The 55,395-nt window shown below is 68.4% G+C and carries 57 protein-coding genes (2 of these 57 cut by a window edge); 18 read left to right on the top strand and 39 right to left on the bottom strand.

Going from position 1 to position 55,395, the window contains the following annotated elements:
- Together AB0L57_RS02345 and AB0L57_RS02340 are read left to right on the top strand one after the other, a co-directional pair.
- A protein-coding gene (locus AB0L57_RS02345) for a TetR/AcrR family transcriptional regulator (RefSeq protein WP_364955777.1) crosses the window boundary here: on the top strand, window positions 1-265 show its final stretch. It extends 347 nt beyond the left edge of the window; only the last 265 of its 612 coding nucleotides appear in the window; its start codon lies beyond the left edge, outside the window; the stop codon is at window positions 263-265.
- The gene (locus tag AB0L57_RS02340) at window positions 262-1,161 is read left to right on the top strand and encodes a LysR family transcriptional regulator (RefSeq protein ID WP_364955774.1); all 900 of its coding nucleotides are present in this window, start codon (window positions 262-264) and stop codon (window positions 1,159-1,161) included. The genes AB0L57_RS02345 and AB0L57_RS02340 overlap by 4 nt, the downstream gene beginning before the upstream one ends.
- A gap of 60 nt (window positions 1,162-1,221) precedes the next feature.
- On the opposite strand, the gene AB0L57_RS02335 is transcribed toward AB0L57_RS02340, so the two are convergent.
- Complete coding sequence (locus AB0L57_RS02335; RefSeq protein WP_364955771.1) at window positions 1,222-1,992, bottom strand: oxidoreductase; 771 nt, start codon at window positions 1,990-1,992, stop codon at window positions 1,222-1,224.
- Between the two features lie 169 nt (window positions 1,993-2,161).
- Entirely contained in the window at window positions 2,162-2,788 is a 627-nt protein-coding gene (locus tag AB0L57_RS02330) for a helix-turn-helix domain-containing protein (RefSeq protein ID WP_364955767.1), read from the bottom strand.
- 83 nt (window positions 2,789-2,871) lie between these two features.
- On the opposite strand from AB0L57_RS02330, the gene AB0L57_RS02325 reads away from it, so the two are divergent.
- Window positions 2,872-3,837: a zinc-binding dehydrogenase gene (locus tag AB0L57_RS02325; protein ID WP_364955764.1), complete on the top strand. Its 966-nt coding sequence runs from the start codon at window positions 2,872-2,874 to the stop codon at window positions 3,835-3,837.
- Window positions 3,838-3,854: 17 nt separating this feature from the next.
- On the opposite strand, the gene AB0L57_RS02320 is transcribed toward AB0L57_RS02325, so the two are convergent.
- The 5 genes from AB0L57_RS02320 to mftR form a co-directional block, all read right to left on the bottom strand.
- Entirely contained in the window at window positions 3,855-5,108 is a 1,254-nt protein-coding gene (locus AB0L57_RS02320) for an acyl-CoA dehydrogenase family protein (RefSeq protein WP_364955761.1), read from the bottom strand.
- Window positions 5,105-6,232 (bottom strand): acyl-CoA dehydrogenase family protein, encoded by a 1,128-nt coding sequence (locus tag AB0L57_RS02315; protein WP_364955758.1) that lies wholly within the window; start codon window positions 6,230-6,232, stop codon window positions 5,105-5,107. Before AB0L57_RS02315 ends, AB0L57_RS02320 begins: the two co-directional genes overlap by 4 nt.
- A gap of 111 nt (window positions 6,233-6,343) precedes the next feature.
- Window positions 6,344-6,640, bottom strand: a complete 297-nt coding sequence (locus AB0L57_RS02310; protein ID WP_364955755.1) for a hypothetical protein — start codon at window positions 6,638-6,640, stop codon at window positions 6,344-6,346.
- Window positions 6,641-6,706: 66 nt separating this feature from the next.
- Window positions 6,707-7,957 (bottom strand): amidohydrolase family protein, encoded by a 1,251-nt coding sequence (locus tag AB0L57_RS02305; RefSeq protein ID WP_364955752.1) that lies wholly within the window; start codon window positions 7,955-7,957, stop codon window positions 6,707-6,709.
- Window positions 7,958-8,048: 91 nt separating this feature from the next.
- Complete coding sequence (gene mftR, locus AB0L57_RS02300) at window positions 8,049-8,690, bottom strand: mycofactocin system transcriptional regulator (protein ID WP_364955749.1); 642 nt, start codon at window positions 8,688-8,690, stop codon at window positions 8,049-8,051.
- A 62-nt stretch (window positions 8,691-8,752) separates the two neighbouring features.
- Between mftR and AB0L57_RS02295 the strand changes: the two genes are divergently transcribed.
- Window positions 8,753-9,580: a mycofactocin-coupled SDR family oxidoreductase gene (locus tag AB0L57_RS02295; RefSeq protein ID WP_364955746.1), complete on the top strand. Its 828-nt coding sequence runs from the start codon at window positions 8,753-8,755 to the stop codon at window positions 9,578-9,580.
- A 27-nt stretch (window positions 9,581-9,607) separates the two neighbouring features.
- Here AB0L57_RS02295 and AB0L57_RS02290 read toward each other — a convergent pair whose 3' ends face one another.
- The 5 genes from AB0L57_RS02290 to AB0L57_RS02270 all read right to left on the bottom strand — a co-directional run bounded on the left by AB0L57_RS02290 (window position 9,608) and on the right by AB0L57_RS02270 (window position 15,859).
- Window positions 9,608-10,993, bottom strand: coding sequence for an amidohydrolase family protein (locus AB0L57_RS02290; RefSeq protein WP_364955743.1), 1,386 nt, complete (start codon window positions 10,991-10,993; stop codon window positions 9,608-9,610).
- Window positions 10,994-11,199: 206 nt separating this feature from the next.
- The gene (locus tag AB0L57_RS02285) at window positions 11,200-11,337 is read right to left on the bottom strand and encodes a hypothetical protein (RefSeq protein ID WP_364955740.1); all 138 of its coding nucleotides are present in this window, start codon (window positions 11,335-11,337) and stop codon (window positions 11,200-11,202) included.
- A gap of 164 nt (window positions 11,338-11,501) precedes the next feature.
- Window positions 11,502-12,929, bottom strand: a complete 1,428-nt coding sequence (locus AB0L57_RS02280; protein ID WP_364955737.1) for a FadD3 family acyl-CoA ligase — start codon at window positions 12,927-12,929, stop codon at window positions 11,502-11,504.
- Window positions 12,930-13,074: 145 nt separating this feature from the next.
- The gene (locus AB0L57_RS02275; RefSeq protein ID WP_364955734.1) at window positions 13,075-14,256 is read right to left on the bottom strand and encodes an amidohydrolase family protein; all 1,182 of its coding nucleotides are present in this window, start codon (window positions 14,254-14,256) and stop codon (window positions 13,075-13,077) included.
- A 73-nt stretch (window positions 14,257-14,329) separates the two neighbouring features.
- The gene (locus tag AB0L57_RS02270) at window positions 14,330-15,859 is read right to left on the bottom strand and encodes an AMP-binding protein (protein WP_364955731.1); all 1,530 of its coding nucleotides are present in this window, start codon (window positions 15,857-15,859) and stop codon (window positions 14,330-14,332) included.
- Window positions 15,860-16,008: 149 nt separating this feature from the next.
- On the opposite strand from AB0L57_RS02270, the gene AB0L57_RS02265 reads away from it, so the two are divergent.
- Window positions 16,009-16,755, top strand: coding sequence for an enoyl-CoA hydratase/isomerase family protein (locus AB0L57_RS02265; RefSeq protein WP_364955728.1), 747 nt, complete (start codon window positions 16,009-16,011; stop codon window positions 16,753-16,755).
- Between the two features lie 126 nt (window positions 16,756-16,881).
- Here AB0L57_RS02265 and AB0L57_RS02260 read toward each other — a convergent pair whose 3' ends face one another.
- On the bottom strand, window positions 16,882-17,124 hold the full coding sequence (locus tag AB0L57_RS02260; protein ID WP_364955725.1) for a ferredoxin: 243 nt from the start codon (window positions 17,122-17,124) through the stop codon (window positions 16,882-16,884).
- Window positions 17,124-18,401 (bottom strand): NADH-ubiquinone oxidoreductase-F iron-sulfur binding region domain-containing protein, encoded by a 1,278-nt coding sequence (locus tag AB0L57_RS02255; RefSeq protein WP_364955722.1) that lies wholly within the window; start codon window positions 18,399-18,401, stop codon window positions 17,124-17,126. Before AB0L57_RS02255 ends, AB0L57_RS02260 begins: the two co-directional genes overlap by 1 nt.
- Before the next feature lie 75 nt (window positions 18,402-18,476).
- Here AB0L57_RS02255 and AB0L57_RS02250 point away from each other — a divergent pair, with 75 nt between their 5' ends.
- Complete coding sequence (locus AB0L57_RS02250) at window positions 18,477-18,950, top strand: hypothetical protein (protein ID WP_364955719.1); 474 nt, start codon at window positions 18,477-18,479, stop codon at window positions 18,948-18,950.
- 62 nt (window positions 18,951-19,012) lie between these two features.
- Here AB0L57_RS02250 and AB0L57_RS02245 read toward each other — a convergent pair whose 3' ends face one another.
- The 8 genes from AB0L57_RS02245 to AB0L57_RS02210 form a co-directional block, all read right to left on the bottom strand.
- The gene (locus AB0L57_RS02245) at window positions 19,013-19,870 is read right to left on the bottom strand and encodes an alpha/beta hydrolase (RefSeq protein ID WP_364955716.1); all 858 of its coding nucleotides are present in this window, start codon (window positions 19,868-19,870) and stop codon (window positions 19,013-19,015) included.
- A 61-nt stretch (window positions 19,871-19,931) separates the two neighbouring features.
- Entirely contained in the window at window positions 19,932-20,327 is a 396-nt protein-coding gene (locus tag AB0L57_RS02240) for a Rieske (2Fe-2S) protein (protein WP_364955713.1), read from the bottom strand.
- Window positions 20,327-21,481, bottom strand: coding sequence for an amidohydrolase family protein (locus tag AB0L57_RS02235; RefSeq protein ID WP_364955710.1), 1,155 nt, complete (start codon window positions 21,479-21,481; stop codon window positions 20,327-20,329). Before AB0L57_RS02235 ends, AB0L57_RS02240 begins: the two co-directional genes overlap by 1 nt.
- Before the next feature lie 28 nt (window positions 21,482-21,509).
- Window positions 21,510-22,601, bottom strand: a complete 1,092-nt coding sequence (locus AB0L57_RS02230) for an amidohydrolase family protein (RefSeq protein WP_364955707.1) — start codon at window positions 22,599-22,601, stop codon at window positions 21,510-21,512.
- 296 nt (window positions 22,602-22,897) lie between these two features.
- Window positions 22,898-24,190: a helix-turn-helix domain-containing protein gene (locus AB0L57_RS02225; RefSeq protein WP_364955704.1), complete on the bottom strand. Its 1,293-nt coding sequence runs from the start codon at window positions 24,188-24,190 to the stop codon at window positions 22,898-22,900.
- Between the two features lie 149 nt (window positions 24,191-24,339).
- Window positions 24,340-25,845, bottom strand: coding sequence for a CoA-acylating methylmalonate-semialdehyde dehydrogenase (locus tag AB0L57_RS02220; protein WP_364957245.1), 1,506 nt, complete (start codon window positions 25,843-25,845; stop codon window positions 24,340-24,342).
- 29 nt (window positions 25,846-25,874) lie between these two features.
- Entirely contained in the window at window positions 25,875-26,093 is a 219-nt protein-coding gene (locus tag AB0L57_RS02215; RefSeq protein WP_364955700.1) for a hypothetical protein, read from the bottom strand.
- Between the two features lie 59 nt (window positions 26,094-26,152).
- Window positions 26,153-26,977: an NAD(P)-dependent oxidoreductase gene (locus AB0L57_RS02210; protein WP_364955697.1), complete on the bottom strand. Its 825-nt coding sequence runs from the start codon at window positions 26,975-26,977 to the stop codon at window positions 26,153-26,155.
- A gap of 74 nt (window positions 26,978-27,051) precedes the next feature.
- Here AB0L57_RS02210 and AB0L57_RS02205 point away from each other — a divergent pair, with 74 nt between their 5' ends.
- From AB0L57_RS02205 to AB0L57_RS02195, 3 genes are all read left to right on the top strand, one after another.
- The gene (locus tag AB0L57_RS02205) at window positions 27,052-28,629 is read left to right on the top strand and encodes a methylmalonyl-CoA mutase family protein (protein WP_364955694.1); all 1,578 of its coding nucleotides are present in this window, start codon (window positions 27,052-27,054) and stop codon (window positions 28,627-28,629) included.
- Entirely contained in the window at window positions 28,629-29,042 is a 414-nt protein-coding gene (locus tag AB0L57_RS02200; protein ID WP_364955691.1) for a cobalamin B12-binding domain-containing protein, read from the top strand. Before AB0L57_RS02205 ends, AB0L57_RS02200 begins: the two co-directional genes overlap by 1 nt.
- A gap of 226 nt (window positions 29,043-29,268) precedes the next feature.
- Window positions 29,269-30,009, top strand: a complete 741-nt coding sequence (locus AB0L57_RS02195; protein WP_364955688.1) for a serine/threonine protein phosphatase — start codon at window positions 29,269-29,271, stop codon at window positions 30,007-30,009.
- On the opposite strand, the gene AB0L57_RS02190 is transcribed toward AB0L57_RS02195, so the two are convergent.
- Complete coding sequence (locus tag AB0L57_RS02190) at window positions 30,000-31,073, bottom strand: lycopene cyclase family protein (protein ID WP_364955685.1); 1,074 nt, start codon at window positions 31,071-31,073, stop codon at window positions 30,000-30,002. The genes AB0L57_RS02195 and AB0L57_RS02190 overlap by 10 nt on opposite strands.
- A 131-nt stretch (window positions 31,074-31,204) precedes the next feature.
- On the opposite strand from AB0L57_RS02190, the gene AB0L57_RS02185 reads away from it, so the two are divergent.
- Window positions 31,205-32,077 carry a hypothetical protein gene (locus AB0L57_RS02185; RefSeq protein ID WP_364955682.1) on the top strand — a complete coding sequence of 291 codons (873 nt, stop codon included), beginning with the start codon at window positions 31,205-31,207 and terminating at the stop codon, window positions 32,075-32,077.
- Window positions 32,078-32,079: 2 nt separating this feature from the next.
- On the opposite strand, the gene AB0L57_RS02180 is transcribed toward AB0L57_RS02185, so the two are convergent.
- Both AB0L57_RS02180 and AB0L57_RS02175 read right to left on the bottom strand, forming a co-directional pair.
- On the bottom strand, window positions 32,080-32,844 hold the full coding sequence (locus AB0L57_RS02180) for an SDR family oxidoreductase (protein WP_364955679.1): 765 nt from the start codon (window positions 32,842-32,844) through the stop codon (window positions 32,080-32,082).
- Window positions 32,845-32,894: 50 nt separating this feature from the next.
- On the bottom strand, window positions 32,895-34,229 hold the full coding sequence (locus AB0L57_RS02175) for a DUF1003 domain-containing protein (protein ID WP_364955676.1): 1,335 nt from the start codon (window positions 34,227-34,229) through the stop codon (window positions 32,895-32,897).
- 167 nt (window positions 34,230-34,396) lie between these two features.
- Between AB0L57_RS02175 and AB0L57_RS02170 the strand changes: the two genes are divergently transcribed.
- Both AB0L57_RS02170 and AB0L57_RS02165 read left to right on the top strand, forming a co-directional pair.
- A complete protein-coding gene (locus AB0L57_RS02170) occupies window positions 34,397-34,777 on the top strand; it encodes a hypothetical protein (protein ID WP_364955674.1) in 381 nt (126 codons plus the stop codon).
- An 87-nt stretch (window positions 34,778-34,864) separates the two neighbouring features.
- A complete protein-coding gene (locus AB0L57_RS02165) occupies window positions 34,865-35,689 on the top strand; it encodes an SDR family oxidoreductase (RefSeq protein WP_364955671.1) in 825 nt (274 codons plus the stop codon).
- Here the strand turns inward: AB0L57_RS02165 and AB0L57_RS02160 are convergent.
- Both AB0L57_RS02160 and AB0L57_RS02155 read right to left on the bottom strand, forming a co-directional pair.
- Window positions 35,671-36,366 (bottom strand): TetR/AcrR family transcriptional regulator C-terminal domain-containing protein, encoded by a 696-nt coding sequence (locus tag AB0L57_RS02160; RefSeq protein WP_364955668.1) that lies wholly within the window; start codon window positions 36,364-36,366, stop codon window positions 35,671-35,673. The two genes, AB0L57_RS02165 and AB0L57_RS02160, sit on opposite strands and share 19 nt — an antisense overlap.
- Window positions 36,367-36,370: 4 nt before the next feature.
- Window positions 36,371-36,892, bottom strand: coding sequence for a nuclear transport factor 2 family protein (locus AB0L57_RS02155; protein ID WP_364955665.1), 522 nt, complete (start codon window positions 36,890-36,892; stop codon window positions 36,371-36,373).
- A gap of 230 nt (window positions 36,893-37,122) precedes the next feature.
- Between AB0L57_RS02155 and AB0L57_RS02150 the strand changes: the two genes are divergently transcribed.
- A complete protein-coding gene (locus AB0L57_RS02150; RefSeq protein WP_364955661.1) occupies window positions 37,123-37,773 on the top strand; it encodes a helix-turn-helix domain-containing protein in 651 nt (216 codons plus the stop codon).
- Window positions 37,774-37,779: 6 nt separating this feature from the next.
- Here the strand turns inward: AB0L57_RS02150 and AB0L57_RS02145 are convergent, their stop codons facing one another.
- Complete coding sequence (locus AB0L57_RS02145; protein WP_364955658.1) at window positions 37,780-39,375, bottom strand: GMC oxidoreductase; 1,596 nt, start codon at window positions 39,373-39,375, stop codon at window positions 37,780-37,782.
- A 301-nt stretch (window positions 39,376-39,676) separates the two neighbouring features.
- Between AB0L57_RS02145 and AB0L57_RS02140 the strand changes: the two genes are divergently transcribed.
- A complete protein-coding gene (locus AB0L57_RS02140; RefSeq protein ID WP_364955655.1) occupies window positions 39,677-40,249 on the top strand; it encodes a helix-turn-helix domain-containing protein in 573 nt (190 codons plus the stop codon).
- 23 nt (window positions 40,250-40,272) lie between these two features.
- Here the strand turns inward: AB0L57_RS02140 and AB0L57_RS02135 are convergent, their stop codons facing one another.
- From AB0L57_RS02135 to AB0L57_RS02120, 4 genes are all read right to left on the bottom strand, one after another.
- A complete protein-coding gene (locus AB0L57_RS02135) occupies window positions 40,273-40,707 on the bottom strand; it encodes a hypothetical protein (RefSeq protein WP_364955652.1) in 435 nt (144 codons plus the stop codon).
- Between the two features lie 79 nt (window positions 40,708-40,786).
- Window positions 40,787-42,436 carry an MFS transporter gene (locus AB0L57_RS02130; RefSeq protein ID WP_364955650.1) on the bottom strand — a complete coding sequence of 550 codons (1,650 nt, stop codon included), beginning with the start codon at window positions 42,434-42,436 and terminating at the stop codon, window positions 40,787-40,789.
- Between the two features lie 119 nt (window positions 42,437-42,555).
- Window positions 42,556-43,569 (bottom strand): TIGR03617 family F420-dependent LLM class oxidoreductase, encoded by a 1,014-nt coding sequence (locus AB0L57_RS02125; RefSeq protein ID WP_364955647.1) that lies wholly within the window; start codon window positions 43,567-43,569, stop codon window positions 42,556-42,558.
- Window positions 43,570-43,618: 49 nt separating this feature from the next.
- Window positions 43,619-44,539: an SDR family NAD(P)-dependent oxidoreductase gene (locus AB0L57_RS02120; RefSeq protein WP_364955645.1), complete on the bottom strand. Its 921-nt coding sequence runs from the start codon at window positions 44,537-44,539 to the stop codon at window positions 43,619-43,621.
- Window positions 44,540-44,763: 224 nt separating this feature from the next.
- Between AB0L57_RS02120 and AB0L57_RS02115 the strand changes: the two genes are divergently transcribed.
- The 3 genes from AB0L57_RS02115 to AB0L57_RS02105 all read left to right on the top strand — a co-directional run bounded on the left by AB0L57_RS02115 (window position 44,764) and on the right by AB0L57_RS02105 (window position 47,113).
- Window positions 44,764-44,934, top strand: a complete 171-nt coding sequence (locus AB0L57_RS02115; RefSeq protein ID WP_364955642.1) for a hypothetical protein — start codon at window positions 44,764-44,766, stop codon at window positions 44,932-44,934.
- Between the two features lie 164 nt (window positions 44,935-45,098).
- Window positions 45,099-46,730 carry an ABC-F family ATP-binding cassette domain-containing protein gene (locus tag AB0L57_RS02110; protein WP_364955639.1) on the top strand — a complete coding sequence of 544 codons (1,632 nt, stop codon included), beginning with the start codon at window positions 45,099-45,101 and terminating at the stop codon, window positions 46,728-46,730.
- A 140-nt stretch (window positions 46,731-46,870) separates the two neighbouring features.
- On the top strand, window positions 46,871-47,113 hold the full coding sequence (locus tag AB0L57_RS02105) for a helix-turn-helix domain-containing protein (protein WP_364955636.1): 243 nt from the start codon (window positions 46,871-46,873) through the stop codon (window positions 47,111-47,113).
- Window positions 47,114-47,242: 129 nt separating this feature from the next.
- Here the strand turns inward: AB0L57_RS02105 and AB0L57_RS02100 are convergent, their stop codons facing one another.
- Entirely contained in the window at window positions 47,243-47,743 is a 501-nt protein-coding gene (locus tag AB0L57_RS02100; protein ID WP_364955632.1) for a cupin domain-containing protein, read from the bottom strand.
- Window positions 47,744-47,814: 71 nt separating this feature from the next.
- On the opposite strand from AB0L57_RS02100, the gene AB0L57_RS02095 reads away from it, so the two are divergent.
- On the top strand, window positions 47,815-48,330 hold the full coding sequence (locus AB0L57_RS02095) for a MarR family transcriptional regulator (RefSeq protein WP_364955629.1): 516 nt from the start codon (window positions 47,815-47,817) through the stop codon (window positions 48,328-48,330).
- Window positions 48,331-48,346: 16 nt separating this feature from the next.
- On the opposite strand, the gene AB0L57_RS02090 is transcribed toward AB0L57_RS02095, so the two are convergent.
- The 6 genes from AB0L57_RS02090 to acnA form a co-directional block, all read right to left on the bottom strand.
- The gene (locus AB0L57_RS02090) at window positions 48,347-49,306 is read right to left on the bottom strand and encodes a hypothetical protein (RefSeq protein WP_364955626.1); all 960 of its coding nucleotides are present in this window, start codon (window positions 49,304-49,306) and stop codon (window positions 48,347-48,349) included.
- Between the two features lie 8 nt (window positions 49,307-49,314).
- Window positions 49,315-49,788 carry a hypothetical protein gene (locus AB0L57_RS02085; RefSeq protein ID WP_364955623.1) on the bottom strand — a complete coding sequence of 158 codons (474 nt, stop codon included), beginning with the start codon at window positions 49,786-49,788 and terminating at the stop codon, window positions 49,315-49,317.
- A gap of 136 nt (window positions 49,789-49,924) precedes the next feature.
- Complete coding sequence (locus AB0L57_RS02080; protein WP_364955618.1) at window positions 49,925-50,341, bottom strand: acyl-CoA thioesterase; 417 nt, start codon at window positions 50,339-50,341, stop codon at window positions 49,925-49,927.
- Window positions 50,342-50,396: 55 nt separating this feature from the next.
- Window positions 50,397-52,556: a prolyl oligopeptidase family serine peptidase gene (locus tag AB0L57_RS02075; RefSeq protein ID WP_364955616.1), complete on the bottom strand. Its 2,160-nt coding sequence runs from the start codon at window positions 52,554-52,556 to the stop codon at window positions 50,397-50,399.
- A 45-nt stretch (window positions 52,557-52,601) separates the two neighbouring features.
- Window positions 52,602-53,168 carry a helix-turn-helix domain-containing protein gene (locus AB0L57_RS02070; RefSeq protein WP_364955613.1) on the bottom strand — a complete coding sequence of 189 codons (567 nt, stop codon included), beginning with the start codon at window positions 53,166-53,168 and terminating at the stop codon, window positions 52,602-52,604.
- Window positions 53,169-53,393: 225 nt separating this feature from the next.
- Window positions 53,394-55,395, bottom strand: the 3' portion of a protein-coding gene (gene acnA, locus AB0L57_RS02065) for an aconitate hydratase AcnA (protein ID WP_364955610.1). It continues 797 nt past the right edge of the window; only the last 2,002 of its 2,799 coding nucleotides appear in the window; its start codon lies off the right edge, out of view; it ends in the stop codon at window positions 53,394-53,396.

Below are 55,395 nucleotides of genomic sequence, written 5' to 3'. Positions count from 1 at the left end.
GGTGCACGACAACACCTGCGGAGCCGCACTCGAGGAGGCCGGAGAGCCGTTGCTGCGCCGGGCCGCGCGCGACGGCACGATCGCACCGGGGGTCAGCGTTTCGGACCTGATCACGCTGATCGTGGGTATCGCCCTGGCGACCGAACACTGTGCCGATCCCGCCGCGCACGCCGATCGCCTGTTCCGATTGGCCGTCGCGGGAGTGAGTCCGCGGTGCGCACCCGATCCGATATCGGCCGTACCGGCCGAGGACGGGAACCGATGAGCCTTCGCCAGTTCGAGTACGCCCTCGCCGTGGCCGAGGAAGGTTCGGTGACGGCGGCCGCGGAGCGACTACATGTCGCGCAGCCGTCGATGTCCCAGCAGATCCGCAGCCTGGAGCGCGAACTCGGTGTGACGCTGTTCGCCCGCACGCCGACGGGACTGGTGCCCACGGTGCTCGGCCGGGCGTTCCTGCGGGACGCGGAGGTCGCGGTGAGCGCGGCCCGGAGGGCGCGGGCGACGGCGCGCGCCGGTGCCGATGAGCTGGTGGGTGAGCTGATGGTCGCGGTGCAGATGGGTCTGGGCACCCGGCAGCTGCCACGCGCACTGGGTGCGTTGCGCAGTCGATTCCCCCGGCTCGAGATCACGGTGTTCGAGGAACCGAACCCTGCCGAGCTCGAGCGGCTGGCCCGCCGGGGAGTGCTCGATCTCGCCCTGATGGCCGGGCCGTGCGGGGAAGGTCTGTACGACGGCCACCACCTCGGCGACGAGGGATTCGTCGCGGTCCTCGGCGAAGGGCACCCGCTGCTCGCCGCGGATCGGATCGAGCTGAACGACCTGGCCGGCGAGCCGTGGGTGCGGTTCGACCACGACAGCGCGCTCGACGAGGTGGTGGGCGGCGTGCTGACCGGCAACGGCCTGGCCCCGACCACGGTCGCGCGGGTCTCCCAGACGGCCACCGCGGTGCGCTGGGCCGCCCACGGACTGGGGGTGACGCTCGTTCCGGCTTCTGCGGTGCCGCACGATCAGTGTCACCTCGTGCGGCCGGTGTCGCCGTTCGTATCCCAGCCCGTGGTCGCCGCCGTCCGGCCCGGGGCGGGCCCGGCCGAGACCGCCCTGCTCGACCTCCTGCGCCGGGAGAACTGGTGCCGCAATGCTCCGGCCTCACCGGTGTCGTGAGGGCTGCGGTCGTCTCGCAGTGGCGGGACGGGTGGCAGTCGCTCCCGGCCGGGCCGCCGGTCATCGCTTGGGGAATTCACCGCCGTCGACGATCAGACCGCTTCCGGTCAGCCAGTCGGCCCGGTCGGATACGAGGAACAGCACCGCATGGGCGATGTCGTCGGGCCGGCCCTCGCGCCCCAGCGGAGGGGAGGCGGTCGCCCCACCGCCGGTCGTATCCATCTGCGCCCACTGCTCCCGCGTCGCTTCGCCGCCGGGCGTGGCGGTTCGGCCCGGAGACACCGTATTGACCCGGATTCCGGCCGGGGCGAGCTCCGTGGCCAGTCCCCGGCTGTAGTTCTCGAGCGCCGCCTTGGCTGCCGTGTAGTGCAGGAATGGGCCCACCGCGGCGGGCACGGCGGCCGAGGAGATATGCACGATCGACCCCGATCCCCGTGTGCGCATACTCGGGGTCAGCAGGGCGTCGAGCCGCACCGCCGCCAGCAGATTCAGATCCAGCGCGGCCTGCCACGCGTCGTCGGGGATGGCGGCGCTGCCCGCGAACGGCTGTGCCCCGCCCGCATTGTGAACCAGGATGTCCACCCCGCCCAGCGTCTCGTGCGCGGCCTCGGCCAATGCCTGCGCTCCGGCTCGGGTCCGCACGTCGGCCGCGACGAAACCTGCGCCGTCGGGCACCGTGCTCCCGGCCGACCGGGCCGTGGTGAGCACGTCCGCGCCGGCCGCGAGGAGACCGCGGACGATGCCCGCGCCGATTCCGCGGGAACCACCCGTCACCAGGGCTCGTTTTCCCGCGAGTTCGCGCGTGCGGGATCCGTTGTCGACAGTGGTCATGCCACCGGTCCTTTCGGTTACTTTTCGTGTCCACTCGACAAAGGAAATAGAGTGCGCTGCAACAGGTCTCGGAGATCGGTGCAGTGCGCAACGGGTCGAGTCATCTCACCGTAAGCCGGGGAAACCGCACGGGCAAAGACCGAATTGCAGCAGGCGGCATAGGGATTTCCTATGCGGGCGCTCCGGGCATCAGCCGGGGCACCGGCGGGAGCGGCGAGAGCTCCGGCGAGGTGGCGAACGCGTCGATCATCAGTGCCGCGAAACGACGGGAGGCCGCGATCCGGGCCCGCGGGCCGGCCGCGTGAATTCCGTTGTTGGCCATGATCATCAGAATGATGTCGTCGAGGACGATATCGGGACGTGCGCGGCCGGTGGCCTTGGCGCGGCGGAGCAGTTCGGCCGCGCCCTTCAGCGCCGCGGTACGCAGCGCCGCGAAGTCCATCGCGTGCGGAAAGGTGGACATGAAGGCCGCGGTGAAGCCGCGATCGCGGGCATACACCTCGCAGAGTTCCTCGATCGCGCGGCAGAAACCGTGCCAGGGATCCGGGTCGGCCAGCCCCGCGTCCACGATGGACCGGCACGCCAGCATCTGGTCGGTGAACGCCTCCGCGACCAGGACCTCCTTGGTCGGGAAATGTCGATAGAGAGTGGCGGGGCCGACCTCGGCCCGGCGGGCGATCTCCCGGATCGGTGCGTCGAGTCCCTCGGCGACGAAGACCTCGCGGGCGGCCTCGAGAATGCGGTCGCGGTTGTCGCGGGCGTCCGAGCGCCGGATATGAGTCGAACGCGTGGTCACCACTCTCACTTTAGCTAAACGGACGGGGGCGTCCGTTACGGTCCGCTGATCGGTCCTGATCGAACAGAACACGGAGACGAGCAATGCGAGCAGTGATGATCGAGTCGTTCGGTGGTCCCGAGGGGCTCACGGTGACAGTGGTCCCCGATCCGGTGCCGGCCGCGGGGGAGGTGGTGATCGCCACCGAGGCGATCGGTGTCGGCGGGCTGGACGCCCTGATCCGCGGCGGCGAGCTGGCCGGATATGGGTTCGCGCCCGGTCACATTCCCGGGAGCGAGGTCGCCGGCACCGTGGTGGCCGCGGGTGCCGGTGTGGATACCGGATGGGTCGGCCGGCGGGTATGGGCGTTCACGGGGGAGGGCGGTGGTTATGTCGAATACGCTGTAGTCCAAGCGAATACGCTGATTCCGCTCGCGGCGGAGCTGTCGGGCGCCGATGCCGTGACACTCGGCACCTCCGGTATGGTCGCCCATTTCGCGCTGCGGCACGCTCATTTCGCACCCGGTGAGTCGGTACTGGTGCGTGGTGCCGCCGGTGGTATCGGAGTGATGGCGGTCCAGCTCGCGGTCCGAGCCGGCGCCGCTGCGGTGGCGGTCACCACCTCCTCGGCGGCACGCGGTGACCACCTGCGCGAACTCGGTGCGACGCACGTCCTGGACCGCGCGGGCGCGGGCGCCTCGGATGCCCCCGCGGGCTACGACGTCATCGTCGATATCGTGGCCGGTCCGGACGTGCCGTCGTTCTTCGACAGGCTCGAACCGAACGGCCGGATGGTGGTTGTCGGCGCGATGGGCGGCCTGCCCCCGGCGGACTTCGGCGCGCGGATGCTGGCCACCTTCAAGAAGTCACTGTCGTTCGCCACGTTCAGCGCCGACACCACAGCGCCGTCGCAGCGGCGCGCCGCGACCATCGAACTGTTCGGCGCGGCCGCGCGCGGTGAGCTGAAATCGGTTGTGCACGAGCGACTGTCCCTGGATCACGCGGTGCTCGCCCACCGGAAGATGGCCGCCGGTGAGGTGTTCGGCCGGATCGTGCTCACCCCGTCGTGACATCCGCCGCACTGCGGCTAACGCCCGTGTTCGACATCTTTGAACGGCACATCCCGGTCGGCGGCGTATTCCCGCGGCATGCCGAGTACGCGTTCGCTGATGATGTTGCGCGCCATCTCGGTGCTGCCGCCGGCCAGGCTCCAGGCCTGGCGGTACAGGTACTCCTGTCCGGCCTGGCCGAGACCGGGTCCACCGATCTCGTCGCCGGTGGCCGCGGTGGCGCCGGCGATGCGCACGGCGGCGTCGGCCTGGTGCCAGGCATTGCGGGCGCTGAACAATCGCGCGATGGATCCGCCGGCCGGTGCCAGATCTCCGGCGGCGATCCGGGCGCCGATATGGGCGATGAGCTGGTTCTGCACCAGATTCATGGCATGCGCCTCGCCGATGTCCTCTCGGACCCGCACATCGTCGAGTTGTCCGGTGCGCCGGGCGGATTCGATCAATGCGCCGACATCGCGGCCCGCATGCTGCAGGGCCCCGCTGGCATAGGGTGATCCACCGCCGACAGCATTGCGTTCGTGCAGCAGCAGTCGGCTCGCCACCGTCCAGCCGTCGTTGACTTCCCCGACGATCGCGTCGGCCGGGACGAAGACATCATCGAAGAATTCCTGGCAGAACTCGGTGGAGCCGTCGACCTGGGTGATGCGCTGGATGGTCAGGCCGGGGGAGTTCACCGGCACCAGGAACATGGTCAGCCCGGCGTGTTTGGGAACCGTCGGGTCGGTGCGGGCCAGGCACAGCCCGTAGTCGGCGGCGTAGGCGCCCGAGCTCCAGATCTTCGAGCCGTTGATCACCCAGCCGTCGTCGCGACGATCGGCGCGGGTGGTGAGTCCGGCCAGATCCGATCCGCCGCGCGGTTCGGACAGGAACTGCACCAGCAGTTCCTCGCCACGCAGGGCGGCCGCGATGTGGACGCGCTTCTGCTCCTCGTTGCCCATATCGAGAAGTGTTGCGGCACATATGGTCAGGGTCGGAATATTGAGCGCGAGCGGCATCTCGTAGGGCCGCGACTCCTCGGTGAAGGCATGCTGGTGCGCCGGCGTCAGCCCGAGCCCGCCGTATTCGGCCGGGAAGCAGATTCCCGCGAATCCGGCGTCGTGAAGGATGCGCTGCAACTCGCGGGAGCGCGCCCAGACCTCGGGTGATTTCTGCTCGCCGGAATGGATGGGCGGTGCGGGTGGCAGGGTGTCCTTCAGCCAGCGGCGAGCGCGGTCACGGAAGCTGTCCACCGATTCCATTGCGGTGGTACCGGTTTCGGAAGTAGTGCTCATGCGGCGGACTCCAGCAGGTCGGTGAGGCGGCGGCGATGTTCGGCCGGGGTGCCGTAGAGAGCGCGGCCGAGGGTCACCCGCCGCAGATACAGGTGCAGATCGTGTTCCCAGGTGACACCGAGGCCGCCGTGGATCTGGATGCATTCCTGCACGATGTCGCCGGCGACCGCGCCGACGTAGGACTTCGCGACGCTCGCGGCCGCGGCGGAGGCGGCCGGATCCTCGCCGAAACTGTTCGCCGCCGCCCACGAGGTGGCGTGGCAGGCCTCCAGCGTGGTGGCGATATCGGCGGCACGGTGTTTGAGCGCCTGATAGGAGGCGAGCGGTCGGCCGAAGGTGTAGCGGTCGAACATCCACCGCACGGTGATGTCGAAGGCTCGTCGCGCGGCCCCGGTCATCTCCGCCGCGGACAACGCGGCCGCGACGAGCAATTGTGCCTGCACCGCCGCCGCCGCCGCGGCCGGGTCGCGGTGGACCACCGCCTGGGGCGCCACGGTGACGTCGTCGAAAACCACTCGCGCCGAACGCCGCACCACATCGAGCGTCCACGACGGTGTGACGGTCACCCCGGGGGCGTCGGTCGCGATCAGCAGCTGCACCGGCCCGTCCGGGCCCCGCGCGTCGACCAGCAGCAGGTCCGCCCGTCCTCCGAATTCCACGCGATCCTTGACTCCGGAGAGTGTGAAGCCCGCACCGTCCGGCGTCGCGGCGGTCTCGAAATCGGGACACAGGCCCCCGCCGGGCTCGTAATGCGCCCACACCGCGATCTGCTCGCCCGCGACGATCTCACCGATGGTTGCCGCGAGATCGGTTGTGCTGCACAACAATCCGGTGAGCACGGCGTTCACGGTGATCAGGGGTCCGGGTGCGCAGGCATGGCCGAACTCCTCGGCGATCAGCGCGAGATCGGTCATCGGGATATCGGAGACGGCGCCGCCACCGAGATCGGGCGGTACGAGGGGTGCGGTCCAGCCCAGCTGCGCACCGCGGCGCCACCAGTCCCGATCGAAACCGTGTTCGGAGTCGGCGAGTTGCCGTACGGATTCGATGGGGACGGTGCCGGCCAGGAAATCACGGGTGGTGGTCCGGAACAGGCGCTGATCGGCGGACGGGTCGAGGGGCACAATGGGTCCTTCGGCACGGGCCTGCCGCGGGAATCACTGCGGGACAGGTGGTCCGGTGCGCGGCAGACGAGGTGGTGGCCGGTCGCCACCGAGGAGGTGGCGACCGGAGCTCTATTGGATCGGCTCCCAGAAGGTGACCTGGGTGGCCTTCGGATCGAGAGCGGGACTCAGGGTCGAGCGGCCCGATGTCGAGTTCTCCCGCATCTGCTTGAATACGGCCGCCGGATCACCATCGATCTCGTAGACGGCCAGATAGCGATGGGTGGCGCCTTGTCCCTCCAACTCCGCTGCCCGGTAGCGCGAACACGACTTCAGCCCGTCGATCTGGAGCAGTTCCGGAATGTGCACCTCGTTGTACCAGGTGTTGTATTCGTCATCCATGCCCTCGCGTGGGGTGGAGAAGACCATCATCTGCATGGTTGTGGTGCCTGTCTGTCGTGCCGGTGAGTCTGTCGGGTTGTGCGCCAGGTTGTCTCAGGCGCGCTGTGCGTGGAGCTGTTCCCACTCCTTGCGGGGGCGCACGGTGAGGTCGACATCGGCGGCCTGCGCGCGCAGTGCTCCGACGGTCGCCTGTTCCCGCGCGGTGTGGGTGAACGGCTCCCAGTTCAGGAATCGGCAGGCGTTGCGCCAGGTGATCTTGTCGATATCGGAATCGTCGGCACCGACCGCGTCGAGTTCGGCGAGCACGAATTCCGGAGCGTCGGGCCACAGCGAATCCGAATGCGGATAGTCACATTCCCATGCGATGTTGTCGATGCCGATGTCGTGGCGCAGCTTCAGTGAGGTCGGGTCGGTGACATAGCAGGCCATCACGTGCTCGCGGAACACATCCGAGGGCATCCGGCCGCCGAAGTCGCGCCGCAGCCACTTCTGGTTGGTGTAGTGGCGGTCGGAGCGGTCGAGGAAGTAGGGGATCCAGCCGACGCCGCCCTCGGACAGGGCGATCTTCAAGCCGGGGTAGCTGCGCAGGGCGGGACCCCACAGCAGATCCTGGATCGCGATCTGGGACACGCTGGGCGCCAGCACCATGAGGTTGTCGATCGGTGCGTCCGGAGCCATGTTCAGCGCCCGGAACCCGGGGCCGATGTGCAGGTTCATCACCAGTCCGGTATCGGCGAGTGCGGCGAAGACCGGACCCCAGAACTCGATGTCGTGATAGGACGGGTGGCCCTCGACATGCGGAATCTCCGACATGGTGACGCCGTGGAAGCCCTTGGCCGCCACGCGCTGGATCTCGGCCACCGCCAGCTGCGGATCCCACAGTGGCAGAATGGCATTCGGGATGAACCGGCCCGGATAGGCGGCACACCACTCGTCGATGTGCCAATTGTTGTAGGCCTCGATCATCGCGACGGTGATCTCGTCCTTGAACTGGCTCAGGTGCCCGGCGCTGAAGCCGGCGAAGGTGGGGAAACACATCGAGGCGAACACGCCGTTGGCGTTCATGTCGCGCACCCGGTCGTGGATGTCGTACACCCCCGGCCGCATCTCGGCGTACCGGGCGGGGTTCTTGTCCCACTCCTCCTTGGGCCAGCCGACCACCGCGTTGAGTCCGGTGACGCCGACCGGTTTGCCGCGATAGGTCCACTGGTCGATGCCCTGCTCGCTGGTGAGCAACTGGGGCACGTATTCGGCGTACTTCTTCGGCGTGTGACGGTCGAACATGTCGGCCGGCTCGACCACGTGGTCGTCGATGCTGACCAGGATCATGTCGTCGATGTTCATGCGATTCCTCGGTACTGGTGCGAACGGCGGTGACCGGTCCGGGCCGGCGGCTTCATGAGATGCACAATCTCTCTGCAGGAGAATCGTACTCTCATTGCTTGCTGTGACGATACACCCGATGTGCCGGGGACAAGAGGATCTCGTCGCGAAAGCCGGATTCGAGCCCGCGCAGCGCGGTGTCGAGATAGACGGTCAGATCGTCGTCGGCGCGCTCGGTCCAGTGGTCGTAGGCCGAGCGGCAGACCGCCAGCGTGGCCCGGCCGACACCGAGTGCGTACAGCGAGTGCGCGGGCCGGCCCGTGCGGGTGGCCACGAAATCGCTGATCGCCCGCTCCCAGGCGTCGTAATGTACTGCGGCGCTGGCGATCAGGTCCGGTACCGAGGACAGCAGATGCATGCGCAGACGCAGTTCGGGTACGTCCTCGGCGCGATAGTGATTCGCGGCCAGGACCGCGTGCCGGATCGCGGCCATGATCGGTACATCGGTGGGCGCGTGTGTCAGGGTGGTCCGGATGGTCTCGACCTCGGTGTCGAATTCGTGCCACAGCACCTCCGTCTTCGAATCGAAGTAGCGGAAGAAGGTGCGCCGGCTGACCCCCGCGGCGGCCGCGATCTGCTCGACCGTGGTGTCGTGAAATCCCTGATCGCCGAACAGGAGCAGGGCGGCGACCTCGAGCGCGCGGGCGCTCGTCTCCGGTGGGCGGCCGCGACGCGACGGTCTTGTTTCTGGCACGGGATGACATTATCTTAATGCGAGAATGATATTTTCAGTTTTCGATGGGTGTGGGTGGCGGTATGGCCTGGGTGCCTGAGCGGGGATCGGAACATCGCCGGGTCGCGGTGGTGACCGGCGCGGCGCGGGGGATCGGCGCGGCGACGGTACTCGCCCTCGCCGAACGCGGCTGGTCGGTGCTGGCGGTCGACGTCGCCGCCGACGATCCGGCGCTCGACTACGCGATGGGTACTCCCGGGCAGCTGGCCACGGTGGTCGCCGAGGCGGCCGGGCGGGTCAACCGGGTCGGTGCGGTACGCGGTTTCCGCGCCGATGTCCGCGATCCCGACGCGACCGAGGCCGCGGTCGCCGAGGCCGTGGACACCTGGGGCGGGCTGGACGCGGCCGTTGCCGCCGCCGGTGTCATCGCGGGCGGGACATCGTTGTGGGAGATGCCGCGTGCGCGCCAGCAGGCGGTCATCGACATCTGCCTGGGCGGTGTGGTGAATCTGGCCCGCGCCGCCGTTCCGGCGCTGCTGGCTCGGCCGGAACCGCGCTCGGGCCGGTTCCTGGCGGTGGCCTCGGCCGCGGCCACCAAGGGACTGCCGCAGCTGGCCGCCTACTGCGCCGCGAAAGCCGGTGTGGCGGGGCTGATCCGGGCGCTGGCCGCGGAACTCGGCTCCACCGGGGTGACCGCCAACGCGGTGAGCCCAGGCTCGACCGATACCGCGCTGCTCGACGAGACCGCGCGCCTGTACGGCGCCGACGCTGCTCGGCTCGGTGCTCAGCAGCCGGTCGGGCGAGTGCTGCAACCGGCCGAAATCGCCGATGTACTGGCATTTCTCGCCGGCTGTGACAGCCGGGCCATGACCGGCGCGATCGTCCCGGTCGACGGCGGACTGGCGTTGTGAGCACACCCCGCACCGCAGAGGCAGCGGTCAACCGGCATGGTAGGCAACCTCGCCGGCGATGATCGTCGCGGCCACCGGCGTCGAATCGAGCGCAGCACCGAGGTCTCGGGGAGCAACCCGCAACAGGGTCAGGTCCGCGGCGTGACCGGTGGCGATCGTGCGGGGGATGTGCGGGCGGGCGGCGGTGCCGAAGAACAGCGACAAGGCCGTCGCCGGTGACAATGCCTCGGCGGCCGGGCGGCCGGGAGCCCGGTCGACGGCGGCCCGGATCGCCGCCCACGGGTCGGGATCGCCGAAGGGGGCATCGGTTCCGGCCGCCACTCCCACCCCGGCGGCGAGCAGCGAACCCAGCCGCCATACATCGCCGCGATCCTCGGCGGGCACCGTGCCGGTGTACCGCGGCGCCCGCTCGATCGAGGAGTGCGGCTGTGTGATCACCGGAATGTCGTTGCGCCGCAACCAGGTCAGTGCCTCGGAGGGAATCACCGCACCGTGTTCGATGCGGTCACCGGCGATGACACCGGCCAGATCGAACGCGGACATCGCGAGAATCAGCTGCACCCGGCTCATACAGTGCACCGCGGCCGCGCGGCCCGCACTGTGCAGCCGCCGCAACCGGACCACCAGATCGTCGAGCTCCGGCAGGGTGGCGTCGTCGAGCAGAATCTTGGTGGGCCCCAGGCGGAATCGCTCGACGCGTGGATCCTCGATATCGGGTTCGGCCATACAGCACACGCGCTGCACGATCCGCCCGTCGAGTACCGCCGCGGCCAGGGTGCCGACCTCGGGCCGGGTGAGATCCGGTGTGGCGTCGGTGAATCCGGTGATTCCGCGCCCGGCCGCCACCGCCGAGACCGGGGCGGGATCGGGCGCCAGGCAGCCCAGCCGGTCGCCCAGCCAGGTGTCCATCCGCCACAGCCGGCCGGTGATCCGGCCCTCGGGATCGCGCTCCACCCCCGGCAGGTGGCAGTTGTCCACGTCCAGCAGTGCGCAGGCGCTGGAATCGAGAATCCACAGTGCGCCGGAGCGATGCTGGACGTGGACCGGGCGGCCCACATCCATGCTGTCCAGCGCCCATCGGTCGATCGCACCGGCGACATCGTCGTGGTAGTCCACCGCGCGGATCCACGCGTGTCCAGGAGCCTGCCGGGCCGCCTCCTGTAACCGGGTCGCCAGCCCGCGGGTCCCGTGAATCCGCTCCGGCCCGACCGGGACCGATTCGGTACGCGCGGCCAGCGATCGCAGATGGAGATGGTGATCGTGCAGGCCCGGCACCAGCCAGCCGCCGCGGGCATCGATATCGTCCTCGCCGGAACGCGGCCGCAGCCCGGTACCGCATTCGGTGATGGTGCCGCGTTCGCAGCGGATGTCGGTGTGGTCACTGCCGAAGATCACGGCATCGCGGATCAGCATGCGACACCACCCGCGCCGGCCGGACCGGTGAAGTCCGTGGCTCCGGCGGCCGCCCGGGTACGAACATGGTGCGATGCCGAGGCCGGCCCGCCGGTCCGGAGATCGGGCGCCCGGCGCGGTCGCGGCGTCGCGGCCGAGATCGGTGCCACAGAGTCTGTGCTGTCCATTCGACTGGTCTCCTCGGCGAGGTGAGTGCTACCGGCGGCTCAGGCCGGTCCGCCGGTGGGCTCGACGCGATCCGCCGGCCCGGTCAGCGGCCGCCGCGGCCGGCCCTCGGAATCCAGGTCCAGACAGGCGAATCGGAGATCCGCGGTGTCCGCGCCGCGGGTGGTCATTGTGGTCACCGCCGTTCTGTGATGCCGCGGTACAGACCGCGGGCAACCGGTATCGCGCACGGGAACCGGAGTCGGTGGGTAGCCGCGGGCCCGGCTCCCGTGCACACCCGCTGCGGTAGCGCGACCCACGTCCCGGGGCGTCCGGTCCGGGACCCGAGTGCGGAGGACGACGATCACCGCAGCTGGTCTTTCATCACCTTTCCGGTCGCGCCCAGTGGCAGTTCGTCGAGGAACACCACCGTGCGGGGCACCTTGTATCCCGCCATGTTCTCCCGGCTCCACGCGATGAGCTCGGATTCCGACAGTGGCGCGCCGGTGACGACGAACGCCTTGCCCACCTGCCCCATCCGGTCGTCGGGCACTCCGATGACCGCGGCCTGCACGACCGCGGGGTGCTGCAGCAGATAACCCTCGATCTCGGCGGGATAGGCATTGAACCCGCCGACGATGAACATGTCCTTCTTGCGCCCGATGATCCGTAGCCGCCCGCCTTCGTCGAGACTGCCGAGATCGCCGGTGTGCAACCAGCCCTCGGCGTCGATGGCCTCGGCCGTGGCCGCGGGATCGTCGAGATAGCCCTGCATCACGGTGTAACCGCGCAGCAGCACCTCACTGTCACCGGCGATGCGCACCTGGACACCGTCACACGCGGTTCCGGCCGTGGTGGCGATCTGCTCGAAGGTGTCACCGGGTCGCGAGGCCGTCGCGGTACCGGCCTCGGTGAGGCCGTAACCGGTCATGATCGACCGGAACGGCAGTTCGGTCTTCACCCGCCGGATCAGCTCCACCGGGATGTCCGCGGCGCCGGTGACCGCCGCCCGCAGCGATGACAGGTCGTAGCGTTCCTGTGCGCCGAGCAGCGAATGATAGAGCGTGGGCGGTCCCGGCAGCATCGTGATCCGTTCGCGCGCAACGAGTTCGCACACCCGGTCCACATCGAAGACCGCCACCGGCAGGATGGTCGCGCCCCGGATGAACGAGGCCAGGATCCCGGCCTTGTACCCGAAGGTGTGGAAGAACGGGTTGACCGCGAGATAGCGGTCGCCCTCGCGCAGATCGGCGAGCTCGCACCATTCGGTGTAGAGCCGCAGATTCTGCTGGTGGTTCATCATCACGCCCTTGGGCCGGCCGGTGGTCCCGGAGGTGTAGATGATGTCGGAGATGTCGGTGCCGGCCGTCTCGCGTTCGAAAGGTGAACCGCTGGAGAGGAAATCGGAGGCCAGGTCGATCACGGGCACACCCTCGGGGCCGGTGTGCTCGCGCCCGAGGAAGCCCTGCTGCACCAGCAGGAACTTCGCACCGCTGCGGCCGACCACGTCGGCGGCCTCGGCTTCCCGGAACCGGGTGTTGACCGGAACGAGCACACCGCCCGCGGTGAGCAGTCCGAGTGCCGCGACGATCCACGGCGCGGAATTGGGTGCCCAGATCGCGACGCGGTCGCCCTTGCCGACGCCGGCTTGCGCGAAGGCGCCCGCCGCCCGCCGCACCCGGTCCACCAGTTCGGTGTAATTCAGCCGCAGATCGCCGTCGACGACCGCTTCGGCGTCGCCGAAGCGGTCGGCGCAGGACGCGACCATCTGCGGGATGGTCTCCCAAGTCATGCGGTGCCCTCCGAGGTGTGTGCGTGGCGCGGTGTGGTGACACCGCGCCGGCGCCGCTGTGTTCGGCCGCGGCCCTTCCGGTGCGCCGCGCGATCAGGCGGACTGCCTGCTCCGTGGCCGTCGCCTGTGCCGCGCACCCGACCGCTCATACCTTCAGCAGCCTCGCCAGGTTGCCGCCCATGATCTTTTCCTGGTTGGCCAGCGGCATGTCTTTGATCTCGTTGATGTAGCGAGCGGGTTCGGCCAGCCCCTCCGGATGCGGGTAGTCCGAGCCGAACAGCACGTTCTCCACGCCGATCAGGTCGGCGATCGCCTGCAGATCCTCCTCCCAGAACGGGCTGACGTGGATGCTGCGCTTGACCGCCTCGACCGGGTCCTGGAAGCCGAAGCCTTCGGGCGCCTTCTTGTAGGTGTCCTGCAGGTTCTCGAGCAGCGGTCCGAGCCAGGAGGCGCCGTTCTCGATGACGGCGACCTTCAGCTCGGGGTGCCGGAACAACGCACCGTGGCACACCCAGGACGCGACCGCGTCCTGGATCGGCCGCCATTCGGTGGTCATCCGGAAGGTGTTGGTCTTGAACGGCAGCATCTCCAGATTGCTGCCCTCCCATTCGGCGTTGAATCGCGAGTAGCCGCTGTCGGAGGAGTGCATGGTGACCAGGACGTCGTGCTCGACCACTCGCTTCCAGAACGGATCGAACTCGGGCAGGGCGAACGAACGCGGTCCTCGCAGACCCGGAACGGGTGCGGGGCGCACCAGAATCGCCTTGGCGCCGTTCTCGACGCACCAGTCCAGTTCCTCGATGGCCTTGTCCACGATCGGCAGGCTCACGACCGGCACGGTGAAGATACGGTCCTTGTAGTTGAAGCCCCACTCCTCGAGCAGCCACCGGTTGAGCGAATGCACCACGCCGTGAATGAGATCGGGGTGATGGCGCATGCGCTCCTCGATGAGGCTGGCCAGTGTCGGGAACATCAGTGTGCGGTCGAGCTGGAGTTCGTTCATCAATTCCAGGCGCGGACCCGGCTGATGGAAGGCGGGAATCGAGCGCATCGCCTTACCGAAGATCTCCCGGCGGCTCTTGCCCTCCGGATTGCCGTTCTTGAAGTACTCCTCCATCGCGCCGGGCCGGGCGACCACCTCGAAGGTGGGGTTCGGGATGTACTCGCTGATCTGCCCGAGAACCGCGATCTTGGTGCGGCCGTTGAGCTCCACGTACTGGATGGCCCCCTCGAATTCCTTCGGCAGGTACCGGGTGAGGGCCTCTTTGGTCTCGTAGAGGTGGTTGTCGGCGTCGAACAGCTGATACGGCAGCTCGAGCTTGGTCATAAGAGTCTCCTTTGTTCGTTAGGAGAATCATATTCTCCGAATTTGCGTGTTGCAATGTCGTGCGCGGCGGTTCCTATCCGGCGACGGCGGCGCGCACGCGGTACTTCTGGACCTTGCCGCTGGGGGTGCGCGGAAAGTCCTCGACGATGTGCAGCTCCTCCGGCCACTTCTGTTTGGCCAGGCCCGATGCGGCGAGATGGGCCTGAACATCGGCCAGGCTGGGTGTTTCGGCCTCGGGGCGCAGCCGCACCACCGCCGCGGCGTGTTCGATGAGCCGGGGATCGGGCGCGGCGACCACGACGGCCTCGGCGACCGCGGGCATGCGATGCAGCAGATCCTCGATCTCGACCGCGCTGATGTTCTCTCCGCCCCGGATGATCAGGTCGGTGGTGCGGTCGGTGATGGTGAGATAGCCGTCGTCGTCGAGGTGGCCGACATCGCCGGTGCGGTACCAGCCGTCGTCGTCGAAGGCCGCGGCGGTGAGTGTCTCGTCGGTGTAGCCCAGGCACAGATCCGGCCCGCGACTGAAGATCTCGCCGTCCTCGGAGAGTCGGATCTCCACACCCGGCAGCGGGCAGCCGTCGGTGTAGAGCCGCTTGTCCTGCGGATCGAAGCAGCTGGATCCGGTGATCGACGGATGTTCGGTACTGCCGTAGGCGCGGTAGGCGATGATGCCCAGATCGGTGAGCCGGGTGGTGACCGCCGGTGGCACCGAACTTCCGCCCAGCCCGGCGTATTTCATCCGACGCAGGTGCTCGTCGGTGAAGCTGGGATGGTCGAGCAGGCTGGTGAGGTAATAGGGCACCCCGCCGGCGACCGTCACGTCGAATTCGGTCATCAGGCTCAGCACCCGGCCCGGATCCCACACGTCCAGCAGATTGATCGCGGCGCCGTCGAGGACCGGAATGAGCAGGGCGTTGACCATACCGATGAAATGCCCGACCGGCGCCGCGGTGAGCTGGGCCCCCAGATCCGGCGGGAAGTGCTCACTGAGCTGGCGGGTCTCGAAGCCGAGGCTGCGGTGGCTGTGCACGACGCCCTTGGGGTCGCGGGTGGTGCCGGAGGTGAAGGCGATCAACGCGGGTGAATCCGGATCCACCGGCAGGACGCCGGACATCTCCCGCGGTGCCAGCAAGGTGTCGAAATCGCGGTCCACGACACCGACGATCGGCACGTGCTCGCACAGGTCCGGCTGGAACTGCATGGTGCCGAAGCGTTCCGCGGTGACGAACACCTTCGGGCGCACCGCGTCGAGGATGTAGCCGAGTTCCTTGCGCCCGTAGAAGTGCACGATCGGCACCATGGTCGCGCCGAGGAAGGACGCGGCCCAGAACGTCGCGGCGGCCTCCATCCAATTCGGCAGCTGGAAGGCCACCACATCGCCGGGGCCGACACCGCGCTCGCGCAGGCCGGCGGCCAGGCGGCGGGCGATGCGCTCCACCTCGCCCACCGTGCCCGACCACGGGCGCTGTCGCGAATGCACTCGGAAGCCGACGGAGGGCGCACCGGACAGGCCGCGGGCGAGGACGTCGCCCATGGTGTCGCGGGTCCAGAAGCCCTGGGCTTCGTACCGGTCGGCCAACTGCTGCGGGATCTTTCGCATGCTCGAACTCCAATGCCCTACGGGGGTGGCGGGTCGGCGGCGGGCTCGGGCAGCGCGCAGCCACCGGGAGATCGGGTGCTCCGAACCCGAATACGGAGATGATATTCTCAGATTCGGAGAAGCAACATATCCGGAATGGAGAACGTGTGATGGTCGACCTCGAGGTGGACGACGGTGTCGCGGTGCTGACCATCGATCGGCCGCAGGCGCGCAATGCCATCGCGCCGGAGACGATGGACCAGCTCGACACCGCCATCGACGCCGCCGCCGGTGCCCGGGTCCTGGTCGTGCGGGGCGCGGGGGAGCGCGCTTTCGTCTCCGGGGGAGATCTCAAGCAGCTGGCCACGATTCGCACCGAGGAGGGGGCCGCGCAGATGGCGTGGCGGATGCGTGGAATCTGTGACCGGCTGGCGTCCTTTCCCGCACCGGTGATCGCCGCACTGAACGGCCACGCGCTCGGTGGTGGCGCGGAGTTCGCCGTGGCCGCCGACATCCGCATCGCCGCCGCCGACATCACCATCGGGTTCAACCAGGTGACGCTGGCGATCATGCCGGCCTGGGGTGGCGCCGAACGGCTCGCCGCCCTGGTCGGTCGCGGCCGCGCCATGATGCTCGCGGGCTCCGGTGCGATCCTGACCGCGGCGCAGGCCGAGCGGGCCGGTCTCGTGGATCGGGTGGTGCCGCGCGACAGTTTCGAGCAGGACTGGCGCGCGCTGGCGGCCTCGATGGCGACTACGGCCTCGGTGCCGATCAAGCAGGCGGTCTCCGGTGCCACGCCGGAGCAGGCGGTGGAATCTTTTGCCCGCCTGTGGGTTTCCGACGCGCACTGGGAAGCCGCGGACCGCGTGCTGAATCGCGCCGCGCGCCGCGCGCCCGCCGGCACCGCGCAGGCGTAGCCGACACGCGATACCGGCGATGTGGCTGTTGCGGGGTTTTCGGCGCGGCGAATCGGTCAACACCGGGCAGCGGTCCGTCATCCGGGCGGACCGCAGCCATCACAGCCGAGTGGACGCCGTGCGAGGTCAGTCCTCGTCCGGCCGCATTTCGATGATCGCGTGGACGGGGCAGTCCAGCAGGGCGCGGTGCACGTGGTCGCGATCGGCGGCGGGGACCCTGCCGTCGCCCTCGAGAGAGGCGTAGCCCCAGTCGTCGAGGGGGAAGTATGTGGGGGCGCGTTCGGCGCAGAATCCGAAGCCGTCGCACAGGGTGCGGTCGAGTCGGACGCGCAGGTCCGGAGATTGGTCGGGGATCGGCTGGTCGGGCATCAGACTGTCACCGTTTCCACATCGAAGGGGCGCACTGCGGTGAAGGGGGTGTGCGTGCAGGTGGCGCAGCCACCGTCGCGATGTCGTTTCACCGCATCGGGGAATTCGTCCAGCAGGGTCCGCGCCGCATTGGTGGCGGCATCGAGGGTGGCGCAGGCGCCACGGCCACGCAGGACCGTGGACCAGCGGTCGAAGCGTTCCAGATCGTCGGATGCGGCGGTGCCGTCGCGCAGGGCCGAGGCGACCGCGCTCATGGCGGCGATTCCGTTGAAACAGGAGCCGCACTGGCCGGCATTCTCGCGGTCGAAGTATTCGAGCACCGAGGCCGTCACCGCGACCGGGCAGTCCTGTTCGGTGAGTAGTGCGACCGCACCGCAACCGAGCCCGGTACCGGCGGCGCGCAGGGTCTCGTGGTCCAGACGCAGATCCAGCACCCGCTCACCGGTGAGCCCGTTGAAATATCCGCCCAGCAGCGCACCGTGGACGAGATCGGCCGCCACGCCGTGCAGGGCGAGCAGCTCGCGGATCGAGAACCCGTGCGGCAGTTCGTAGATCGCGGCATCGCGACCGCCGCCGGTGACCGTGGCCAGGAAGGTTCCGGGGGAGTCGGCGGTGCCGGCGGCGCGGAACGCCTCGGCACCGTGGCGGTGGATCCACGCCAGATTCGCCAGCGTCTCGACATTGCTGATCAGGGTGGGCCGCTTGTCGACGCCCGCGGAGAACGGCCGCGGCGGCTTGTCCATCGGCTTGGCCGGGCCTCCATTGAGGGACCGCACCGCCGCGGTCTCCTCACCGGCGACGTAACCGGCGGTGACAGTGTGGATCTCGAACGGAACCGGCATCGGCCCGGCCTCGGCGATCGCGGCGGTGACCGAGTCGGCGGCGGCCGGATCGGACAGGTAGATCACGGCGCGATCGGCGTCGAGAATCGCTGCCGCCGAACGCAATCCGTCCAGCACCAAATGCGGGCGATGGCGTAGCAGCCAGCGATCCTTGGCCGAAGCCGGTTCGCCTTCCTCGCCGTTGGCGACCACGATCGGGCGTACCCCGGGCGTGCAGTGCCCGGCCACCGAACGCAGTTTGGTGCCCAGCGGGAATCCGGCCCCGCCGCGCCCGCGCAGCCCGGCGGCCACCACCTGCTCGAGCAGGTGTCCGGGGTCATCGAGCGGCGCGTAGCCCCCGCTCGCGCGGTAGCCCGCGACATCACCGGGCACATCGATGATCCGCGGTCCCGGCCCCGGAGGGGCGATGACCGTCGGATTCGCGATCGCATCCATCAATCCGTCCTTCGAAAACTCGTCCGCGGCCGAAAACTATCGGCCCGGGAAAATGCTGTGCCTACAATCGGCGGCATGCGTACCGCAGTGATCCGGGTCGATGTCGATCCCGCCGGGGAACTTTCCCGGGACGTTTTCGAAGCCAAGATGTCCGACCTCACGATCCGTGCGGTGAAATCGGGAATTTCGCTGCCCGCCGCAGAGATGGATTCCGTGCCGCCGCGCCGCCGCGAAATTCAATTGCTGATCGACGGGGACGACACGGAGAAGATGTCGGATACCGTGCTCGCCCTGTGCGCCGAGGTATTCGGCGCCGGAGTGCGCCCGGGACCGGTGACCTTCGTCAGCCGCGGCACCGACGCCGATGCCCACGGCGTCCTGGCCGGATTCGGAATCGCCGGCGACATCGACCGTGCCCACGACGCGGCCGGCTTCGACATCCTCACCGTCCGGCTGGCCCGCACCGATCTGGCACGCATCCCGGAGAGCCGGATCCAGACCGCGCTCGAGGCGGCGACCAATTCCGAAGTGGTCATCGTCGCGATCTGAGACCGCTGGTGGGCCGCCGGTGAGCAGCCCACCAGCACAACGGAACTCACTGTCCATCGCCGCTACTGCTCGATGAAGTCGAGGATCGCCGGAGCGGCCAGCACCCAGGTGTCGAAGATATTGCCCTCGCCGCGGGCCCGCGCCTTCTGCCCCTGCTGCCACGCGTCCTCCGGCCACGGGGGATCGATCAGCACCGAACCCTCGATCAGGCAGTGCACCTCCATCGATGTCCGCTTGGGATGGTCGATGTCGTGCTCACCGCCGCGGATGATCAGGGTCGGAATCTTCAGTTTCGAGAATTCGTAATCGGTCACACCGGGAATGGTCTGGCCCGGTTTGGGAACATAGGCGTCGAGCCAGCGCAGCATCTGCGCCTGGAATTCACCGGCGTCCATGGCCAGCAGCCGATCCTTGTTCTTCGGGTTGTCCTGGATCCGCTCCTGCCATTCCGGCAGATCGATCAGCCCCTCGATCCCCTTGATTTTCGCCGCGGTGATGTTGGGAATGATGTAATGCGAACCAAGGGCGATCAATCCGTAGTTTCCGCCCACGATATTCCAGAGAATCAACTTGGTCGCGATTTCCGGATACAGCATCGCCGTCAGAATCGAATCCCGCGCACCGCCGGAACCGCCGGCGATGATCACCGGCCCGGTGTCCAGGTGCACGAGCAGATCGTGCAGGACCTCGGCGCGCATATGCGATTCGGTGGGCCCCCAGAACGCGACCTCGCTGCGCCCGCAGTTGGGCCGGTCCCACAGCAGGACCCGATGCCCACCGGCGACGAGCGCCTCGGCCAGCGGGCGCAATCCCGGGATCTCGGTACTGAACCGTCCGCCGGGTGTCAGCACGATCAGCGGGCCGGACGTTCCCAGAATCTCGTAATAGACTTCGCCACCGCGGATTTCGGCCGTTGGCATGGACAGACCTCCTTGTCTGGAGTGCTTCGCAGAATTGTTGCCGCCGGTGAGCGCTGCGCCATCAGGCGGTGACCAGAACGTCGTTGCCGACGACCCGGACCGGATAGGTGCGGATACTCCACTCGGGTTTGACCGCGGTCGTGCCGGTGGCCAGTTCGAAACCCCACTGGTGCCACGGGCAGAAGATGTACTCGCCCGCGCGCACGCTCACCGCGTCGCCGGGCACCGATTCATCGACCTTCGTCAGCCCGCGAGTGCGGCCCGCGCACAGCGGGCCGCCCTCGTGCGGGCAGTAGTTGGCGATGGCGTAGAACGTGCCACCGACGTTGTAGACACCGACGCCGTGCCGCCCGATCGGCACGAGTTTGTGTGTGCCGGGCGGGATCTCGTCGATGGTCGCGACCGCGTGCTCGCGCCCCTGGGGCAACCGCGGCGTCGCGGCGATGTCGTCGGTCATCAGAACACCCGCACTTGGCCCGGCAGGACCGGTACGGTGGCCGTCAGGTTGGCGTAGGTCGCCAGGCCGTTGCCGAACATGATCGGCTCGCGGGTGTGCTCGGGCAGATGTTTGACCAGCCAGCGCGGATCGTCGAAGGTCCAATGCGGATAGTCGGAGGAGAACAGCAGGATCTTCTCGGCCTCCATCCACTCCAGCGCCCGCGTCAGCTCGGTCTTGTCGTCGGGATAGTCCAGTGGCTGGGTGGTGAACTTGATGTGTTCCTTGACGTACTCCGACGGCTTGCGCTTGATCGAGACCCAGGATTTGCGCGTCTCGTAGATGGCGTCCATCCGCCACATGAGCGGCAGGATCCAGGTGAACGCATGCTCGACCAGGATGATGCGCAGCGCCGGGAACCGGTCGAAGACGCCGTCGAAGATCAGGCTCATGATCTGGTTCATCGCCAGCAGCGAGTAGGTGACCATGAAATCGTGGTTGTAGCTCGGGTATCCGACCGGTGGCATCGGCAGGTTCTCGAAACAACCGCGCGACAGATGGCAGGCCACCGGCAGGTCGTGCTTGACCGCGGTCGCCCAGACCGGGTCGTACATGGGATCACCCCAGGCCGGTCGCGGCTCGGCGCGGATGAGGATCTGCGCCATGTACGGATGTCCGGCCCACTTCTCGATCTCGCGGACCGCGCCGGCCGGATCCTCGGCCGCCGCGCTGATCGAGCCGCGGTAGCGTTCGTGCCAGTTGTTGTGGCCGTCGAGCCAGTCCTGGTCCAGCCAGGTGTTGACCGCGGATGCCGCCGCCGAGGTCGCCTCTGGTAGCCGGGCCTGATGCAGACCCGGTTCGAGGATCGCGATATCGGATCCGGCCCCCATGATCAGCTGCCGGAACAGGGTGTCGGGATCACTTCCCGGAAATCCGCCGCCTTCGGGGAACGCGTCCACGCGCATCGCGTAGGCGTACGCGAAATCGGGTGCGTCGTAGAACAGGGTGCTGCCGACCTGATGGTTGAGGAAGTACTTGCTGCGGAACGGTTCCGGGTAGAGCTCCGCGAGCCGGCCGGGCCTGGGCACCGGGTGGACGTCGGAGTCGACCACCCGCACCGCGACCCGGTCGGAGCTCGGCACCCGCGTCCGTACGTCGATATTCGCCTGCGTCATTGGTATCCCTTTCGATGTCCGATACCGGTTACCGCGTCGTGGCCGCGGCGGGGATGTCGATGCCGTACAGCGCGGCGGCGTTGCGCCACAGCACCTTCTCGCGTTGTGCGGTGCTCAGCGCGGACGGCAGCCGCGCCGGATCGTCGAGCTGCCAGTCCGGATAACTGGAACCGAACATGACCATGTCCTGCTTGCCGGTGAATTCCAGCCAGTCCCCGGCGAATTCGACGTCCCCGGGGCCGTCGAGCCGGCCCTGGACGAAGTGGATCGAGCCGGCCAGATAGTCGCTGGGCATGCGCGGTGCCCACGGGGTCTGCTCGAGGTGTGGACGGCCGAAGGTGTCCATCCGCCACATCATCGGCGTGAGCATGTCCGCGGCGCCGTCGGCCCAGACGAAGCGCAGATCGTCGAAGCGCTCGAAGACACCCTCCGCGATCATGTTCATCTGGTGGTAGAGATAGTTCAGCGCCATGAACCCGAGGTACTGCTCATAGGTGCGCGGATGTCCGGACGGGGTGGGCGGATAGGCCACTCCCGAACCGGATTCGATATGGGCCGCGACGGGCAGGCCCGCGGCGGCGGCGGCCTCCCACAACGGCCAGAACTGCGGCTTTCCGTACAGTTCGCGCGACTGCATCGGGACGCCGATCTGCACGACGCGTGGATGTGAGCCCCAGCGCTCGATCTCGCGGATCGCGCCGGAGATGTCCTCCGGATTCACCCGAATGGTGCCGCGGTAGCGTTCGGCGTAGGTGCCCGAGTCCAGCCAGCGCGCGATCATCATCTCGTTGTGCGCACTCGCGATCGCGGTACCCAGGTGGCGGTCGGGCATGATGCCGCGGGTCATCGGATGCAGGATCGCGATGTCGGTGCCGCGCTCATCGAACAGCACCCGGCCGACGGCGTCGGGTTCGGAACCGGGATATCCGCCCTCGGACAGGATGGTCTCCGGCGCGAACTCCCCGCCCGGTGCGCCGTACCAATCCATTTCGACATCGGGATAGCCGCGGCTGCTGTATGGCTCGCGCAGCCAGCTGCGCAGTTCGGCGTTGCCCTGGAAGAAGATGTGCACGCTGGCATCGATCACGGGGCTGCTGGTGCCGTCGGGAAGGGTGATCATCGGCCCTCCTGTGTTGTTGCGGGACGTCCGCATCCAGTCGCACCGATCGGAGGCTTCGCGTGGTGTCTCATCGGTACTCCTGCGGGAGTTCGGGGCGCGCGGCCTGTGTGCGGGCGTCGCGGAAGTGCGGTCATGTGCGGCTCGTGCCGTGCCTCCGGCGGGGCGGCCGCGATGGGGGGCGGGTGCGAGTGACGCGTGGGGACGAAGACCCCGCGCTGAGCTCGCGAACCAAATATTTGTTCCGCAAATGTACGCCGGAGCGGGCCGGTCGCACAAGGGGTGCGCACCCGCGCGGATCAGTTTCGGATCGGTGTGCGGGTGGCGCCGCAGAGCAGTGTCGCGCGCGAATGGGCGTGTGCGGCACGGAGTCCCGTCCGGGCGACCACCGGCGGCGGCATCCAGATCAGGTCGCGCACACAGGCCGACAGCCGGCTCTTGGTCATTCCCTGCACGGTGATCTCGCCATCGGCCCGGCCCTGCTCGATCACCGCAGCGATCTGTCGCGCGCGGCGGCGCAGTATGTCGATGACATCGCTGGTGTCGGGGGGAGTGGACCGGAACCAGGCGCGCTGGATCGCGAACTCGAGTTCGAAGCGATCCAGCGCGTTGAGGTTGATCCAGGTCAGCGCGTCGAGTTTGGCGATCGCCGAGCTGTCGGTGGCGACCACGCGGGCATAGGCGCGCGAGATCTCGTCGTGGAACGAGCCCATGATCGAATCCAGCAGCGCCTGTTTGGATTCCACGGCGCGATACACGCTGCCGGCGCCCATCCCGGCCGCGGTGGCGATATCACGCATGGTGGTCGCCTCGTAGCCGCGGCGGGCGAATTCGGCCCGGGCCACCACACGCAGCCGTGCCGTGCGGTCGTCGGCATCGGGTTCGCCCGGTGCGGCCCAGGTGCCGACGCTCTCGCGTGCGGCGCGCAGCGCGGCGGATCGGTCGAGCTCCTGCGGGGCGGCCGGTTGCGCGGGCAAGCCGTCGAGCAGCAGGCGGCACACGACTGTCGCGACGCGGTCGGCGGAGTTCTCGCGGTGCAGGACCGACAGGCCGATGTGCAGCATCGTCTGGCACAGCTGTTCGGCCAGTACGCCGCGGTCCACGGCGTCGGCGAGGTAGTCGTGCGCGGCCGCGGCGTCGAGCAGGGCTCGCATGGCCGCGATCGGTGCGGCGGGCGGATCGGCGGCCAGGGCGATCAGTGCCGTCCCCGCGCCGGTGTGCGGTTCGTAGATCGACAACTGCAGTGCCGCACGATGTTCCAGTGCGCACGCGGCGATGGCGGTGGCGTACCCGTCGATGATGTCGAAGGCCACCGCGGCGTGGGTGATCGCCGCCGGCGGTGGCGCCGAGCGGGCCACCGCGTCCAGATCGGCGTGGTAGCGCTCGAGTAGTTCGACCGCGATCGCTTCCTTGGATTCGAAATGGTGGTAAAGGCTGCCCGGCAGGATGCCGCAGGCGTCGGCGACGTCCTTGACCACGGTTCCGGCATAGCCCGCCGAGGCGAACAGATCCGCCGCGGCCCGCAGGATCTCCGACCGCCGTACGCTGTCGGCGCGGACGGCGGCCGGTGCGGTGGTCCGTGTGCGCTCCATCCGCTCAGTGTGACCGGTGTGTGCGGGCGCTCGTTCGGGCTCCGGTGTCGCGTCGTGGCATGTTCGCAGCATATCGGCTCAACCAAATATTTGTTCCGCACGGTGCCGGTCCGCCGGGCGCGTTCCGGGTGGACACCGATCATCGCGGCTCAATCATTGCGCGGGAAGCCGAGGTCGAGCCCGCGGTGGCCGGGATCGAGCCAGCGGCTGGTGACGGCCTTGGCCCGGGTGTAGAAGTGCACGCCCTGGACGCCGTGCGCATGGGTGTCGCCGAACAGCGAATTCTTCCAGCCGCCGAAACTGTAGTAGGCCATGGGAACCGGGATGGGGACATTGATGCCGACCATTCCGACCTCGACCTCGTACTGGAAGCGCCGGGCCGCGCCGCCGTCGTTGGTGAAGATCGCGGTGCCGTTGCCGTAGGGGTTGCCGTTGATCAACTCGAGCGCCTGCTGGTAGCCGTCCACCCGGACCACCGCGAGTACCGGGCCGAAGATCTCCTCGCGGTAGGCCGCCATCTCCGGGGTCACGTGATCGAGCAGGGTGGGGCCGAGCCAGAAGCCCTGGGACACATCGATATCGGCGTCGGCGGTACCGATGGCGCCACGGCCGTCGACGACCACGCGGGCGCCTTCGGCCTCGGCGGTGCCGACGGCGGCGGCGACCTTGTCGCGATGCGCGAGAGTGACCAGGGGGCCCATATCCGCCTCGCCGTGCCCGTCGCCGATCCGCAACCCCCGGGTCCGCTCGGCCACCCGGGCGACGAGATCGTCGGCGATCTCCCCGACCGCGACCGCGACCGAGATGGCCATGCAGCGCTCGCCCGCCGAGCCGTATCCGGCGTTGACCAGTGCGTCCGCGGCCAGATCCAGATCGGCGTCGGGCAGGATCACGGCATGGTTCTTGGCACCGCCCAGGGCCTGCACCCGCTTGCCGGTCGCGGTGCCGGTGGCGTAGACGTATTCGGCGATCGGGGTGGAGCCCACGAAGGAGACGGCCTTGATCCCGGGGTCGAGCAGCAGTGCGTCGACGGCTTCCTTGTCGCCCTGCGCCACATTGAACACGCCGGGCGGCAGGCCGGCCTCTTCCCAGAGCCGCGCCAGCCACAGCGCCGCCGACGGATCCTTCTCACTGGGTTTGAGCACGACGGTGTTGCCGGTGGCGATGGCCAGCGGGAAGAACCACATCGGCACCATGGCCGGGAAGTTGAACGGTGCGATGATCGCCACCGGGCCCAGCGGGGCCCGCACCGAGTACGCGTCCACGCCGGTCGAGACGTTCTGGGTGAATCCGCCCTCCAGCAGATGCGGTATACCGCAGGCGAATTCGACCACCTCCTGCCCTCGCGACACCTCGCCGAGGGCATCGGAGAACACCTTGCCGTGCTCGGCGGTGATCAATCCGGCCAACTCGGACTTGCGGGCGTTGAGCAGTTCGCGGAAGCGGAAGACGATCGAGGTACGCCGCGCGAGTGAGGTGTCACGCCAGCCGGGGAAGGCCACGGCCGCGGCCTCGACCGCGGCGCGGATCTCCTCGGCGTCCGCCATCGCGACCGCCCCGGTGACCCGCCCGGTGGCGGGATCGGTGACCGGCGCGGTGCGCGTGGACCGGCCCGGGCGCGCGGTTCCGTCGATCCAGTGACCGATGTGGGCGATTCCCGTGGCTGCGGGATCGATCGTGCCGGTCACGCCCGCACCCCCGCGTGCGCACCGGTCATGGTGGTCAGCGGTGCCGCGCCGGTCCAGCCGCAGGGCAGCCCGCAGCTGGCGATGATCTCTGATTCGCGGTGATCGTCGGCGAAGGTCCGGACGGTGCGCACGGCCTCGGCGGCGTAGCCGCAGCGCGGGCAGGTGCCGAAATAGTCGAGTATTTGACGGACCGCGATATCGACGGGCGGCTGCATCGGGACCTCCGGGTCACGAGTTCGGTTGTGCGGGAGTGCAATGACGGCGGGTACGGGAATCAGTCGAGGAACAGGTCCGGGATCGGGCGCTCGCCCCCGCCGTAGACCGACAGATCCCGGACGCCGGATTCGATGAGTACCTCGGCGTCGATGTAACAGTTTCCGGTGGTGTATGCGGCAGGGCGGGAAAGGATCTCGGCCGCCGCGTCGCCCATGATGCGCGGATCGCGCGCCGACTCCAGCATCGTCGCCCCGTCGCGCATGTTGGCCACCGCGGAGGTCGCGATATAGGTCTGCGGCCACAGGCAGTTCACCCCGATGCCCGCGGTCGCGAATTCGGTGGCCCACCCGAGCGACAGCAGGGTCATGGCGTACTTGGACTGGGTGTAGGCCGGATGCGCGCCCACCCAGCGCGGACTGAGATTCAGGGGCGGGGAGATGGTCAGCACGTGCGCCTCGCCGGATTCCCGCAGATGCGGCAGACATGCCTGGGTCAGCAGGAAGCTGCCGCGGACATTGATCTCCTGCATGAGATCGAAGCGTTTGACGGACAGGGATCCGGTCGGTTCCACGGCGATCGCACTGGCGTTGTTGACGCAGATGTCGATGCCGCCGAAATGATCGACGGCGGTCTGTGCCGTGCGCAGGGTGTCGGCCTCGTTGCGGACATCGCCGACCACGGCCACGGCCTTACCGCCCGCGGCCTCGATCTCGGCGACGGCCGTGTGCACGGTGCCGGGCAGTTTCGGATGGGGCTGCGCGGTTTTCGCCAACAGGACGATATTGGCGCCGCGGGCGGCCGCGGCCAGGGCGATCGCCAGGCCGATCCCGCGGCTGGCGCCGGAGACGACCATGGTGCGGCCGGCCAACGGATATGCGGGCATGGGGCTCCTCGAAGTCAGTCGTTCGCCTCTGATGGTATTGGCATTCTCTTTTTTTGCAAGTAACGTATTCAAAGATGAACGACGACGTCCTGACCTCTTCCGGTATCCCGCTCGCCCCGGTCTACGGACCCGAGGATCGCGCCGCCGAGCCGCCGGCCCCGGGTGAGTTCCCCTTCACCCGAGGCAATTTCGCGAAGGGTTACCGGGGCCGGTTGTGGACCTTCCGGCAATACTCGGGGTTCGGCACCGCCGAGGAATCCAATCGCCGCTACCGCTATCTGCTCGAACAGGGCGGCACCGGTTTGTCGGTGGCGCTGGATCTGCCGACCCAATGTGGTTACGACTCCGACGATCCCGAGGTGGGTGAGGAGGTCGGCCGGGTCGGCGTGGCCGTGGACACTCTCGCCGACGCGGAGATCCTGTTCGACTCGATTCCGCTGGACAAGATCAGCACCAGCTTCACCATCAACGGCACCGCCGCGATTCTGCTGGCGCTCTATGTGGCCGCCGCCGAACGCAAGGGGGTGCCGCGGGCGAAGCTGACCGGCACGATCCAGAACGACATCCTCAAGGAATACGCCTCGCGTGGCACCTGGATCTGGCCGGCGCAGCCCTCGCTGCGGCTGATCGCCGACACCATCGAATTCTGTGCCGCCGAGGTTCCGCGGTTCAACGCGATCTCGGTGGCGGGCGCGCACTTCCGCGACGCGGGCGCCACCGCGGTGCAGGAGATGGCCTTCACCCTGGCCGACGGTGTCACCTACTGCGACACCGTGGTCGAGCGCGGGCGGATGAGCATCGACGAATTCGCCCCGCAGATCTCCTTTTTCTTCTACACCCACGGCGACTTCTTCGAGGAGGTCGCGAAATATCGTGCGGGACGGCGCCGCTGGGCCACGCTGGTGCGCGAACGCTACGGCGCGACGACCGATCGGGCGTCGATGTTCCGGTTCGGCTGCGTGTCCGGCGGTGCTTCGCTGTACGCGCCGCAGGCGCAGAACAATCTGGTGCGGGTCGCCTATGAGGCGATGGCCTCGGTGCTGGGCGGCGTGCAGTCGATGTTCACCGCCGCCTGGGACGAGCCGTTCGCCCTGCCCAGCGAGGAGTCGGCGACGATGGCGCTGCGTACCCAGCAGATCCTGGCCTACGAGACCGGTGTCACCCGGGTCGCCGATCCGCTGGGCGGTTCCTACTTCGTGGAGGGGCTCACCGACGCGACCGAGGAGCGCATCGTGGAGATCATGGCCGATCTGGAGGCGCACGGCGGCATGGTCCGCTGTATCGAGGACGGCTATCTGCAGGGCCTGATCGCCGACGAGGCCTACCGCGCCCACCAGGACATCGAATCGGGTCGGCGGCCGATCGTCGGTGTCAACCGGTTCACCTCCGACGAGCCCGCACCCGAGATCGGCACCTACGAATTGGATGCCGCGGGAAGAGATCTGCAGTTGAAGCGACTGGCCACGGTCAAGTCGGAACGCGATTCCGGCGCGGTCGCCAGCACATTGTCGGCGCTGTCGCGCGCCGCCGAGGGAGACGAGAATCTGATGCACCGGCTCATCGATTGCGCCAATGCCTACTGCACGGTGGGGGAGATGACCGCCGCGCTGAAATCGGTGTGGGGCGAGTTCCAGCAGCCGGTGGTGTTCTGATGCCCGCGCGCGTACTGGTCGCCAAACCGGGGCTCGACGGGCACGATCGCGGCGCCAAGATCGTCGCGCGCACGCTACGCGATGCCGGGTTCGAGGTCGTCTACACCGGAATTCGCCGCCGGGTGGAGGAGATTGTGTCGATCGCCGTCGCCGAGGATGTCGCGGTGGTCGGGCTGAGCATTCTGTCGGGCGCCCATCTGGGCCTGACCACCAAGGTGGTGGCCGGGTTGCGCGAAGCCGACGCCGGCGACATCGCGGTGGTCGTGGGCGGCACCATCCCGCAGTCCGACGTTCCGCGCCTGCGCGAGGCGGGGGCAGCGGCGGTATTTCCGACCGGTACTCCACTGGACCGGCTGGTGGCCGAGATCCGCGCCCTCACCGGCGCCGTCGCGCCCACGCCGGAATCGTGCTGATGCGCGGCTGAGCCCCGCTCGCATCACGAACCGGTGGCGATCGGCGCCCGCCGCTGTTGCCTGTAATGAACTCGTGCCCGTTTTCACAGGTTGAACACGGTCCGGACTGACATAGTCAGGGCAAGCGGTTTCCGTTGCGGGCAGCTTCGGTATCGGTCGTGGTCGCACGATCGCCACCGGGGCCGAACGGGACCGCGATCGGCAGGGGCAGTCGAGGAGGTCCGCCGTGCACACAGCGGTGACGACGGCAATCACCCGGCGTGAGCTGATGCGGCTCACCGGGATCACAGCGCATTCGGTCAGCCGTCGCGGCGGCCGGTCACTCAACGCCGACGCGGTGTCGGGCTATATCGATTCCGCGGTCGGTCGCAGCGCGTTCGCGGTGGCCGACGGAATCGGTGACCATCTGCTGGCCGCGCGGGCGGCGCGGACCGTGGCCCGGGTCGCTGCCCGCGTCGCGATCGGCGGTAGCGCGGTCGCGGGACTACTTGCGGCACAACAACAGTTGCTGCGCGAATTCCCCGAACCCTCCGCCGACAGCTGCATGGTGGTCGCGGTCGGACCGACGCCGGACCGGGTCGACGGACCCTGCGATATCGCCTGGGTCGGTGACTGCCGGGCCTACCACTGGAACGGCCGGGTCCTGCACCAGGTCACCAGCGACCACACCGTCGCGGAGATGATGAGCGCGCGCGGCGTCACCGTCGCTCCGCGGATGCATCATCTGGTGACCACCTCGGCGCGCACGGTGCGTCCGGAGGCGGTGGGGCACGGCATCACCGGCACCGGAATCGGACGCTGGCTGCTGAGCACCGACGGTGTGCACAAGACACTGGCCATGACCGACATCAAGCGGATCCTGGCCGAATCGGACTCCGCGGCCGTGGCGGCCGATACGCTCGCCGACTCGGCGATCCGGGCCGGAGCCACCGACAACACCACCGCGCTGGTCTTCGATCACCGGTGACGTGGCGGCACTCCGGCGGCGGCGGTCGCCAGAATCCGGCGGTGCCGGCCGGGCAGGGCGCGGAACAGCGCGCTCATGGCGGCGGCCGTCCCGCGCAGGTCCGCGCGCCCGGACAGATACGCGCGCTGCAGTTGCGGTGGCAGTTCGAAGAAGGTGTCGAAGAACGGCGCGACATCGTGCGGCGGTAATGCGAGCAGTGCCCGCAGACCGGCTGTGCGCAATGCGTGCACCGCTCGCGCAGAGGCCGGCCACAGCGGCTGCCCGGCGGCGACGGGATCGGCCGCCGACAGGGCCGCGGCGACGCTGTATCCGGTCGCCGGGTGCAGCAGTGCACCGGCCGTGCCGAACCGGCCCTCGCGCGCCACGCCGCCTTCGAGTGGGAATCGCACCCGCTCGGTGACATCGATGTCGTCGAATTCGATTGCGCGCGCGTGCAATCGATACTCCAGACGCTGCCGCAGCAGGTCGAGGCCCAGGGCGGGACGCCCGGCCAGACAGGTCTCCTCGTACAGCGTCCGTCCATCGCCGAGAGCGAGGGTGTAGAGGAACGACGGCAGCTCGCCGGGAGCGGCGCCGTTGTCGGGCAGCCAATCCATGAACACCGTCGGCGCCTCGCCGCGCAGTACGACTCCGTAGGCGGTCTGTTCGGCGCGACGGGGGCGGCGGGCCAGGCCCCGCGCGTCGACGATCCGGTGTGCGGTGAGCGGCGCACCGGAAGCCGGCCGGACCCGCCCCGGCCAGTCGATTTCGGCGACCCGGTCGGCGATCACCCGTACCGCCGCCAGATCGAGGCTGTCCTGCAGAGCGGCGGTGTCGAACACCAGATATGCCCGCGACAGCGTGAACCATCGGGTGCCGCGCGCCCGCGGCCGGTCGGTCACCGCCGCGACGACACGCGGCGCGAGCCAGTCCGGCAGCTCGTCGGCCCAGGCCGCGTAGGTGGCCTGCCAGCGGCGTTCCGGTCGTGGATCGATGGCGATCACCGACAGCCCGCGCCGCGCCGCGCGATGTGCCAGTGCGCGCCCGGCCGGTCCCAGACCGCACACGATCAGATCCGCGTCCACCCCGCTATTGCAGCAGATGGGGAGCCGGTCGCGTCCATCCGTCGCCGCACCGGTCCGGTAGGGTCGCAAGTCGATGCCCGGGGGGACGAACCGCGGAGGGCACTGCCCCGGGACGTGGAAGGTGGCAGCAGATGACGTATCCCCCCGGCCCGGGCCCGTACGGCCAAGGCCCGCAACAACCCCACGACGGCGGCTGGGGTCGTGACCCCTACCAGCCGGGTGGTGGCTGGGACGCGCAGCCGACGGGGTGGGAGGCGCCCTCGTGGGATCAGCAGCAGCCGCCGCAGCAGCCGAGCTGGGATCAGTCCGGTTACGGCGGTGGTTACGGACCGCCGCCACCGCCGAAGAACAACAGCGGGTTGATCGTCGGCATCGTGTTCGGTGTCATCGCGCTGCTCGTCGTCGGTATCGGCATCGCGGTGGTCGCGACCCGGGATTCGGGGAGCAAGAACGAGGCGGGGGCCGGCAGTACACCGGCGCTGGTGCCCGCGACCGAGGAGACCACGACCGCCACCACCGAGCCGGACACCACCGCACCGGATTCCGGCACCTCTCCGCACGTCAGCTACCAGGAATACGCCAAGAACTGGGACTTCAAGCTGGGTGAGGTCGAGTTGCACGCCGACTGGGTGCAGGGCCGTGACCATGCCAGCTGCTCCGATATCGAGGTCGGCGGCAAACTGACCGGGCTGGGCTGCCGGTACGCGGCGGAGATGGTGTACAAGGCGGAGAACGGCTCGCTGATGCTGACCCAGTTCATCATGGGGATGGACAGTGCGGCGCAGGCCGAGGCGGCGCCGGGGCAGTACACCGACGCCGATCTGAAACTGCGGCCCGGCACCTATGTGGACCACTTCGCCGTCGGCAAGTGGAAGGACGACGCCGAGAAGGACTACCTGGTGGTCACCTTCGCCACCGCCACGAACGCGGTGGACGAGGAGACGGCCAAGAAGTACCTGAAGTACCGGCATACCGACACGGTGGGCGCCCTCAGCTTCCGCTGAGCTCAGATACCGCCGGTGGCCAGCAGACCGCCGTCGACCCGTACCACCTCGCCGGTGATCCACGACGCCTGCTCGGATACCAGGAAGCCGACCAGGGCGGCCACGTCCTCGGGTGTGCCGAGCCGGCGCAGCGGGTAGGTGCCGGCGACGGCGTCCTCGTTGTCGGTGTACAGGGCATCGGCGAATTTCGTCTTCACCACGCCGGGGGCGACCGCGTTGACGCGGATCGAGGGGCCCAGCTGCCAGGCCAGTTCCTCGGTCAGCCGGATCAGCGCGGCCTTGGAGGCGCCGTAGGCGGCGATCACGCCGGTGGACCGGATACCCGCGACACTGGCCAGATTCACCACCGCGCCGCCGTGCTCACCCATCCACGCCCGGTGCGCCTGCTGCACATAGCCCAGCGCCGCGACGACGTTGACGTCGAAGATCTTGCGCACCGCGTCGAGATCGGCGTCCATCAGCGAGCCGAATACCGGATTGATGCCGGTGTTGTTGATCAGGATGTCGAGTGAGCCGAATTCGGCGACCGCCGCGGCGACCTGTTCGGCGCGCGCCGACTCGTCACCCGAATTACCGGCCACCGCAAGCACTTTCCCGGGATGGCCGAGAGCGCGCAGCTCCTCGGCCGCCGCGGTCAGGGGCTCCGGCTTGCGGGCGGTGATCAGCACGTTCGCGCCGCGGCGCAACAGTTCGGCCGCCACCGCGTGCCCGATACCACGACTGGCGCCACTGACCAGCGCGCCCTTTCCCAACAGATCATCGGTCATGTGAGCCGACGATACGTCAGGCCCGCGATCTGCCCGGACCGGCCCGGTGATCAGGTTCCGGGCGGTCCGGCCAGGTGCGGGCGGGTGCTGCGCAGCACCTGGAAGCCGGCGCCGGAGATGATGACCGGAATGCGCCGTGCCGCTTGCAGATAGCGGATCCGCCCGGATTGGGGCAGGTCCTGCCACGGCAGCGGCTGCGCGTCGTCGGGGTCGTCGTGCGGGGCGCGGTCGAGTCGTTCCTTGCGCAACTGCGTCATCCGGCGGTCGTATTCGAACCGGGCCAGCAGTCCGATCTCGTCGTCGTCGAAGCCGATCTCGAAGGCCGGTTCGAAGGCGGGAACCATGAAATAGCCGATGGCGGCGAGATTCTCGCCGATACCGCGGGCCTGCGCCCGATAGATCTGCCGGTCGGCTTCGCTGAGCTCGTCCCAATGGCGCAGGTCGGCGGCATCGGCGGGGGCCTGTCCGGTGGTCATGACGGTGTGCGCGCGGGCCTGGTGATCGACCCGTTCGCTGGTTTCGTGCAGCGCCCGGCCGAGCTGTTCGCTGACCCGGCCGGTGACGAATCCGGTGAGACTGTCGATGACCCGATCCTGGGCGTTGAGCCGGGCCTTCATGCGCCGGCATTCGTGCAGGATGGCCTCGGCGTCGAGGAAGGTCTGCTCGGATCGGCGGTCACCGGTGCGGCCGAGCACGTCTTGGCCGACCATGATCACGATCATGAAGATCAGCTGGGCAAGCGTCGACAGGAACGCCATGAAGGCGAAGGGATACGGGTCGACGGTCTGAATGCCGAACTCGGACAGCAGAACCCAGATCAGCTGTGAGAACAGCGCCAGATAGAAGCCCCAGACGCTGCCGAGCCGGCGGGTCAGCCACACCGCGATGCGGTCGTTGGTGCTGACCGCCTGATCGCGTGCCTGCGGCGGTGCCTGCACCCGATGGCGGCGAATCCAGGGATGTGGTGTCGATTCGAGCAGACTCAGGCCGCGGCTCAGTGCGCGATCGTGGCGATCGAGGTGGGCCTGCAGATCGGCGACCTGAGCGAAGATCGCTTCGGTATTGCGATGGGTCTGGATCGACCGCTCGTCGTCGGCGGCACTCAGAACCCGCTGGCCGACCAGAATGACCAGGCACAACACCAGTTGCGCGACATTGTTGACGAACAGCAGGAAGGGAAACGGATACGGGTCCGCACGATGCAGCGGCCCCCAGGTGGCCAGTGCCATCCACGATCCGAAGACGACGAGCACGACGTACAGGGCCGGCATGGAGCCCACCCAGCGGGTCAGCACCGCGGCCACGGTGTCGTTGAATCCGATGCGCTCGTCGGCCGTTGTCACCGCGGCGGCGTGCGCACTGTCCGCGCGGCTGTCGCTGTCCACCTTCGGTCCCCTCGCAGTCCTCGTCCGATCTCGCACTGTACTTGCCACTCACGGGAAGTCTGCGCCGGTGTGCCGCCCGGATGCGGAATGTGTTGCGCGGCCGCGACAGTGCGTCCGCTGTCGCGGGGAAGCGAAACATCGTGGGTCGCCGGTCCGATCAGTGGAATGTGAGTATCAAGGGCCTGTCGGCGGCTCAGCAGCGTGCGGCGCTTCGCAGGCTGGTGGTGGCCTTCGGCGAAATGAACGCGATCGTCGACCTCGCCGCGCACGCGGGGACGCCGGATCTGCGCGCGCGTGCCGAATCCGCCCGGGATCTCCTGGGTGAGCTGGTCGCCGATATCGCGCGCCCGGGTGGTGACCGCAGCTGCGCGGTGCCCGCACCCGATCTCCCGGACGCCGAGGGCGATGAGCGTCGCCGACGCCGGGCCGTGCTCCGCACCGGTCGCCGGCGAGCCTGGATCGGCAGTGCCGGCAAGCGTTGTGGTACAGCGACATTCGACACCGCGGCCCGGCGGCTGTGGCTACGCGCCGAGCGGCGCCCGCACTGACCCGGTGATCGGCGGCAGCGGTCGATACACTGTGCCGGAAATGGGTTCTCGATGGTGAGAATCGCCATTGCGGCAGAGGAGGAATTCGTGGACAGCGAGGTCGTGGTCGTCATCGGTGTGGGTGGTATGGGGCTGGCGATCGCCCGCCGGACGGGTCCGGGCCGCCGGGTGCTGCTCGCCGACTTCCACGAGCCGACGTTGACCGCGGCCGCGGATCTGCTGCGTGGTGAGGGCCACGATGTCCGGACCCGTGTCGTGGATGTCTCCGATCCGGCCTCGGTGGCCGAATCGGCGCTCGCAGCAGCCGAACTCGGCCGCGTCACCCACGTGGTCCACACCGCGGGGTTGTCCCCCGCGCAGGCGAGTGCGAGCGCGATCGTGCAGGTCGATCTGATCGGTGTGGCGCTGGTTCTCGAGGAATTCGGCCGGGTGGTCGCGGCGGGCGGCGCCGGAGTGGTGATCGCGAGTATGGCCGGACATATGGCACCGCCGATGCCCGGTGAGCAGGAACGCGCGCTGGCGGTGACGCCGGCCCGTGAACTGGCCGGCCTGGCCTTCCTGGGGCCCGACGCGGTGGCCGAACCCGCATTGGCGTATGTGATCGCCAAGCGCGCGAACATCGTTCGGGTACAGGCCGCGGCGGGGGCGTGGGGCCGGCGTGGGGCGCGAATCAACTCGATCAGCCCCGGGGTGATCTCGACACCGATGGGCCGTACGGAACTCGACGGCGACTCGGGTGCGGGGATGCGGGCGATGGTCGAGGCCTCGGCGACCGGCCGTCTCGGCACACCCGACGACATCGCCGCCGCGGCGGGGTTCCTGCTGGACTCGGCCGCGTTCGTCACCGGTACCGATCTGCTCGTCGACGGGGGTGTGGTGGCGGCGATGCGCACTCAGGCCTGGGCGGGCTGATCGTCGTCCGGCGGTGCGCCGCACCGGTTTTCCAGGCGTCGCTGCAGGCCGTCGATGACGACGGCGATGTCGAACTGGAATTGCCGGCCGATCAGGGCGTCGGCATCGTGCGCGCCGGCGATGGCGCGCAACAGGGGAAACTCCTCGGTCCCATACAGCGTCCGGCTCACCGCCGCGGCCTGTGCGTCGATCGGTCCGTGGCCGGCGTCGAGGGCCTCGCGGGCGGCGGCCTGGGCGATCTGCGCGATCAGTTTCAGGGTGCGCCCGGCCTCCCCGGGGCTGAGCCCGGCGCCGACCAGGGTCGCCACGATTCGCTCCACCACCGCCAGCGCCGACAGTCCGGCCTTTCCGTCGAAGCGCACATAGGAAATGAGTACGCCCACCTGGACGAGGACGTCGACGACCGCGACGGCGAACAGGTGCAGCAGTTCGCGCCAGTCGTCCCGTTCGGGCACGACGACCCGGCGGAAGCCGGCGTCGAAGGCGTCGAAGGCGACGAGTTCGAGCAGCCCCTGCCGGTCGCTGACGTGATAGTTGAGCGATTTGCGGTCCACGCCGAGCGCGTCGGCGACCGCCTGCATGGTCAGATCCTCGGGCGCGACCGTGCGCGCGGCGGCGATGATGCGGTCGCGGCTCAGCCGCGGTGGTCGTCCCCGTCCACGGGCCGCGGTGCCCACGGGGTCACCACCCGGACTCGGTGGCCGGGAACGACCGGAACCGGTGGGCATCGTCGAGGCGGCCCGGTGCGCGCCGCGCCGCCTCGTACATGGTGAGCGGGATGTCGTCACCGGATTCGACCAGCAGCCGGGTCAGCCGCAGGGCGGCGAGTTTCCATTCCCCGTCACCGCGCACCCAGCGCTCGCGGTAGTGGCCGTATCCGGTGCGGGAGCGTCCGTCGTCCCAGACGACGCGATCGTGCATGGTCCACACGACGCGCGCCTCCTCGGCGTCCACATCGAACATGGGCATGTGCGCCTGGTGGACCGAACGGGAGTCGGCCAGCGCGCGGCGGAGCATGTCGAGTACCGCCTCGCGGCCGACCAGGACGGGCACCCGGTCGTCACCGTCGCCGACGTCGAATTCCACATCGGAAGTCATCAGGGCGCCCAGTGCGCCCCAGTCCCGCGCGTCGAGGTTGTAGCAGTACTGCGCCTTGGCCTGGGTGAGCTCGTAGGTGGCATCGACGGTGCCGGGATGTCCCATGGCTTGCCTTCGCTGTTTCCGCACCGACGCCGCCGCCGGCGAACCTGCCGGTCGGGTCGTCGGCCGGCCGCGGCGCGCCGCACGACGCTGGGCGACGACGCCGCGCCGTTCAGGATATCCGTTTTTCCCGGACGGGGAAAATATTTTCGTGAATTCGATGCCGTTCGTTCACGGAGCCGTCCGGCTACGATGGCGGCGGCCTGCGGAGGACGGCCGGGCAGGAGAGCGTGATGGTGTCGAGGGCCACCGGACAGCGGCGCCGGCCGACCCAGGAGCGGGCCAAGGCGACCCGCGAGCACATCCTCGACACGGCGGCGCGGGTGTTCGGTGAGCGGGGCATCGCGCAGACCTCGACCAATCGGATCGCCGCCGAAGCGGGGCTGAGCATCGGCACCGTCTACCGGTACTTCTCCGATCGCACCGTCATCGTCGAGGAATTGCTCGCCCGGCTGCTCGAGAACATCGAAAGACGCGCCACCGAGCGGGTTTTCGAGCTGTCGGACGCGACGACTTACGAAGTGACCGACCGACTGCTCGCGTCGATCGCCGAGGAACTGGTCGCCAACGCCCTGCTGGTGCGGGCACTGGTCGCGGGGGTGCAGTTCTACAGCAGCGGAATTCCCGAGTTCGAACCCCGGCTCCGGTTGCTGATGAAGGTGATGCTGATCCAGTTACTCGGGCCGGGTGACGACCACGAGTACGACGTGATGACCTTCGTTCTGGTCAACACCGGATTCTCGGCGGTGCTGCGCGCCTCGGCCGTGGAAGTGGGCGCCGAGCAACGGCGCGAGGTCATCGATGTGACCGCTCGGATGATCGGCGACTGGATCGACGACGAGGCCGCGCGCCGATCATCCGATGCGGTGGTACCACCGCACTGAGCGGCGCTAGATGAGGGTGCCGAGATCGTCGGCCACGATGCGCTCGAGTGCTCGTTCGGCGACCGCGGCGATGGTCATGGACGGATTGCACGCGGCGGTGCTGCCGGGAATCAGCGCGCCGTCGAGAACGTAGAGCCCGGGCTTGCCGTGCACCCGGCCCTCGAGATCGCACACCTGGCCCATCGCGGCACCGCCGAGCGGATGCCAGGTGCTGGGCACGACGGTATTGGTGTCGACCACGGCCGCACCGGGCCCGGCGATGGCGTGCACGCGTTCGGCGATGCGGCCCTGTAGATCGGCGTCGCCGTTCACGGGCCAGAACAGCTTCGCGTCGTCGGTGGCCGCGTCGTAGGCCAGATGTCCGCGGCCCTTCGTGATCCCGAATCCCACCAGCATCGTCGAGCGCGCGTCGACACCGGTCGGCGGAATCGACGCCTGGATCACGGTATTCGCGATCGCCGGGTCGTCCCACTCCTTGCTGCCGTAGACGACCGGACCGCCCTGCTCGGTGCCGAAATCATCGGTCGCGCTGGTCCAGGTGAAGATCCGGTCGCCGTTGTTGCCCCATCCGCTGCCCAGCCCGTCGGGCATGTCCGGGATGTGGTTCTTGGCCGAGGCCCGCAGCAGCAGTTTCGTGGTGTTCACGCTGCCCGCCGCCATGATCAGCGCCTTCGTGGTGATGACGAGATGCTCGACGGTGGTGCCCGAGGGATCGAGCCGGTTCACCTCGATCTGCCAGCGGCCGTCGGGCAGCATCGCGACGTCGGTGACCTCGTGCAGGGTGCGGACGGTGGCGCGCCCGGTGGCCTCGGCCTGGGCCATGTAGGTCACGTCGACGGAGTTCTTGCCGCCGTTGTTCACGCCGAGCGCGCAGTCGCCGTTGGTGTAGGACGGCTTCATCTCGCCGCGCAACTCCCGCAGCGCGAAGGTCCAGTCGATGGGCATCGGGATCTTCGACAGCGGGTAACCGGCGGCGGCGACATTGCGGGCGAACGCGCGTGCGGGCAGATAGTTCGGACTGTCGATCAGCGCGTCCGGTGCGACGTCGGCGCCGAGCATCTTGGCCACGCGCGGATAGTGGACGCGGTCCATCGTCGCGTAGTCCAGTTCGGCGGGCAGCACGGTCGTGAACGCGGCCTCGGTCGGCTGCAGGGTCATGCCCTGGTACACCAGCGATCCACCGCCGACGCCGGCGGCGCACACCGAGGTCATGTTCTCGCCGACGACGGTCTCGAGCAGTCCGGCGTAGGGCTCGAGCGCCACCGGCTGCCCCAGTACCTGGGGTGCGGAGCGGTGCCACAGCATCCGCTTGTCCGGGCGCGAAGGGTGCGGGAAGGTGTCGGCGTTGGGGCCGGTGGGCCAGCGCATACCCCGCTCGAGGACCAGGACACCGACGCCGGCCTGGGCCAGGCGCAGAGCGCTGACACCACCACCGAAGCCGGATCCGATGATCACGACACGATGGTCTTCGCGGTTCGTCGGGACCGATGTTCGTCGCCCCGTGCTCATCCAGGGCTGGGCGCTCGCACTGGCCGCGGTGGCCAGGGTCAGTCCGGCGGCCGCTGCACCGGCCAGGAACGAGCGTCGCTTCATCGGGGACATGCACACTCCAAAAAAGACCTACAGGTACGTAACACTGATCGATCGGTTCGCCCCGGTTCACATAGGGTGCGGAGGGGCGGTCGCGTCCGACAAGTCAACCGGACACTTTCGTCCGGTTGCTAGGGCAGTGTGTATGAAGGTCCGCGCCTCGTCAACCGCAACGTGTTCCGCGACCGGTAGCCGATTCGGTGCTGTGAAACCCGGTCTCGCCGAACGGTGCTCGAATATCCGAGGCCGGCCCGCCCGGTGTGGGATCACGAGGCGTGCGGCGGCGTGTCGCCGGTGCGGTAACGTCAGTGTGATGACCGCGTCCCCCCGGGCCAACAGAGGGCCGAAGGCAGCTGCGGAGAACCGGAGGGCCTTGGTTCGCGCCGCGCGGGAAGTCTTCGCCGAGAACGGATTCGACGCACCGCTGAGTTCGATCGCCCGGGCCGCGGGCGTCGGGCCCGGGGTGCTGTACCGGCACTTCCCGAACCGCGAATCGATGATCCTGGCGGTGTTCGACGACAATGTCGTCGCCATCGAGGAGGTCGCGCAACGGTCGGCGACGACGGCGGAGGATCTGCTCGATTTCATCGTCGACCAGATCGCGGAATCGGCCGGATTCGTCGCGACCATCGACCCGACCGGATTCGACGATCCCCGCCTGTTCGAGGTATCGCGCCGGTTGGTGGATCTGATCGCGGGCAAGCTCGAGCGCAGGCGCGCCTCGCTGCGCGCCGATCTCGGCGCCGACGATGTGGTCATGGCCCTGGCGATGCTGGCCGCGATTCTGATCAAGACACCGCTGCCGGACCGCAAGGCCACCGCCAGGCGTGCGTGGGTACTGCTGATGCGCGGGCTGCGGGAAGACTCCCCAGCGGGAGCCGCGTGACCCGGTAGCCCGCGCGTCGTGGTTCAGGCCACCAGATCGGTGGAGTCGAACGGGGCGAAGAACGCGCCCATCCCGCCCGCGCCCAGGACATCGCCGAGCGCGATGAAATCGTAGGTGTCCCCGGACTTTCCGGTGATGGCGCGGAATTCGGTGCGGAGGTCGGCTCCCGCACGCTGGGTGAGCAGCGCCCGATCCCGGGACAGATCGATTCCGGGGCAGTTGCGTTCGACATGGGTGAGCATCAGATACAGGCACAGTTGCTCGGCGGGTGTCGCCGGCTCGGGCCGCAGCCCGCGCGCGAGCTGGGTACCCAGCTGATCGAAGGTCTGCGCCAGATAGAACAGGAAGACCGGGCGTGGACTGTGCAGCAGAACCGCGCGTGCCCGATCACCGAGCGCGCCGGCCGCGGTACACAGGGACTCGGCGGGTAACGGGGCCTGTCCGTCGAAGTCGCTCATCTGGTTCTCCCAATCTGGTCGTGCGGGTGCGGCCGCGGGGCCATCGCGGTCGCGGTCGCGGCCGCGATGGCCCCGGCGGTCAGTGCGCGGTGGCGCCGGTGCTGGGCCGGTTGTAGAAGCGAAGCAACACCAGTGCCAGGACGAAGGCCACAGCGGCCGCGCCGGCGAAGAGGTAGAAAATGTTGGTGTAGGCCGCGCCGTCGGGCAGCTGGGCCATCGGCCCGGTATTCAGTTTGCGGTCTTCGACGTGCCCGGGGGCGTTGATATGAAGAATCAGCGGGTTGGCCGACATGATCGCGGCGACGGCCGCGGTGGCGGCCGCGGTGCCGAAACTGTTGAAGGCGCCGTACATTCCGGCACTGATGCCCTGCTGTTCCTGCGGTACCGCCTCGACCACCATGTTGGGCAGTGTGCCCAGGTAGGCGCCCGCGCCGACACCGATCACGAGGGCGATCAGGGCCATCTGCCAGACATGGTCGTGGAATTTCGCGAAGAGCAGACACCCCACCAGAAAGGCGACGGTCGAGGCGAGATAGGGCTTGAGCAGCCCGATCCGGGTCGACATCCATCCACACAGCGGAGCGATCAACACGTAGACCACCGCCAGGCCCAGCATGGTCTGCATGGTGAACTGCAGCAGCGTCAGATTGAAGCCGGGCAGTGTGCCGCCCACCGAGAAGTACTGGGTGACCATCGACGGCGGGACCTGTATGTGCATCTGTTCGGAAGCCTGCTGGGCGGCCTGGGCCGCGGCGCCGTCGACGATCTGTTTCTTGATGGCGTCGCCCTCGGCGCCGCCCGGCGTCTCGGCGAGGTACCCCATCGCGTAGGACAGACCCTGCATGATGCCGACCGACAGGAATGCCGCGATGAGAATTCCGCCGAAGCGCGGGGCGCGAAGGAGTTTCGGATCCATGATCGGCTCGGGTGTGAACAGCTCCCAGGCGTAGAACAACACCAGCAGGATCACTCCGCCGATCAGCCAGCTCAGCGCCGACAGTTCACCCCAGCCCCAGGTACTGCCGTTGCTCAGGTAGATCAACACCCCGGCGATTCCGGCACCGAGCAGCAGTGCGCCGAGTAGATCTATCTTGACCTTGGCGCGCAGCTTGGTCTCGGGAACGAGCAGCGCCAACGGCAGGATCGTGACCACGGTCCAGATCACGCAGAACCAGAACAGCGAGCGCCAGCTGTAGTGGTCGGTGAGGACACCGCCGATGAGGGGGCCGAGAATCGCACCCACGCCGGTGCCGCCACCGGCGAGCGCGATCGCCATGTTCAGGTAGCGGCGCGGTGCGAGATCGCGAATCAGGCCGTAGGACACGAAGATCGCCGGGAAGGCGAGGCCCTGTAGTCCGCGCCCGATGAGCATCAGCGTCCATGAGGAGGTCATCGCATCGATCGCGCAGCCGATGATCGACAGCAGCAGGCAGAAGAGAATGACCTTCTTCTTGCCGACCAGATCGGACAACTTGCCGAACACCGGAACCGCCACGCCGCCGACCAGTGAGTACAGCGTGGTCAGCCAGGTGAGCTGGCCGGCGCTCTGGTCCGGGAAGGACTGCCCGATGTAGCGAGCGGTGAGCCCGATGAACGTGAAGTGGAACGGGACGATCTCGGTACTGGCCACGATGGCCAGGATGATCAGTGTGACCCGGAGTTTGGAGGCATTCTCGAGCCGCCCGGTGTCCTCATCGGGGCTCTCGACGCTGGTGGTCGCGGTTGCCATGGATAGTTCTCTCCTTCACCGCTACCCGTACGTAGGCTCGCAGCGGCCTGAGTGCGGTGAATCACATGATAGACAGGAGAGAATTCAATTTCCAACAAATGAGAAGGAGATTTCTGCAGCTATGTCAGGCGTCGCAATCGGGCGACGAGATCTGCGACGTCATCGGGCGCCGGATCGTAGTGCGGGAAGTAGCAGCAGATGTCACCGGCATGGCCGCCGAAGCGTTCGCGAGCCTGTGCTGCGCATTCGGCGGGAGTTCCCACCAGCGCGATGGTCCGCACCATCGGCTCGGTGATCAGCGCTCGCATCTCGCCGTGGCGCCCCTGTTTCGACAGCGCGTTGAGCGCGGGCTGTATCTCACCCCAGCCCTCCGCGTCGAGAACCGGCCGGTACGCCGGAGTCGAGGCGTAGAAGGCGATGAGACGCCCGACCGCGTCGACCGCGGCGGCCACCTCGGCGTCGGTTCGGCCCAGGGCCACCATGGCTTGCGCGACCACTGTGAAATCCCCGGGCTCGCGGCCGGAATTCGCCAGGCCGCGGCGCAGTGCGGGCACCGTGCGTTGCGCGAAATGGGTCGCGCTGTTGAACGGCATCACGAGCAGTCCGTCGGCGACCTCCGCCGCGGTGCGGGTCATCACCGGCCCGAGCCCGCCCATCAGAACCGGCGGCGGGCCATACGGATTGGGTCCGGGATCGAAGGTGGGTGGCATCAGGGTGTGGGTGAAGAATTCGCCGCGGAAATCCAGCGGCGCCCGGCCCTCCCACGCCGCGAGAATCGCCTTGACCGCGGCGACCGACTCACCGGTGCGCCGGGCCGGCTTCGCCCAGCGGGAGCCGTAGCGCTTCTCGATGTGGACGCGGATCTGGGACCCCAGTCCGAGCCGGAATCGTCCGGCGCTGAGCAGCTGAAGGTCGTAGGCGGTATGCGCCAGGTGCAGGGGACTACGCGGCCCGGCGATGGCCACATTGGTCATGATCTCGAGGCCGGTTTCGGTGGCCGCGGCGACGAGCGGCACGAAGACGTCGTGCGGGCCCTCGAAGGAGAAGACGCCGTCGGCCCCCAGCTCCGCGATCGCACGAGCACTCGCGCCCGCCCGGATCGGCGAACCCTCCACTTGCAGATGCACTTTCACCGCTTGGTCCTTCCGCCGGTGGCATCACGCTAGCCGACGTGCCCACGCCTCAGGACGGATGTGCGGCGACGAGGCATTGCAGGTGGTCCCACAGTTCGCTTTCGCGGCCCGGGTCATAGGAGGCGGGTGCGGAATCGGCCACCCGGTCGCGATCGATGTAGCTCCCGGTGGCCGCTTCGAGGTCCCCGGTCACCACCGCGGCGAGCCGGGCGCCGGCGGTCCGCGGTCCGGTGGCCAACGGGGTGAGGGTGAGCAGCGGCGCGATCCGCCGCACGGCGAACCGCGCGAGCGCACCGGCATTGCGGGTCAGACCGGTGCCGGGCACGAAACCCGGGTTGTAGGACAGGATCTCGACACCGGCGGGCAGCCTGCGCGCGTACTCGTGGACCAGGTGGATCATCGCCAGCTTGCTGGTCGAATAGGCCGTACGGCCCGCGGCCACGCTCGCCGGATCGGCGAAGGCGCCGGGACGGGCCAGGGCGTCGGGGTGGTGCCAGACCGGGCCGGGCACCATGCCGAGGTTGTGCCGGAAATCGCCGAAATGGGTGTCGCTGACCGTGATCACGATGCGCGAGGGAACCACGAACCGGTCGCTCAGCAGGCCCAGCAGCAGATGATTGGCCACCACGTTGACCGCGAAGGTGGCCTCCAGTCCGTCGTCGGTCGCGGTGAGGTCGTCGGTGTACTGCATTCCCGCGTTGCCGACGAATCCGGCCAGTGGCGGCACCTCGCCGCGATCCAGGAGGTCGTGGATCTGTTGCGCGGCGGCCCGGGTGCTCGACAGTGAGGACAGGTCCGCGGGCACCGCCGAGGCGGCGAATCCCGCCCCGGCCAGTTCGGCGCACACCTGCGCTCCGGCGTGCCCGCGGGCCAGTAGCAGCAGTCGGGTGTCGGGCGCCGTGCGCAGGATCTCCCGTGCCGCGACCCGGCCGATGCCCCTGGTCGCGCCCGTCATGACGAGGGTGTGCATGCCACGACGGTAACCCTGCTCGGGCCGGCGGGCTGCGCACGACGGGCGTGGGGGCACGACGATTCGCCCGCCGCGCCGCCGGCAACCGTGCGCGGAGTGCGCCGGTCGGTGTGTGTTCGCCCACCGGATACCCGGTCGCGCCGTCGGGGCGAGATGCCGTCACGGGCCAGTGTTCGCGGACTGGCTCTGGTGCGGGGACAGCGTCGCGCCGCACACTTGTCGCCATGACAACGCTGCTGATCATCGCGGTGGTGGCGGCCGTGGCGGCAGGTACATACGACAGCGTGGCCCCCGACGGCGACCGGGCCCGGTTCCGGTGCGCGCTGCGGTGCGCCCGGCATTCGCTGACCGACTGGGACAGGGCCCGGGAGGGCTCCCGGCAGCTGCCGTCGTGACCGCCGCCGGGTCTGCCCGGTTGCCGATCGTGTGCTCGATTCGGTCGCTGAGGTGGCGGCCGGTAAAATGGGTGGTTGCGTTGCGTCTGTTGCGTCCCGGGAGACGCGCAATCGAGCCGCGCAATCGAGCCGTTTGCCCCCAACCATCGTGCTAGGAGACTGTTGTGATCACCGCGACCGACCTGGAAGTCCGGGCCGGAATCCGCACCCTGCTCACCGCGCCGGGCTCGGCGCTGCGGGTGCAAGCCGGTGATCGGATCGGGCTCGTCGGCCGCAATGGTGCGGGCAAGACCACGACACTGCGCATCCTGGCCGGTGAGGGCGAGCCGTATGCGGGCAAGGTCATGCGTTCGGGCGAGATCGGCTATCTGCCGCAGGACCCGCGCGAAGGCGATCTGGACGTTCTGGCCCGCGATCGGGTGCTGTCGGCGCGCGGTCTGGACAAGCTGATCCGGGACATGGAGAAGCAGCAGGCCCTGATGGCCGAGGTGGTCGACGAGGCCGAGCGGGACAAGGCGGTACGCAAGTACGGCCGCCTCGAGGATCGGTTCTCCGCCCTGGGCGGGTACGTGGCCGAAAGTGAGGCCGCGCGGATCTGCAACAGCCTGGGCCTGCCGGAGCGCGTGCTGGGCCAAGCGCTGCGGACCCTGTCGGGTGGTCAGCGCCGCCGGGTCGAGCTGGCGCGCATCCTGTTCAGCGCGTCCGACGGCTCCGGTGGAAAATCGGACACCACGTTGCTGCTCGACGAACCCACCAACCACCTCGACGCCGACTCGATCACCTGGTTGCGCGGCTTCCTGCAGAACCACGACGGCGGGCTGATCGTGATCTCCCACGATGTGGAACTGCTCGGGGACGTGGTGAACAAGGTGTGGTTCCTCGACGCGGTGCGCGGCGAGGCCGATATCTACAACATGGGCTGGAAGAAATATCTCGACGCCCGCGCCACCGATGAGCAGCGCCGGGTGCGCGAACGCGCCAACGCGGAAAAGAAAGCGTCCGCGCTCAAACAGCAGGCCGCCAAACTCGGCGCGAAGGCGACGAAAGCCGCTGCGGCACATCAGATGGTCAAGCGCGCCGAACGCATGCTGTCGGAGGTCGACGAGATCCGTGTGGCCGACAAGGTGGCGCGCATCAAGTTCCCCGACCCCGCTCCCTGCGGCAGGACGCCGCTGATGGCCACCAACCTGACCAAGCTCTACGGATCGCTGGAGATCTTCACCGGGGTGAACCTGGCCATCGACAAGGGCAGCCGGGTGGTGATCCTGGGCCTCAACGGTGCCGGCAAGACCACCATGCTGCGGCTGCTCGCCGGGGTGGAGACGCTCACCGCCGGGCAGATCGATCCGGGCCGCGGCCTGCGAATCGGATATTTCGCGCAGGAACACGACACCCTCGACGATCAGGCCACCGTGTGGGAGAACATCCGGCATGCGGCGCCCGATGCGGGCGAACAGGACCTGCGCAGCCTGCTGGGAGCATTCATGTTCTCGGGCCCCCAGTTGGAGCAGCCCGCGGGCACGCTGTCCGGCGGTGAGAAGACCCGTCTGGCCCTGGCCGGTCTGGTCTCGTCCGCCGCGAACGTCCTGCTGCTCGACGAGCCCACCAACAACCTGGACCCGGTCTCGCGTGAACAGGTCCTCGACGCGCTGCGCAGTTATGCGGGCGCGGTCGTTCTGGTGACCCACGACCCGGGTGCGGCCGAGGCCCTGAATCCCGAACGGGTGATCATGCTGCCCGACGGCACCGAGGACCACTGGTCGCAGGACTACCTGGAGCTCATTCAGCTGGCGTGAACGCGGCGGACACCTTGCGGTGACGCGCCGTCCACGCCGAAATATCCTTGCAATCGGTGAGTTTCATCACACTGAGGCGTTGATCACTGCCGGTCGAGTGTCTAGCCTGGAGTGAGGCTGCACGGCGACCGGAGGAAGCCATGAGTGACAGGCCCGCACAGGGGAAGTCGATGTTGGGTAAAGGCACGCGCGTGACGGGTAAATCCCGCGACCGGCTACAGACTCAGCTCAAGAAGCAATACGAGGCGGGTGCCAGTATTCGTTCACTGGCGCGAGAGACCGGCCGCTCGTACGGATTCATCCACAACGTACTGGTGGAGTCGCATGTGCAACTCCGCAGCCGTGGTGGGGCCAATCGGGGCAGGGCGGTCAGCAAGGCCTGACCGGCCTTTCCGCACGCGGCGACCATCCATTTCGGTCACCGCGGGTACCGCGCTGCGGTCCGCCACGCGGACCGCTCTGCTGGTGAGGTGAGGTTCAGCCACGCCGAACTCGTTGTGGTCGTGCGTATCTCAGGATCGGTGCGCAGCGCGTTCGGCCCACCACCGCGGGGCATCGACGAAATGATTGTCGTATTCGTCCTGGGTCGCGGCGAGGTCGGCGAGCGTTGCCTCGCCTGCGGCCACGCGTTCGAGCAGGCGGAAATAGCCGAAACGCTCGACGGCGGGCGTCAGCGCGATCAGAATGCGCGCCGTCGAGCCGGGGGCGGCGCCGAAGGCATGCGGCATGAATCGCGGCACTGTGATCGCGCCGCCCGCGCCAACTGTGCGGATGTCCTCGCCCGCGAGGACCTGCAGTTCCCCCTCGGCGACGTAGAAAAGCTCGTCGGACTGGGTGTGGTAGTGGGGCGTGGCGCCGTCGGCCCCGGAGGACATGGTCACCTCGAGGGTGCTCACGCTGCCGCCGGTCCGGTCGGAATCCAGCAGCAGTCGCATCGTCACGGCGGCGGTGGTGAGCACCTCGGCCTCGGCGGGCTGGACTACGGCGGCGGGGATGCGGGCTGTGGTGGACATCGAAACCTCCGGATTGATTCGGTGACGAATAGTTCGCCACCAAACTATATCTCAGCGAATAGAATTGGTCCATGGGTGAACGACGAACGGACGCGGTCGACGCGATCGTGGAACAGTGGCGGGCCGAACGACCGGACCTGGATCCGACCGCGATGGCGATCTTCGGCCGCCTGGGCCGGATGCAGCTGCTCGCCGAACGGTCCATCGAGGCGGTATTCACCGCGCACGGCCTGCAGCGAGGGGAGTTCGATGTGCTTGCGGCGCTGCGCCGTTCGGGGGAGCCGTTCGAACTCGCGCCGTCTGTGCTGGCCGACACCCTGATGCTGTCGCGTGCGGGAATGACCGGCCGGTTGGACCGGCTGGAATCGGCCGGGCTGGTGCGGCGCATCGCCGATCCCGCCGATCGCCGCGCGATCCGGGTCGCGCTGACCGCGGACGGCCGGGCCCGCGTCGACGAAGTGGTGACCGCCCACATCGCGAACGAGACCCGGATGTTGTCGTCGTTGTCGGGCCACGACCGCGCCGAACTGGATCGCATCGCCCGCATCCTGCTGGCCGATCTGGAGCGTGATCACGCCGAGCGGTGACCACTCGTGCACGTGCTCAGTCGTCGGCGATGGCCTCACCGTGCACGAGGAACCGGGCCAGACTGGCGAAGATCGGCAACCCGGTCTTGATCTCGAGATAGGCGAACTGGCCCTGCGGGTTCACCTCGAGGAAGTAGTACTCGCCATCGAGTCCGAGCCGGATGTCGAGGACGCCGAAGACGAGGCCTAGTGCGCCCATCAACGTCGTCAGTGCCTTGCTCACCGAGGCGGGCAGGCGTTCGGGGGTGAACGCGACGGAGGTGTCCAACCGCGAATCCACCCATCCCGCACCGGATTGCGAATCGATCCGGACGGTCCACTCGACACCGTCGATCCAGACCACCCGGAGATCGCATTCGGCCTCGACATAATCCTGGAAGGTGGTGGGCGCCGATCTGATGGTGCCGAACCGGCCGATCTCGTCGGTGCCCACGATCCGGGTCTCGGTGAATTCGGCGCGGCCGGTGCCGGTGCGTTTGAAGATCACCGACCCGCCGCGGGAGTCGACGAAACTGCGGGCCTCGTCCGGATCGTTGGTGATCAGGGTCTCCGGGACGGCGAAGCCGCAGCGGCGGGCGGTGTCGAGTTGCACGATCTTTCGGGTGGCGGTCCGGTCGGCGCCGGGATCGTTGACCCACACCGCGGGCATCGACCAGAGCAGGCCCTGCAGGAAGCCGTCGCATTCGGACTGGCGGAATTCGTCGTCGTCGTCGAGGAACCCGCCCGGGACCTGGCACGGATGGGGCCGGCGCCACCAGACGGTGGTGACCTCGTCGAGTCCGGCCAGATGCGACATCGACCGCGCGGTGCCGGCCCGGTCCAGCCGGAAGCTGCCGCTCTCGTGCGGAAAGTCGCGCATATCCAGACGAATCGGACTGAGCCGGTACGACTTTCGCAGAGTCGAGGCCATCGCCTCGGCATGCAGGTCGCCGGTCTCGGAGACGATCAGCACGGTACCCGGCGAACGGGCACTCATCGTGGCCCTCAGTCCAGGCTGTCGCAGGCGGTGCCGTCGTCGGCGCGGCCGCGGCTGCGGGTCTGGCTGAAGCTCACGGTCGCCCCGGTGGCACCGGAGGCGGGCCGCAGATGCAGATGCCGGGCCCAGCGATCGGTGAGCCGGGCCAGTATCTCGTCACCCACGGCACGGCTGGGATGCGCAGCCAGCGTCAGCGGGCGCTCGGTGAGCTGGATGCGCCGGCGCTGGGTGAAATCGGCTGTGGCGCCGGGACGTATCCAGACCAGTACGGCGGGCTCGGCGGGATCGGCGCCCGGTTCGGCGCGGCCTTCGCGGAGCTGGAGAACATCGTCGCGGTCGAGGGTCCAGATGCCCTCGGCGACGCGGACGCTGATGGTCGTGGGAGATTCGGCGATCAGGCGGCCGGACAGCGGTGGCGCCGATCGCGGGGGAGTAGGGCGCGGCCGGGTATTTTCGGATACCTGGCGGCGGACATCGTTCATGGGCCGGACTCCGATCTGCTCGCGATTTGCCCCGGAAGTCGAGCGTGACCTGGATCATAGCCCGCGAGGGTGCCGGACCGGGCCCGGTCGTGGAAAACGCCAGCCCCGAAAGATTTTCGGTTGAGCCGTCAACGCCTCACAGGCCGAGAGTGTCCGCGTATTCGGCGAGTTCCAGGAAGCGCTCACTGGGGTTCGGGACGAGTTTGCGTGCGTCGAGATCCATCAGGCCCAGCACGACGGAGATTTCCGCGGAGACGGTGCCGTCGAGTTTGCGGATCTGCTGATCCATCCAGAACACCTTGCCGCTGCCCCAGCGGCACTCACAGGTCACCGTGATCTCGTCGCCCAGGTGCAGCTCGCGCCGGTACTTCACATTCGACTCCAGCACCACCGGCCCGAGTCCGGACAACTGCATCTTGTCCGGCACCAGCCCGGCCGCGCGGAGCAACTCCCACCGTGCGTGCTCGGCGTACTGGTGATAGACGGCCTGGTTCAGATGGCCGTTGACGTCGAGTTCGTAACCGCGGACGGTGACGGGCACGGAGAAGGTCATATCTGGGCGAACCCGCACCGGGTTTCCGCTATTTCCGGATCGGGCGTGCGCTTGATCACCGAGGCGGCGGTTCCATCAACCGCCGCATCAGATAGGTGAATTCGAGCGCGCTCGTATGCGCCTGCTCCTCGCGGTCGGCACCGGAGCCGTGGCCGCCCGCACCGGCCTCGTAGAACAGATACGGTGTGCCGTATTCGGCCAGCCGGGCGGCGAACTTGCGGGCGTGCTGCGGGCCGACCCGATCGTCTTTGCTGGTGGTCCAGACGAAGGGTTCGGGATAGGGCACATCCCGCCGCAATTGCGCGTAGGGCGAAATGGATTCGAGGAACGCGCGCTGGGCGGGATCATCGACGCTGCCGTACTCGTCGACCCAGGAGGCACCCGCGGCGATCTTCTCGTAGCGCATCATGTCCAGCAACGGCACCTGGATGTCGACGGCGTTCCACATCTCCGGATGCTGCACGAACTCCACGCCCATGAGCAGGCCGCCGTTGGAGCCGCCCTGGATACCGAGCCGGCGCGGTGTGGTGATGTTGCGGGTCACCAGATCCTTGCCGACCGCCGCGAAATCGTCGAAGGCCCGTTGCCGGTGGACGGTGCGGGCGGCTTCGTGCCAGGCGGGACCGAATTCGCCGCCGCCACGGATGTCGGCGAGCACGTACACACCGCCGTGGTCGAGCCACAACTGGCCGAGCAGTCCCGAGTAGGCCGGTGTCTGCGAGGTCGCGAAGCCGCCGTAGGCGTACAGCAGGGTGGGATTGGTGCCGTCGTATTTCATGTCCGCGGCGTGCACCACGAAATACGGGACCGCGGTGCCGTCGGGTGAGACGGCCTTGCGTTGTTCCACCACGTAGCGCGACGAATCGAACTGTGGCGGTGTGCTTTTCACCTGCCGGGCCACGGCGTCCGCGGTGTCCAGACTCCACAGCGTGGTCGGCTCGAGAAACGAGGTGACCGTGAGATAGCCGCGGTCGCCGGCCGGGTCGGTGGTGACGGTGTCGATGGTGGCGTTGTCGGGGAGGGCGACCGGCGTACCGGACCAGCTGCCGTCCGGCTGCGGGCTGTACACGGTGGCGCGGCCGCGTACATCGTCGAGCGAGGTGACCACGGCACGGTCACGGGTGGTCTGCACGCCGGTGAGGCTCTGTGCTGGACCGGGCACGTAGATCGGCACGACCACGGGATGCTGTGGATCGGCGATGAGCCGGTCGGCGTCCACCGACACCAGCGCACCCGCCGGATACGTCGTCGCGCCGATCTGCCACTCCTGGTCGAGCGAGACCAGAAGGTGATTGCCGATGAAGCCGGTGAGATTCGACTTCGGCGGCAATGTGGTGTGGACCGGGCCGGTCGCGGTGAGCAACTGGGTGTCATGTTCGAAGAAGGTCCGGCCGCGGACGATGACGTCGATCCGGCGCCCGGTTCCGTTGTCCAGCACCGCGGGCGTCGTCGACAGCTGGTCGGTGCGGTCGCCGCGCGCGATGTCGGTTGCCGCGTCGAGAGGTTGGCCGCGGTGCCACTGTTTCACCACGTACGGGTAACCCGAGGCCGTCATCTCACCCGGCTGCCACTCCCGCGATATGAGGACGGTGTTCTCGTCGCTGAACGTGGCATCCACCTTGCCTCGCGGTACGACGAAGCCGTCGGGGACGAATTGTTTCGTGGTCCGGTCGAATTCGCGGACGGTGACGGCGTCCTCGCCGCCGTCGGACAGGCTGACCAGGCAACGGTGATGGGTGACCGGGTCGCAGACTGCGCCCTTCCACACCCAGTTCGCACCCTCGTCCCGGGACAACTGATCGAGATCCACCAGGGTGGTCCACTGTGGCTGCGGTGTCTCGTAATCGGCCACCGAGGTTTCACGCCAGATACCGCGTTTGTGGTCGCCGTCCTGCCAGAAGTTGTCGACGGTCGCACCGTCCTGGAACTGCGGCAGAGCGATCCGTGCGGAGGACTTCGCCAGCGCCGTGGCCTGCGCGAGATTGTCGGAGTAGTGCGAATCGTGTTCGAGCACATCGAGAGTGCGGTGGTTCTGCTGGTCGACCCAGGCGTGGACCCGGGGACTGTCGAGTTCCTCCAGCCACAGATAGGGATCGTTCGGCGCCGGCCCGCTGCCGCCGCACGCCACGGCCGTGACACCGACCAGCAGCAGCACCACGGCCCGCCACATCGAAGTGGTGACCGATGTTCTCGCTCGTCCACGCCCGATGGCCATGGTCAGAGCCTACGACGTGTCGGGCCGGATACGGCTACGGAGAACTCAGTCCCGGCGGCGGACCGAGGCCTCCACCAGATCGAGTACCGCCGTGAGGTTTTCGTTGACGTGCCCGGATGCGATGCGTGCGATGAGGCCGTCGAGGACGAGATCCAGATAGCCGAGCAGCACATCGGTGGGGACGTCGTCGCGCAGCGCGCCCGCGGCCTTGCGGCGTTCCAGACGGGCCAGCGTGGCTGCGGTGAGCTCATTGGAACGCTGGGTCCAGCCGGCCGCGAACTCGGGGTCGGTGCGTAGCCGCCGGGCGATTTCGAGCCGGGTTCCCAGCCAGTTGTACTGCTCGGGATTGTCCAGCATCTCTCGCATGACCTGCACGATGCCCTCGTTGGCCGCGACCTCGGCCATCCGTCCGGCGTCCTCCTGGGCCAGGGCGAGAAACAGCGCGTCCTTGTCGCGGAAATGGTGGAAGATCGCGCCGCGCGACAGTCCGATGGCCTCCTCGAGGCGGCGGACGGTGGCGCCCTCGTACCCGAATTCGGCGAAACACCGCCGCGCCCCGTCCAGAATCTGGCTGCGCCGGGCGGCGAGGTGATCGTCACTGACTTTGGGCATGGGCTCCTCCAGCGGGAATGCACGGACCCCCGCGCCGGCGCGAACCGGCGCGGGGGTTGTCACAGTACGAGTGTGGTGCGTGTAGATCCTCGGCGGCGCAACGATATTCGTGCGGGGCCCGGCCACCCAGTGGTGGCCGGGCCCGGCACGGTGTGCCGAAACACCGCCCGGCGGGGACGATCGGCCGTGGATCATCGGGTCATCCCCGCGGTGTGGGGAGCGTGATCAGCCCCGAATCATGTTGCGCAGCACGTACTGCAGGATGCCGCCGTTGCGGTAGTAGTCCGCCTCACCGGGGGTGTCGATGCGAACGACCGCGTCGAAGACGACCTTCTCACCGTTCTGCTTGGTGGCGGTGACCTTCATGGTCTTCGGGGTCACACCCTCGTTGAGCTTGGTGACGCCCTCGATGTCGAAGACCTCGGTGCCGTCCAGCTTCAGCGACGCGGCGGACTCACCGGCCGGGAACTGCAGCGGCACAACGCCCATGCCGATGAGGTTGGAGCGGTGGATGCGCTCGAACGACTCGGTGATGACGGCCTTGACGCCCAGCAGGCGGGTGCCCTTGGCGGCCCAGTCACGAGACGAACCGGACCCGTATTCCTTACCACCCAGCACGACCAGCGGGGTGCCCGCGGCCTGGTAGTTCTGCGAGGCGTCGTAGATGAACGCCTGCGGAGCACCGTCCTGGGTGAAGTCGCGGGTGTAACCACCCGAGACATCGTCGAGCAGCTGGTTGCGCAGCCGGATGTTGGCGAAGGTGCCGCGGATCATCACCTCGTGGTTACCGCGACGCGAGCCCAGGGAGTTGTAGTCCTTGCGCTGCACGCCGTGTGAGTCCAGGTACTGCGCGGCCGGGGTGCCGGGCTTGATCGGACCGGCCGGGGAGATGTGGTCGGTGGTGACCGAGTCGCCCAGCAGCGCCAGCACGCGCGCGCCCTTGATGTCCTCGACCGGGGCCGGGTCCATCGTCATGCCGTCGAAGTACGGCGCCTTGCGGACGTAGGTCGAGTTCTCGTCCCACGCGAAGGTGTCGCCCTCCGGGGTGTTGAGCCCCTGCCAGCGCTGATCGCCCTCGAAGACGGTGGCATAGGACTTGGTGAACATGTCCTTGCTGATCGCCGACTTGATGGTGTCGTCGATCTCCTGCGGCGACGGCCAGATGTCCTTCAGGAACACGTCGTTGCCGCTGTTGTCTTTACCGAGGGCGTCGACCTCGAAGTCGAAGTCCATGGTGCCCGCGAGCGCGTAGGCGATGACCAGCGGCGGGGAGGCCAGGTAGTTCATCTTCACGTCGGGGGAGATGCGACCCTCGAAGTTGCGGTTACCCGAGAGCACCGCGGTGACCGACAGGTCGTTGTCGTTGATCGCCTTGGAGATCTCGTCCGGCAGCGGACCGGTGTTGCCGATGCAGGTGGTGCAGCCGAAACCACCCACGAAGAAGCCGAGCTTCTCGAGGTACGGCCACAGGCCGGCCTTCTCGTAGTAGTCGGCGACGACCTGCGAGCCCGGGGCCATGTTGGTCTTCACCCACGGCTTGGACGCGAGGCCCTTCTCGACCGCGTTACGGGCCAGCAGCGCCGCGCCGATCATGACGGATGGGTTGGAGGTGTTGGTGCAGGAGGTGATACCCGCGACCACGACGGCGCCGTGATCGAGCACGAAGTCACCGCGCTCGGGATCGGAGACCTTGACCGGCTTGGACGGCCGCCCGGTGCTGCCGTTGGAGGCGCTGGGGACGATCGCGCCGTCGTCGGCGAAGGACAGCTCGGCCGGATCGCTGGCCGGGAAGGACTCGTCGAGGGCCTCGTCCAGCTGCGAGTGCGGCGCGGCCTCGGCGTCGTTGGTGTAGTTGTGGATGTCCTTGCGGAACGCGGTCTTGGACTCCGACAACAGGATTCGGTCCTGCGGGCGCTTCGGGCCGGCGATGGACGGCACGACGGTGCCCAGATCGAGCTCCAGGTACTCCGAGTACGCGGGCTCGTGCGCGGCATCGTGCCACATGCCCTGCTCCTTGGCATACGCCTCGACGAGCGCGAGCTGCTCATCGCTGCGGCCGGTGAGGCGCAGGTAGTTGATGGTCTCCTCGTCGATCGGGAAGATCGCCGCGGTGGAACCGAATTCGGGGCTCATATTGCCCAGGGTGGCGCGGTTGGCCAGCGGCACCTCGGCCACACCGGCACCGTAGAACTCGACGAACTTGCCGACCACACCGTGCTTGCGCAGC

The organism is Nocardia sp. NPDC052254, from assembly GCF_040679495.1.
GTDB lineage: Bacteria > Actinomycetota > Actinomycetes > Mycobacteriales > Mycobacteriaceae > Nocardia.
This window is presented reverse-complemented; position numbering and strand designations above follow the sequence as displayed.

Bases quoted from the DNA above. Each gene is read 5' to 3' on its own strand.
- AB0L57_RS02340 (WP_364955774.1), top strand. From the start codon at position 262: ATGAGCCTTCGCCAGTTCGAGTACGCCCTCGCCGTGGCCGAGGAAGGT.
- AB0L57_RS02335 (WP_364955771.1), bottom strand. From the start codon at position 1,992: ATGACCACTGTCGACAACGGATCCCGCACGCGCGAACTCGCGGGAAAA.
- AB0L57_RS02325 (WP_364955764.1), top strand. From the start codon at position 2,872: ATGCGAGCAGTGATGATCGAGTCGTTCGGTGGTCCCGAGGGGCTCACG.
- AB0L57_RS02320 (WP_364955761.1), bottom strand. From the start codon at position 5,108: ATGAGCACTACTTCCGAAACCGGTACCACCGCAATGGAATCGGTGGAC.
- AB0L57_RS02310 (WP_364955755.1), bottom strand. From the start codon at position 6,640: ATGGTCTTCTCCACCCCACGCGAGGGCATGGATGACGAATACAACACC.
- AB0L57_RS02305 (WP_364955752.1), bottom strand. From the start codon at position 7,957: ATGAACATCGACGACATGATCCTGGTCAGCATCGACGACCACGTGGTC.
- AB0L57_RS02295 (WP_364955746.1), top strand. From the start codon at position 8,753: ATGGCCTGGGTGCCTGAGCGGGGATCGGAACATCGCCGGGTCGCGGTG.
- AB0L57_RS02290 (WP_364955743.1), bottom strand. From the start codon at position 10,993: ATGCTGATCCGCGATGCCGTGATCTTCGGCAGTGACCACACCGACATC.
- AB0L57_RS02280 (WP_364955737.1), bottom strand. From the start codon at position 12,929: ATGACTTGGGAGACCATCCCGCAGATGGTCGCGTCCTGCGCCGACCGC.
- AB0L57_RS02275 (WP_364955734.1), bottom strand. From the start codon at position 14,256: ATGACCAAGCTCGAGCTGCCGTATCAGCTGTTCGACGCCGACAACCAC.
- AB0L57_RS02270 (WP_364955731.1), bottom strand. From the start codon at position 15,859: ATGCGAAAGATCCCGCAGCAGTTGGCCGACCGGTACGAAGCCCAGGGC.
- AB0L57_RS02265 (WP_364955728.1), top strand. From the start codon at position 16,009: ATGGTCGACCTCGAGGTGGACGACGGTGTCGCGGTGCTGACCATCGAT.
- AB0L57_RS02260 (WP_364955725.1), bottom strand. From the start codon at position 17,124: ATGCCCGACCAGCCGATCCCCGACCAATCTCCGGACCTGCGCGTCCGA.
- AB0L57_RS02255 (WP_364955722.1), bottom strand. From the start codon at position 18,401: ATGGATGCGATCGCGAATCCGACGGTCATCGCCCCTCCGGGGCCGGGA.
- AB0L57_RS02250 (WP_364955719.1), top strand. From the start codon at position 18,477: ATGCGTACCGCAGTGATCCGGGTCGATGTCGATCCCGCCGGGGAACTT.
- AB0L57_RS02245 (WP_364955716.1), bottom strand. From the start codon at position 19,870: ATGCCAACGGCCGAAATCCGCGGTGGCGAAGTCTATTACGAGATTCTG.
- AB0L57_RS02240 (WP_364955713.1), bottom strand. From the start codon at position 20,327: ATGACCGACGACATCGCCGCGACGCCGCGGTTGCCCCAGGGGCGCGAG.
- AB0L57_RS02235 (WP_364955710.1), bottom strand. From the start codon at position 21,481: ATGACGCAGGCGAATATCGACGTACGGACGCGGGTGCCGAGCTCCGAC.
- AB0L57_RS02230 (WP_364955707.1), bottom strand. From the start codon at position 22,601: ATGATCACCCTTCCCGACGGCACCAGCAGCCCCGTGATCGATGCCAGC.
- AB0L57_RS02225 (WP_364955704.1), bottom strand. From the start codon at position 24,190: ATGGAGCGCACACGGACCACCGCACCGGCCGCCGTCCGCGCCGACAGC.
- AB0L57_RS02215 (WP_364955700.1), bottom strand. From the start codon at position 26,093: ATGCAGCCGCCCGTCGATATCGCGGTCCGTCAAATACTCGACTATTTC.
- AB0L57_RS02210 (WP_364955697.1), bottom strand. From the start codon at position 26,977: ATGCCCGCATATCCGTTGGCCGGCCGCACCATGGTCGTCTCCGGCGCC.
- AB0L57_RS02205 (WP_364955694.1), top strand. From the start codon at position 27,052: ATGAACGACGACGTCCTGACCTCTTCCGGTATCCCGCTCGCCCCGGTC.
- AB0L57_RS02200 (WP_364955691.1), top strand. From the start codon at position 28,629: ATGCCCGCGCGCGTACTGGTCGCCAAACCGGGGCTCGACGGGCACGAT.
- AB0L57_RS02185 (WP_364955682.1), top strand. From the start codon at position 31,205: ATGACGTATCCCCCCGGCCCGGGCCCGTACGGCCAAGGCCCGCAACAA.
- AB0L57_RS02180 (WP_364955679.1), bottom strand. From the start codon at position 32,844: ATGACCGATGATCTGTTGGGAAAGGGCGCGCTGGTCAGTGGCGCCAGT.
- AB0L57_RS02155 (WP_364955665.1), bottom strand. From the start codon at position 36,892: ATGGGACATCCCGGCACCGTCGATGCCACCTACGAGCTCACCCAGGCC.
- AB0L57_RS02150 (WP_364955661.1), top strand. From the start codon at position 37,123: ATGGTGTCGAGGGCCACCGGACAGCGGCGCCGGCCGACCCAGGAGCGG.
- AB0L57_RS02145 (WP_364955658.1), bottom strand. From the start codon at position 39,375: ATGTCCCCGATGAAGCGACGCTCGTTCCTGGCCGGTGCAGCGGCCGCC.
- AB0L57_RS02140 (WP_364955655.1), top strand. From the start codon at position 39,677: ATGACCGCGTCCCCCCGGGCCAACAGAGGGCCGAAGGCAGCTGCGGAG.
- AB0L57_RS02135 (WP_364955652.1), bottom strand. From the start codon at position 40,707: ATGAGCGACTTCGACGGACAGGCCCCGTTACCCGCCGAGTCCCTGTGT.
- AB0L57_RS02130 (WP_364955650.1), bottom strand. From the start codon at position 42,436: ATGGCAACCGCGACCACCAGCGTCGAGAGCCCCGATGAGGACACCGGG.
- AB0L57_RS02120 (WP_364955645.1), bottom strand. From the start codon at position 44,539: ATGCACACCCTCGTCATGACGGGCGCGACCAGGGGCATCGGCCGGGTC.
- AB0L57_RS02115 (WP_364955642.1), top strand. From the start codon at position 44,764: ATGACAACGCTGCTGATCATCGCGGTGGTGGCGGCCGTGGCGGCAGGT.
- AB0L57_RS02105 (WP_364955636.1), top strand. From the start codon at position 46,871: ATGAGTGACAGGCCCGCACAGGGGAAGTCGATGTTGGGTAAAGGCACG.
- AB0L57_RS02100 (WP_364955632.1), bottom strand. From the start codon at position 47,743: ATGTCCACCACAGCCCGCATCCCCGCCGCCGTAGTCCAGCCCGCCGAG.
- AB0L57_RS02095 (WP_364955629.1), top strand. From the start codon at position 47,815: ATGGGTGAACGACGAACGGACGCGGTCGACGCGATCGTGGAACAGTGG.
- AB0L57_RS02090 (WP_364955626.1), bottom strand. From the start codon at position 49,306: ATGAGTGCCCGTTCGCCGGGTACCGTGCTGATCGTCTCCGAGACCGGC.
- AB0L57_RS02085 (WP_364955623.1), bottom strand. From the start codon at position 49,788: ATGAACGATGTCCGCCGCCAGGTATCCGAAAATACCCGGCCGCGCCCT.
- AB0L57_RS02080 (WP_364955618.1), bottom strand. From the start codon at position 50,341: ATGACCTTCTCCGTGCCCGTCACCGTCCGCGGTTACGAACTCGACGTC.
- AB0L57_RS02075 (WP_364955616.1), bottom strand. From the start codon at position 52,556: ATGGCCATCGGGCGTGGACGAGCGAGAACATCGGTCACCACTTCGATG.
- AB0L57_RS02070 (WP_364955613.1), bottom strand. From the start codon at position 53,168: ATGCCCAAAGTCAGTGACGATCACCTCGCCGCCCGGCGCAGCCAGATT.